The 56,888-nt window shown below is 62.6% G+C and carries 51 protein-coding genes, 1 tRNA gene and 1 riboswitch (1 of these 53 running past the window's edge); of the genes, 20 read left to right on the top strand and 32 right to left on the bottom strand.

Going from position 1 to position 56,888, the window contains the following annotated elements:
* Window positions 1-269: 269 nt before the first annotated feature.
* The 3 genes from tldD to B0G75_RS22500 form a co-directional block, all read right to left on the bottom strand.
* A complete protein-coding gene (gene tldD, locus B0G75_RS22510; protein ID WP_106310469.1) occupies window positions 270-1,736 on the bottom strand; it encodes a metalloprotease TldD in 1,467 nt (488 codons plus the stop codon).
* 102 nt (window positions 1,737-1,838) lie between these two features.
* Window positions 1,839-2,690 (bottom strand): carbon-nitrogen hydrolase family protein, encoded by an 852-nt coding sequence (locus tag B0G75_RS22505; RefSeq protein ID WP_106310829.1) that lies wholly within the window; start codon window positions 2,688-2,690, stop codon window positions 1,839-1,841.
* 129 nt (window positions 2,691-2,819) lie between these two features.
* Window positions 2,820-7,010: a YhdP family protein gene (locus tag B0G75_RS22500; protein ID WP_106310466.1), complete on the bottom strand. Its 4,191-nt coding sequence runs from the start codon at window positions 7,008-7,010 to the stop codon at window positions 2,820-2,822.
* Between the two features lie 196 nt (window positions 7,011-7,206).
* Here B0G75_RS22500 and glnE point away from each other — a divergent pair, with 196 nt between their 5' ends.
* A complete protein-coding gene (glnE, locus tag B0G75_RS22495) occupies window positions 7,207-9,999 on the top strand; it encodes a bifunctional [glutamate--ammonia ligase]-adenylyl-L-tyrosine phosphorylase/[glutamate--ammonia-ligase] adenylyltransferase (protein WP_106310463.1) in 2,793 nt (930 codons plus the stop codon).
* Between the two features lie 292 nt (window positions 10,000-10,291).
* Here the strand turns inward: glnE and recN are convergent, their stop codons facing one another.
* Both recN and B0G75_RS22485 read right to left on the bottom strand, forming a co-directional pair.
* Window positions 10,292-11,962 (bottom strand): DNA repair protein RecN, encoded by a 1,671-nt coding sequence (gene recN, locus B0G75_RS22490; RefSeq protein ID WP_106310460.1) that lies wholly within the window; start codon window positions 11,960-11,962, stop codon window positions 10,292-10,294.
* A gap of 71 nt (window positions 11,963-12,033) precedes the next feature.
* Window positions 12,034-12,936: an NAD kinase gene (locus B0G75_RS22485; RefSeq protein ID WP_106310457.1), complete on the bottom strand. Its 903-nt coding sequence runs from the start codon at window positions 12,934-12,936 to the stop codon at window positions 12,034-12,036.
* A 330-nt stretch (window positions 12,937-13,266) separates the two neighbouring features.
* On the opposite strand from B0G75_RS22485, the gene hrcA reads away from it, so the two are divergent.
* From hrcA to pabB, 8 genes are all read left to right on the top strand, one after another.
* A complete protein-coding gene (gene hrcA, locus B0G75_RS22480; RefSeq protein WP_106284494.1) occupies window positions 13,267-14,286 on the top strand; it encodes a heat-inducible transcriptional repressor HrcA in 1,020 nt (339 codons plus the stop codon).
* Between the two features lie 177 nt (window positions 14,287-14,463).
* Window positions 14,464-15,534 (top strand): ferrochelatase, encoded by a 1,071-nt coding sequence (hemH, locus tag B0G75_RS22475; RefSeq protein WP_106310454.1) that lies wholly within the window; start codon window positions 14,464-14,466, stop codon window positions 15,532-15,534.
* Window positions 15,535-15,542: 8 nt separating this feature from the next.
* Window positions 15,543-15,956: an RNA-binding S4 domain-containing protein gene (locus tag B0G75_RS22470; protein ID WP_106310451.1), complete on the top strand. Its 414-nt coding sequence runs from the start codon at window positions 15,543-15,545 to the stop codon at window positions 15,954-15,956.
* Between the two features lie 524 nt (window positions 15,957-16,480).
* Window positions 16,481-17,065 (top strand): nucleotide exchange factor GrpE, encoded by a 585-nt coding sequence (gene grpE / locus B0G75_RS22460; RefSeq protein ID WP_106310826.1) that lies wholly within the window; start codon window positions 16,481-16,483, stop codon window positions 17,063-17,065.
* A 149-nt stretch (window positions 17,066-17,214) separates the two neighbouring features.
* Window positions 17,215-17,406: a hypothetical protein gene (locus B0G75_RS40780; RefSeq protein WP_181309329.1), complete on the top strand. Its 192-nt coding sequence runs from the start codon at window positions 17,215-17,217 to the stop codon at window positions 17,404-17,406.
* A 143-nt stretch (window positions 17,407-17,549) separates the two neighbouring features.
* Window positions 17,550-19,502, top strand: coding sequence for a molecular chaperone DnaK (gene dnaK, locus B0G75_RS22450; protein WP_106310448.1), 1,953 nt, complete (start codon window positions 17,550-17,552; stop codon window positions 19,500-19,502).
* 272 nt (window positions 19,503-19,774) lie between these two features.
* Window positions 19,775-20,914 carry a molecular chaperone DnaJ gene (gene dnaJ, locus B0G75_RS22445; protein ID WP_012431798.1) on the top strand — a complete coding sequence of 380 codons (1,140 nt, stop codon included), beginning with the start codon at window positions 19,775-19,777 and terminating at the stop codon, window positions 20,912-20,914.
* Between the two features lie 25 nt (window positions 20,915-20,939).
* Window positions 20,940-22,856 carry an aminodeoxychorismate synthase component I gene (gene pabB / locus B0G75_RS22440; RefSeq protein WP_106310445.1) on the top strand — a complete coding sequence of 639 codons (1,917 nt, stop codon included), beginning with the start codon at window positions 20,940-20,942 and terminating at the stop codon, window positions 22,854-22,856.
* Between the two features lie 64 nt (window positions 22,857-22,920).
* Here pabB and B0G75_RS41425 read toward each other — a convergent pair whose 3' ends face one another.
* The 8 genes from B0G75_RS41425 to B0G75_RS22405 all read right to left on the bottom strand — a co-directional run bounded on the left by B0G75_RS41425 (window position 22,921) and on the right by B0G75_RS22405 (window position 29,507).
* On the bottom strand, window positions 22,921-23,055 hold the full coding sequence (locus B0G75_RS41425; RefSeq protein ID WP_258194630.1) for a hypothetical protein: 135 nt from the start codon (window positions 23,053-23,055) through the stop codon (window positions 22,921-22,923).
* A 140-nt stretch (window positions 23,056-23,195) separates the two neighbouring features.
* Window positions 23,196-24,011, bottom strand: a complete 816-nt coding sequence (gene panB / locus B0G75_RS22435; RefSeq protein WP_012431801.1) for a 3-methyl-2-oxobutanoate hydroxymethyltransferase — start codon at window positions 24,009-24,011, stop codon at window positions 23,196-23,198.
* 37 nt (window positions 24,012-24,048) lie between these two features.
* Complete coding sequence (locus B0G75_RS22430; RefSeq protein WP_106310442.1) at window positions 24,049-24,729, bottom strand: deoxynucleoside kinase; 681 nt, start codon at window positions 24,727-24,729, stop codon at window positions 24,049-24,051.
* Window positions 24,726-25,274 (bottom strand): 2-amino-4-hydroxy-6-hydroxymethyldihydropteridine diphosphokinase, encoded by a 549-nt coding sequence (gene folK / locus B0G75_RS22425; protein WP_106310439.1) that lies wholly within the window; start codon window positions 25,272-25,274, stop codon window positions 24,726-24,728. Before folK ends, B0G75_RS22430 begins: the two co-directional genes overlap by 4 nt.
* A gap of 48 nt (window positions 25,275-25,322) precedes the next feature.
* On the bottom strand, window positions 25,323-26,912 hold the full coding sequence (gene pcnB / locus B0G75_RS22420; RefSeq protein WP_106310436.1) for a polynucleotide adenylyltransferase PcnB: 1,590 nt from the start codon (window positions 26,910-26,912) through the stop codon (window positions 25,323-25,325).
* Window positions 26,909-27,595, bottom strand: coding sequence for an HAD family phosphatase (locus tag B0G75_RS22415; RefSeq protein ID WP_106310433.1), 687 nt, complete (start codon window positions 27,593-27,595; stop codon window positions 26,909-26,911). Before B0G75_RS22415 ends, pcnB begins: the two co-directional genes overlap by 4 nt.
* Window positions 27,588-28,358, bottom strand: coding sequence for a DnaA regulatory inactivator Hda (hda, locus tag B0G75_RS22410; RefSeq protein ID WP_012431806.1), 771 nt, complete (start codon window positions 28,356-28,358; stop codon window positions 27,588-27,590). Before hda ends, B0G75_RS22415 begins: the two co-directional genes overlap by 8 nt.
* A gap of 72 nt (window positions 28,359-28,430) precedes the next feature.
* Entirely contained in the window at window positions 28,431-29,507 is a 1,077-nt protein-coding gene (locus B0G75_RS22405; protein WP_106310429.1) for an AI-2E family transporter, read from the bottom strand.
* A 110-nt stretch (window positions 29,508-29,617) separates the two neighbouring features.
* Here B0G75_RS22405 and purM point away from each other — a divergent pair, with 110 nt between their 5' ends.
* Entirely contained in the window at window positions 29,618-30,685 is a 1,068-nt protein-coding gene (gene purM, locus B0G75_RS22400) for a phosphoribosylformylglycinamidine cyclo-ligase (protein ID WP_106310426.1), read from the top strand.
* 73 nt (window positions 30,686-30,758) lie between these two features.
* Here the strand turns inward: purM and miaA are convergent, their stop codons facing one another.
* Window positions 30,759-31,706, bottom strand: a complete 948-nt coding sequence (miaA, locus tag B0G75_RS22395; protein WP_106310823.1) for a tRNA (adenosine(37)-N6)-dimethylallyltransferase MiaA — start codon at window positions 31,704-31,706, stop codon at window positions 30,759-30,761.
* 45 nt (window positions 31,707-31,751) lie between these two features.
* Entirely contained in the window at window positions 31,752-33,815 is a 2,064-nt protein-coding gene (gene mutL / locus B0G75_RS22390) for a DNA mismatch repair endonuclease MutL (RefSeq protein WP_106310423.1), read from the bottom strand.
* Window positions 33,816-34,021: 206 nt separating this feature from the next.
* Here mutL and B0G75_RS22385 point away from each other — a divergent pair, with 206 nt between their 5' ends.
* Window positions 34,022-34,693 carry a DedA family protein gene (locus B0G75_RS22385; protein ID WP_106310420.1) on the top strand — a complete coding sequence of 224 codons (672 nt, stop codon included), beginning with the start codon at window positions 34,022-34,024 and terminating at the stop codon, window positions 34,691-34,693.
* Window positions 34,694-34,824: 131 nt separating this feature from the next.
* Here the strand turns inward: B0G75_RS22385 and B0G75_RS22380 are convergent, their stop codons facing one another.
* The 13 genes from B0G75_RS22380 to ydfG all read right to left on the bottom strand — a co-directional run bounded on the left by B0G75_RS22380 (window position 34,825) and on the right by ydfG (window position 47,471).
* Window positions 34,825-35,637: a mechanosensitive ion channel family protein gene (locus B0G75_RS22380; RefSeq protein WP_106310417.1), complete on the bottom strand. Its 813-nt coding sequence runs from the start codon at window positions 35,635-35,637 to the stop codon at window positions 34,825-34,827.
* Window positions 35,638-35,868: 231 nt separating this feature from the next.
* Window positions 35,869-36,234 (bottom strand): hypothetical protein, encoded by a 366-nt coding sequence (locus tag B0G75_RS22375; protein WP_106310820.1) that lies wholly within the window; start codon window positions 36,232-36,234, stop codon window positions 35,869-35,871.
* Between the two features lie 485 nt (window positions 36,235-36,719).
* Window positions 36,720-38,177 (bottom strand): C69 family dipeptidase, encoded by a 1,458-nt coding sequence (locus tag B0G75_RS22370; protein ID WP_106310816.1) that lies wholly within the window; start codon window positions 38,175-38,177, stop codon window positions 36,720-36,722.
* A 240-nt stretch (window positions 38,178-38,417) separates the two neighbouring features.
* The gene (locus B0G75_RS22365) at window positions 38,418-39,635 is read right to left on the bottom strand and encodes a porin (protein WP_106310414.1); all 1,218 of its coding nucleotides are present in this window, start codon (window positions 39,633-39,635) and stop codon (window positions 38,418-38,420) included.
* A 1,221-nt stretch (window positions 39,636-40,856) separates the two neighbouring features.
* Window positions 40,857-40,932: transfer RNA gene (locus B0G75_RS22355), tRNA-Lys, on the bottom strand.
* Window positions 40,933-41,117: 185 nt separating this feature from the next.
* Window positions 41,118-41,867: a tol-pal system protein YbgF gene (gene ybgF / locus B0G75_RS22350; protein ID WP_106310411.1), complete on the bottom strand. Its 750-nt coding sequence runs from the start codon at window positions 41,865-41,867 to the stop codon at window positions 41,118-41,120.
* Between the two features lie 19 nt (window positions 41,868-41,886).
* Window positions 41,887-42,396, bottom strand: a complete 510-nt coding sequence (gene pal, locus B0G75_RS22345) for a peptidoglycan-associated lipoprotein Pal (RefSeq protein ID WP_012431817.1) — start codon at window positions 42,394-42,396, stop codon at window positions 41,887-41,889.
* Window positions 42,397-42,428: 32 nt separating this feature from the next.
* Window positions 42,429-43,721 (bottom strand): Tol-Pal system beta propeller repeat protein TolB, encoded by a 1,293-nt coding sequence (gene tolB, locus B0G75_RS22340; protein WP_106310408.1) that lies wholly within the window; start codon window positions 43,719-43,721, stop codon window positions 42,429-42,431.
* Between the two features lie 139 nt (window positions 43,722-43,860).
* Window positions 43,861-44,877: a cell envelope integrity protein TolA gene (gene tolA / locus B0G75_RS22335; protein ID WP_106310405.1), complete on the bottom strand. Its 1,017-nt coding sequence runs from the start codon at window positions 44,875-44,877 to the stop codon at window positions 43,861-43,863.
* Window positions 44,874-45,320 (bottom strand): protein TolR, encoded by a 447-nt coding sequence (gene tolR, locus B0G75_RS22330; RefSeq protein ID WP_012431820.1) that lies wholly within the window; start codon window positions 45,318-45,320, stop codon window positions 44,874-44,876. Before tolR ends, tolA begins: the two co-directional genes overlap by 4 nt.
* Window positions 45,321-45,330: 10 nt before the next feature.
* Entirely contained in the window at window positions 45,331-46,008 is a 678-nt protein-coding gene (gene tolQ / locus B0G75_RS22325; RefSeq protein WP_012431821.1) for a protein TolQ, read from the bottom strand.
* Between the two features lie 155 nt (window positions 46,009-46,163).
* On the bottom strand, window positions 46,164-46,643 hold the full coding sequence (ybgC, locus tag B0G75_RS22320; RefSeq protein WP_106310402.1) for a tol-pal system-associated acyl-CoA thioesterase: 480 nt from the start codon (window positions 46,641-46,643) through the stop codon (window positions 46,164-46,166).
* 81 nt (window positions 46,644-46,724) lie between these two features.
* Window positions 46,725-47,471 carry a bifunctional NADP-dependent 3-hydroxy acid dehydrogenase/3-hydroxypropionate dehydrogenase YdfG gene (gene ydfG, locus B0G75_RS22315; RefSeq protein WP_106310813.1) on the bottom strand — a complete coding sequence of 249 codons (747 nt, stop codon included), beginning with the start codon at window positions 47,469-47,471 and terminating at the stop codon, window positions 46,725-46,727.
* Between the two features lie 241 nt (window positions 47,472-47,712).
* A riboswitch (ZMP/ZTP riboswitch) is annotated at window positions 47,713-47,821 on the top strand.
* A 166-nt stretch (window positions 47,822-47,987) separates the two neighbouring features.
* On the opposite strand from ydfG, the gene glyA reads away from it, so the two are divergent.
* From glyA to B0G75_RS22275, 7 genes are all read left to right on the top strand, one after another.
* Window positions 47,988-49,235: a serine hydroxymethyltransferase gene (gene glyA / locus B0G75_RS22305; RefSeq protein WP_012431824.1), complete on the top strand. Its 1,248-nt coding sequence runs from the start codon at window positions 47,988-47,990 to the stop codon at window positions 49,233-49,235.
* Between the two features lie 6 nt (window positions 49,236-49,241).
* Window positions 49,242-49,724, top strand: a complete 483-nt coding sequence (gene nrdR, locus B0G75_RS22300) for a transcriptional regulator NrdR (protein ID WP_106310398.1) — start codon at window positions 49,242-49,244, stop codon at window positions 49,722-49,724.
* A 204-nt stretch (window positions 49,725-49,928) separates the two neighbouring features.
* The gene (locus tag B0G75_RS22295; protein ID WP_258194629.1) at window positions 49,929-50,489 is read left to right on the top strand and encodes a GspH/FimT family pseudopilin; all 561 of its coding nucleotides are present in this window, start codon (window positions 49,929-49,931) and stop codon (window positions 50,487-50,489) included.
* The gene (locus tag B0G75_RS22290) at window positions 50,486-50,932 is read left to right on the top strand and encodes a hypothetical protein (protein ID WP_106310810.1); all 447 of its coding nucleotides are present in this window, start codon (window positions 50,486-50,488) and stop codon (window positions 50,930-50,932) included. The genes B0G75_RS22295 and B0G75_RS22290 overlap by 4 nt, the downstream gene beginning before the upstream one ends.
* The gene (locus tag B0G75_RS22285; protein WP_106310392.1) at window positions 50,929-51,741 is read left to right on the top strand and encodes a PilW family protein; all 813 of its coding nucleotides are present in this window, start codon (window positions 50,929-50,931) and stop codon (window positions 51,739-51,741) included. Before B0G75_RS22290 ends, B0G75_RS22285 begins: the two co-directional genes overlap by 4 nt.
* A gap of 112 nt (window positions 51,742-51,853) precedes the next feature.
* Window positions 51,854-52,369: a hypothetical protein gene (locus B0G75_RS22280; protein ID WP_308705928.1), complete on the top strand. Its 516-nt coding sequence runs from the start codon at window positions 51,854-51,856 to the stop codon at window positions 52,367-52,369.
* Between the two features lie 10 nt (window positions 52,370-52,379).
* On the top strand, window positions 52,380-52,808 hold the full coding sequence (locus tag B0G75_RS22275; protein ID WP_106310386.1) for a type IV pilin protein: 429 nt from the start codon (window positions 52,380-52,382) through the stop codon (window positions 52,806-52,808).
* Between the two features lie 44 nt (window positions 52,809-52,852).
* Here the strand turns inward: B0G75_RS22275 and B0G75_RS22270 are convergent, their stop codons facing one another.
* The 3 genes from B0G75_RS22270 to B0G75_RS22260 form a co-directional block, all read right to left on the bottom strand.
* On the bottom strand, window positions 52,853-53,332 hold the full coding sequence (locus B0G75_RS22270) for a DUF3318 domain-containing protein (protein WP_106310383.1): 480 nt from the start codon (window positions 53,330-53,332) through the stop codon (window positions 52,853-52,855).
* A 123-nt stretch (window positions 53,333-53,455) separates the two neighbouring features.
* Window positions 53,456-53,842 carry a phage holin family protein gene (locus B0G75_RS22265; RefSeq protein WP_106310380.1) on the bottom strand — a complete coding sequence of 129 codons (387 nt, stop codon included), beginning with the start codon at window positions 53,840-53,842 and terminating at the stop codon, window positions 53,456-53,458.
* A gap of 134 nt (window positions 53,843-53,976) precedes the next feature.
* Window positions 53,977-54,279, bottom strand: coding sequence for a YqjD family protein (locus tag B0G75_RS22260; RefSeq protein WP_007179108.1), 303 nt, complete (start codon window positions 54,277-54,279; stop codon window positions 53,977-53,979).
* Window positions 54,280-54,620: 341 nt separating this feature from the next.
* Here B0G75_RS22260 and B0G75_RS22255 point away from each other — a divergent pair, with 341 nt between their 5' ends.
* On the top strand, window positions 54,621-55,259 hold the full coding sequence (locus tag B0G75_RS22255; protein ID WP_106310377.1) for a peroxiredoxin: 639 nt from the start codon (window positions 54,621-54,623) through the stop codon (window positions 55,257-55,259).
* A 149-nt stretch (window positions 55,260-55,408) separates the two neighbouring features.
* On the opposite strand, the gene B0G75_RS22250 is transcribed toward B0G75_RS22255, so the two are convergent.
* The gene (locus tag B0G75_RS22250) at window positions 55,409-56,599 is read right to left on the bottom strand and encodes an acyl-CoA dehydrogenase (protein WP_012431834.1); all 1,191 of its coding nucleotides are present in this window, start codon (window positions 56,597-56,599) and stop codon (window positions 55,409-55,411) included.
* 103 nt (window positions 56,600-56,702) lie between these two features.
* On the opposite strand from B0G75_RS22250, the gene B0G75_RS22245 reads away from it, so the two are divergent.
* A protein-coding gene (locus tag B0G75_RS22245) for an IclR family transcriptional regulator (RefSeq protein ID WP_106310374.1) crosses the window boundary here: on the top strand, window positions 56,703-56,888 show its 5' portion. 600 nt of this gene lie beyond the right edge of the window; the window shows 186 of its 786 coding nt (coding positions 1-186); the start codon lies at window positions 56,703-56,705; the stop codon falls past the right edge of the window.

The raw sequence follows: 56,888 nt of genomic DNA, 5'->3' as shown, positions 1-56,888 counted from the left end.
CGAAAAAAAACCGCCAGGCTAGCTGGCGGTTTTTCGGGAATTCTCGGTGTCTTGCGTGCACTAACACCCCTCTCGATCCGCCAGCGGTCTGAGATGCCAAAAAAAGTAAAAATAAAACTTGGCGGACATGACGAATGAGGTCGCAGGTCAAAAAGGGTGAGTGACTTTATAACCCGGGCAGGCAGCGCTTGCAAGCCACGGGGTGCAAAAATGCGGAAAATCCGCATACTTCGCGCGATGCATGCACGAAGTATGCGTTTGCTGCAAAATCAGGCAGTGCCGCCCACTGTCATCTTCTCGATGCGCAACGTAGGTTGACCGACGCCCACCGGCACGCTTTGGCCTTCCTTGCCGCACACGCCGACGCCCGAATCGAGCTTCATGTCGTTGCCGATCATGGTCACGTATTTCAGCGATTCCGGGCCACTGCCGATCAGCGTCGCGCCCTTCACCGGGTAAGTGACCTTGCCGTTTTCGATCATGTACGCCTCGGAGGCCGAGAACACGAACTTGCCGTTGGTGATGTCGACCTGGCCGCCGCCGAAGTTCACCGCATACAGCCCGTTCTTCACGGAGGCCAGGATTTCCTGCGGGTCCCTGTCGCCATTGAGCATGTACGTGTTCGTCATGCGCGGCATGGGCAACGCCGCGTACGACTCACGGCGCGCATTGCCCGTGACCGGCATCTTCATCAGGCGCGCGTTCAGCGTGTCCTGGATATAGCCCTTCAGAATGCCGTCTTCGATCAGCGTGGTGCACTGGGTCGGATTGCCTTCGTCGTCGATATTGAGCGAGCCGCGGCGATTCGGCAGCGTGCCGTCATCCACCACGGTGACGCCCTTGGCAGCGACCTGCTCGCCGATGCGCCCCGCGAACGCCGAAGAACCCTTGCGGTTGAAGTCGCCTTCGAGGCCGTGGCCGATCGCTTCGTGCAGCAGCACGCCGGGCCAGCCCGGTCCGAGCACGACTGTCATCGCGCCGGCCGGTGCCGGACGAGCGTCGAGGTTGACCAGCGCGGCGTGGACAGCGTCGTCGACGTAGCTGGAGAGAATCTCGTCGGTGAAATAGCCGTAGTCGAAGCGGCCACCGCCGCCGCCGCTGCCGATTTCGCGGCGGCCGTTCTGCTCGGCGATTACGGTGACCGACACACGCACCAGCGGACGAATATCGGCCGCGAAGCCGCCGTCGCTGCGCGCGACCAGCACCACGTCGTATTCACCGGCGAGGCCGGCCATGACTTGCTGGATACGCGGATCGCGACCGCGCGCCATCTTTTCGATGCGCTCGAGCAGCTTGACCTTCGCGGTTGCGTCGAGCGAATGCAGCGGATCGGCCGGCAGGTACAGATCGCGTCCCGCAATGCCGGTCAGCGACGACGCCACCTTGATCTTTTGCTTGCCGCCGCCAGCCTTGCCGATCGCGCGCGTGGCGATAGCCGCCTGGCGGATTGCTTCGGGCGACAGGTCGTCCGAATAGGCGAAAGCCGTGCGGTCGCCCGACACGGCGCGCACGCCGACGCCCTGGTCGATGCTGAAGCTGCCCGATTTCACGATGCCTTCTTCGAGACTCCACGCTTCGCTGCGCGTGTACTGGAAGTACAGGTCGGCGTAGTCGATCTTGTGCGTGAAGATTTCGGCGAGCGTGCGGGTGAGCAAGGCTTCGTCGAGACCGTAGGGCGTCAGGAGGATGTCCTTGGCGGTGGCGAGATTACGGATACCGGGTTCGATGATGTTCATGCGAAGTATGTTCTGCTCGATACGAAGGATTCGGTTAGCGCCTCTGTCACACACTATATGAGCCGGGGGCGCCGCAGTTTCAATGTCACGCGAAGGGGTTGATCAACTGAGCACACGATGACGCCAGGCGGGCAGACTCTGTCGCACTTCGTCGATGCGGGCACGCTCGAGATTGCCGGCGACCACGCCCGCGCCTTCGTCGCGCACCGCGACGATTTCGCCCCACGGGTCGATCAGCATGCTGTGGCCCCACGTGCGGCGGCCGTTTTCATGTTTGCCGCCTTGCGCCGCGGCCAGCACGTAACACTGGTTTTCGACCGCCCGGGCGCGCAGCAGCATTTCCCAATGCGCGCGGCCGGTCGTGTAAGTGAACGCCGACGGCACCACGATCAGCGCGCAGTCGCCCATGCGCCGGTATAACTCCGGAAAGCGCAGATCGTAGCAGACCGACAGACCGACGCGGCCGAACGGCGCCTCGAAGGTGCGGACCTCGCCGCCGGGGCAGATGGTGCGCGCCTCGTCGAACGACTCCTCGCCCTTTTCAAAGTTGAACAGATGGATCTTGTCGTAACGCGCGGCCTCGTTGCCTTGCGGGTCGAACACCAGCGTGGTGTTCAGCACGCGCGCGGCTTCGGGCGACATCAACGGCAGCGTGCCGCCGATCACCCAGACCTGGTGGCGACGCGCGGCGTCGGCGAGAAAGCGCTGGATCGGACCGTCCTGATAGGGTTCGCGCACGGCAAGCTTGTCCGTGTCCTTGAAGCCCATGAAGCAGAAGTATTCAGGCAGCAGGACGAGTTGCGCGCCGTCGGCGGCGGCTTCGGCGATCAGGCGCCCGGCCTCCGCCAGATTGCGCTCGCGATCCGGCGTGCTCACCATTTGCAGCGCGGCGACACGGAAGGCACTTTCCAGAGAACCGCTGGAGACGGTTGAAGAGACGTGTGTTTCGCTCATGAGCGTTTCGAAAAACTCCCGGCAAGGCGGCGGCGCGAACCGCTGGCGCCGCATACGTCGTTCAAGGCTGGCTGGAGCCGTTGGTGCGCCACGGCGCCTGTCCGACCAGACAGGGGGCCGGATACAGGCTCAATTCGCTTCCACGGTCGAAGCCGGAAGGTCCATCTTACCGCGATCGCTCGTCACCCGCTCAACGTGCGGTTTCGACCACGAACCGGTGATCGCATAGTCCCGCGCGAACGCGTGCGAGACTGTCTGGCTGAAGGCGACATCGGCCACCAGCGCGCCCAGCCCGAGCAGCGGATTGATAACCGCCGCGGCGATCACGCCGGCGCCGGCGCTGATGGTCGGCACGACGTGCACGCGCAGATCCTGGCTTTCCTGAGCGAGGTCGACCGAGCCCTTCATCTCGGCGCGCGCCGGCGCAGTCACCAACTCGAAGTTCTCGGTGCGGCCGATGCCGTTGTGAATCTGCGCGGTGCCGGTGACATGTTCGAACGGCAAGCCTTCGCCGATCACGTCGCGGAAATTCAGCGTCGCGAAGCGCGCGAGGCTTTGCAGGCTGAGCACGCCCAACAGCTTAGCGACGCCCGGATCGACCTTGAGAATCTGGCCGTGACGCAGATCGACGGCGAGATTGCCGTTGAAGGTCGGATAGTCGATTTTGGTCGGGCCGCCTTGCCACACCACCTTGCCCGACAGCGAGCCGGCGCCCCCCTTGAGCGTGCGCGGCTGACCGAAGCGCTCGAGCAGCGCGCCGGCGTCCTTGATGTCGAGCTTGAAATCGAACACGGTGCGGCGCGGAGTGGCTTCGTCGGCGCTGTTGCCGAGTTCAGTCGAAGTGCGCCAGTTCGCGGTGGCGCTCAGCGTGGCGGCGGAGTTCGTGATGTCGAGCTTGTCGAGTTGCCAGACGGGTACGCCGTTTTCGTCGAAGTTGTGCGCGTCGACTTCGAGCCGGCCGACGTTGCGGTCGCGGAAGATCAGTTCGTTGACCACCAGATCGATAGACGGCATGTTCTGGGCCGGCGCGGACATCGCCTGGCCGATCATGTCCTTGTCGGTGGCCGACGGAATCACCACGCGGGCAAAGCGTGCCTGCAGCGTGCCTGGCGATTCTTTCGTTGCGCCCGGCAGCCACGACACGTGACCCGACACCTGGTTCGACGCGATGTTCGCCTGCCAGGTGCGATCCGTACGGGACGCGCCGACGATCACACTGTCCCAGTGACGCTTGAGCAGAGTCAGCGTGCCGACGTGCAGCGCGAAGCGGCTCGGCAGGAATTGCGCGACGGTCGGGTTCGGCGTGACCGGCGTCGCCGCGGCGGGGGCGGGCGCTTCTTTACTGCGCATCTGCGTGATCAGTGCGCGCCACGCGTCCGCATCGAATGTGTCCAGGTCGACGGCGGCGATTACGCCTTCGGACGGCAGGTCGGCGGGCTTGTTGACGCCGACCGCGCCGCGCACGACCGTCGGCGCCGTTTTCGGCTGATAGCGCAGCAGATAGGTGGCGGCCAGCGGGCCGAAGGTGAGGTCGGCGCGTTCCAGTCCCGCTTCGCCCGGCGTGGCGGCCGGGCTGACGGCGAAACGCAGCGGCATCGGCGTGCCGACCGGCTTGTTGAACGGTGCGGGGAAGTCGAGCGCGAGGCCAGTCAGATCGGAGTTCGCCCTCACCTCGGGCAACCGTCCCTTGGCGCCGCGCACGTTGAGCGCGTAGGGCGCGCTGCCGCTCATGCGCGTCAGCACCTGCGCGGCCGGGCCGTGCAGGTCCAGACCGCGCGCCGCGTCGACAGCGATATGGCCGCCGAGGTCGAGCGCATACGTGCCGTCCTGCTTCAAGCCGCCGTTCGCATGCACGTCGCCGCCGAGGAACTGCCCGGAAAGCCGGTCCACCTGCGCCGTGTGCTCAGTGAAATGCACCTTGCCCCTGAGTTGCGACAGCGGCGGCACATTGTCGACGCTCAAGCGGTTGTTCTGGAAGCCGAGCGCGCCTTCCACGGCGATGTGCGGCTTCGGCGTGCGCGGCACCGTGAGCTGCAGCGCGAGCGACGCTGGCCCTTCGGCGCGCACCTTCTCGGTTTCATGCTTGGCCATGATGCCGAGCGAACTGGCGTTCACATAGTCGAGCATGTCGGCGAGCGGGCCGTGGCCATCGCCCTTGATGACGAGGCTCGACGCTTTGGTGCCGAGATCGTCGATCCTGCCGCTGACGCCCATCAGCGCAACCTGCTTGTAATGCGCCCGGTCGACGTCGAAGCGCAGCACGTTCTGCTTGAGTTCGAACACGCCGTCGATGCCGTCGAGCGCCGGCCACACGTTCGGCGTGCCATTTCTCATCTTGCGCGGCGGGAAAGGCGTCGGATCGAACTTGCCCCCCTTGAACGGCGCAACGATATGGAACAGCCCGGCGCTCGGATCGCGCGAGTACGGGAACTTGGTCAGATCGCCATGCACCTCGATGGTCGCGCCGTGCGACATGCCCGCCTGCAAGCCGTGACCGAGATAGATGCGCAGCTTTTCGCTGATGCTGGTCGGCAGATAACGGACGATGCGCGTCACCTGCGCGCGCTGGAAGTCGGCTTTCAGATCGAGCGAGCCGCGTCCGTGGCCCGGGTTGCTGTAGTCGGCGGACGCGGTAGCCGCGACGTCGGCGTTCGAGACGCTGAAATCGGCCAGCTTTACGGTGAAGGCAGGGCGGTTTTCGCCCGGCTTCTTCGGGGTGATGGTCCAGTCGGCGCGGCCATGCAGATAGTCGAGCTTCAGGCGCGGATCGTCGAACACGCCTGGCAGGGTGATGGCGACATTGGAGGTGTCGAGCAGGGCGGTGCCGTGGGTCTCGTCGGCATCTACGTTGCCCCACAGATTCTCGATGCCGGGAATCCCCGCGCGCGGGTGGTTCCGCGCCGTGAGCCCCGGCGGCGGTTCCTGAGCGGCGACGCTGATGCCCTGCAGATCGCCCTTGAAACGATAATGTTCGATCGGTTCGGCGCCGCTCGGGTAACGGTCGCTGCCTGCTTCGCCGGATGCCGGCTTGCCGCGCTCGACTTCGATCACATAGTTGGCGACCAGGCCGCGCGGATTGAAACGCACGAGACTGTTCAGCAGGCGTCGCGGCAGCGGCAACGCACGGCTGAATTCGGCGAGGATGCCCAGATCGACACGATCGCCGCTCACGCTGACGAGCTGTCCGTGTTGCTGCGAGGCGGTCCGGTAACGTCCGTTCAGCGTGGTGAGCGTGAGCGTCCGGGTGAGCGGCGTGCCGTCGTCGAGCGGCGGCTGGCCGAGTTCGGCGCGCAGATTGGTCAGTTGCAGCTTGTAGTCGCCCTCGCCGGCTTCGAGGCGCCATGAAAAATTGGCGACTGGCACGAGCAGCTTCGGCTGGGTCGGATGCACCCGCAGGGCGACATCGGTGCCGGCCAATTGCCCGCCGGCCGACTTCATGCGGCCCTCGGTGAAGTCGATCCAGATGGCGTTGTCGACACGGCCGGCGAACGTCTCGATCGGAAAATTGACGTAGCGCGCGAGTGTCGGCAGATCGACCGGGCCGGTCGAGACGTACACCTGGCCGGTCCAGTTGATCGGTTTGCCGATCGCGGAGAGCGGCGCGTGTTTAAAGTGCGTGCGGAAATCGAGCGGGCCGTGCAGGACCTGGCCGTCGGCGGGCGCCTGCAGCGCGAGGCGGTGATCGTAGCCGTCGTTGAGAATCGCGATACGAATATCGCGTAGCGCCAGCTCCGGCGCGTCATGCTGCGCATCGCGCCAGCGCAGCGCGCCGCCCCGCACCACGATCGCCTGCTGGCGCAGCAGCCAGGTGGATAACGTGTCGTTGCCGCTGTGACGAGTCGGCACCGGCACGCCCGCCACCGAGAGCACGCCGTCGCTGCTGCGCGACACCAGCACGTCCGGCTGATCGACGATCAGACTGGAGAGCGCGGGACGAAACTGCCAGAGCGAGCGCCACGAGAGCGTGGCGGTGGCGTGCGGGATCGTCAGCGCGGCTTTGCCGTCGTGATCGCGAATCACCAGGTTGGTGACGTCGAGGCCCGGCTGGAAGCTGCTCCAGTGCGGCGCGAGCTTGCCGATGGTGAACTGCGCGTGCAGCTTTTCGGAAATGGCCGCTTCGATGCGTGGCCGGAACGAGTCCACGCGCGGCAGCACCACGTAGCGCAAGCCGAGAAACAGACCCATCACAATGAAGTACAGGACGAGCGCGAGCGCGAGGACGACGTGCAGGGTCCGACGCAGCACGATGTGGTCGCTTCCGCTCACAGGCCGGACCTGCACAGTTTCGTGCGGGTCGGCGGATTCGTTTCGCTCGGACATGCTGCGGCGGGTGGGCGTATGGTAGTTTTGCGAATTAACGACGAAATGTAACACACGGGAAAGCGTAGGCGGACCTCCTGCAAACCCTGTCTGCATGCCGTCTCGCGACTTTGCGGGAGGCGGCCGCGAGCGCTGCTGCCGTGTACTACTGCGAACTGAACCACGCTGATCAAGCAACGAGCGAGCCAGACCCTTGATGACTGACGCCACTCTCCTGAGTTCCAACTATTCACATTACGCGGCGCGCGCTGCGGCTGCCCGTCCGCAACTCGTGGCGCGCGTCGCGGCGCTTGCGTCCGAGCCGCTGACGCGTGAGCGTATCGACGCCCGTTTCGACGCTTTGTGCGCCGAAGCGGCCGGCGCGGCCGACGCGCCATTGAATGAAGATGCACTCAAACGGGCCTTGCGCCAATTGCGCACCGAGGTCTTTTGCGCCGTGATGGAGCGTGATCTGGCGGGCGAGGCGGATGTTGCCGAAGTCACGGGCGCGATGACCGACCTGGCGGAGACGACGATCCAGCGCGCGCTCGCCGTCCTGTCAGCGGAACTCGAAACGCTGTATGGCGAGCCGCGCGGGCCGCAAGGCGAACGGCTCTCGCTCGGCGTGGTGGGCATGGGCAAGCTCGGCGGGCGCGAGCTGAACGTGTCGTCGGATATCGACTTGATCTTCATTTATGAAGAGGACGGCGAGACCTCGGGCGGCCAGCGTTCGCCGATCGCCACGCAGGACTTTTTCACGCGCCTCGGCAAGCGCCTGATCGGCGCGCTCGCCGAAGTGACCGGCGACGGCTATGTGTTCCGGGTCGACATGCGGCTGCGGCCGAACGGCGACTCGGGGCCGCTCGTGTGCAGTCTCGGCATGCTCGAAGAGTATTTCTACGTGCAAGGCCGCGAGTGGGAGCGCTATGCGTGGATCAAGGGGCGCCTCGTGTCCGAAGGCGCGAGCGATGCGGCGCAGCGGCTGCAGAAGCAGCTCGATGCGATCGTCACGCCGTTCGTCTATCGCCGCTACCTCGACTTCGGCGTGATCAGTGCGATTCGCGCGCTGCATCTGCAGATTCGCCAGGAGGCGCAGCGGCGCGCGTCGATGCGGCCCGACAAGGCCGACGACATCAAGCTCGGGCGGGGCGGCATCCGCGAAATCGAATTTAGCGCGCAAGTGTTCCAGTTGATCCGCGGCGGGCAGGACGCGGGCTTCCGCGTGCGGCCGACACTCGCGGTGCTGCGTCACGCGGCCACGCATGGGCTGCTCGACACGTCGGTCTGCGTGAAGCTCTCGCAGGCATATCGTTTCCTGCGCGAACTCGAACACCGGCTGCAATACCGTAACGATGCGCAGACCCATGCGATGCCGGTCGATCCGGAGGACCGTGCGGCGCTCGCTCATGCGATGGGCTGCGACGACTACGACGCGCTGATGACGAAGCTGGACGCGCATCGCGAATTCGTCGAACAGCAGTTCGATCAGATTTTCGCTGACAAAGTAAACGGCCGCGACGGCTGTGGCGCACCCGAAGACGGCGCCGCGGCATGGGTCTGGAGCAGCGCGCTCGCCGACGACAGCGCCGACGAAGCCCTGCAGTCGCGCCTCGTCGAACTCGGCGTGGCCGAGCCGGGCGAACTGGTCGCGCGGCTGCGCGCGATCTGGCAGTCGTCGCGTTATGCGGGGCTGGCAGAGCGCAGCCGGCAACGTTTCGACATCGTCGCGCAACGGGCGCTCGAAGCCGCCCGCACGTTGGAACCCGCGGAGCGCCGCGGCGATACGGTAGCGCGCTTCTTCGACCTGCTCGAAGCGGTGAGCAGGCGCGGCGCGTACCTGGCGCTGCTGACCGAATATCCTCAAGCGCTGCATCGTGTGCTGTCAGTGCTCGGCGGTTCGCGTTGGGCAGCGGGCTATCTGATCCGCCATCCGCAATTGCTGGACGAATTGCTGGACGATGAAGCGATCAATAGTCCGTTCGACTGGCCCGAGTTCAAGCGCACGCTGCGCCTGCGCCTGGCCGCGGCGGACGGCGTAGAGCAGCAAATGGATCTGCTGCGCCACGCCCACCAGGCCGAGGTGTTTCGCATTTTGCTGATCGATCTGGCCGGCAAGCTGAGCGTCGAGCATGTGAGCGACCGGCTGTCAGAACTGGCTGACGCTGTGCTCGACGTCACGCTTCAGGCCGTCTGGAATCAGTTGCCGAAACGCCATCGCGACGTGCCGCGTTTCGCGGTGATCGCGTACGGCAAGCTGGGCGGCAAGGAACTGGGTTACGCGTCCGACCTCGACCTGATCTTCCTCTACGACGACCCCGACGATGCCGCAGCCGACGTCTACGCCACTTACACCCGCCGCCTGATCACCTGGCTGACGACCGCGACCGGCGCCGGCACCCTGTTCGACGTGGACTTGCGTCTGCGGCCGAACGGCGAGTCGGGCCTGCTCGTCACCGATCTGGACGCGTTCCGCCGTTACCAGTTGCGCGAGGGCGACGCGGCCAATACGGCGTGGGTCTGGGAGCATCAGGCATTGAGCCGCGCGCGTTACTGCGCGGGCGACGCCGAGATCGGCGCGAAGTTCGAGGCCATCCGCGAACAGGTGCTGACTACGCCGCGCGAAGCGGCGCCGCTCATGAAGGAGATCGTCGAGATGCGCGCGCGCGTCGAAGCCGGGCATCCGAACCATACGGCGCTGTTCGACCTGAAGCACGATAGCGGCGGGATGGTGGATATCGAATTCACCGTGCAGTACTGGGTGTTGTTGCACGCGGCGAGCGATCCCGAACTGATCCGCAATACCGGCAACATCGCGTTGCTGCGGGAAGTGTCGCGCTTCGGCCTGATGAGCGAGGCGGAAGCGGAGACGGTCGGCGCGGCGTATCGCACGTACCGCAAATTGCAGCACCAGTTGCGGCTGGATGGGATGGAGAAGGCGCGGGTCGAGCCGGCGCTGGTGGCTAAGGAGCGGGAAGCGGTGCTCGCGCTGTGGAAGCGCGTGTTTGGGTGAGGGTTGATCGGGAGTTCGCGGTTTGTGCGAGCGGGGTTGTGCAGCTTGGTGCCTTGAACGGCGGCGTGAGCGAATTCGTGGCGTTCGCTCTCCGAAACGGCATGAAGGGTGGTGAGGCCAAGCGAGGTGAGGTTCGGCGAAGCAAGACGTCAGGTCGGCTCGCCGAAGATCGTTCGCCGCCGCGGGCATTGTGCTTGCGAGCCGCACGGGTGCTGGTTTTCCCGCGACCAACCGGGCGGCTAGCTTTCCTGCGCGAGACGCAGGTGGCGAGGGCATCCCCAGCAACGAACAACTATGCCGCCAGCATTTCCTTCGCGTGTTTCCGCGTGGTCGGCGTGATCTCCAACCCGCCGAGCATCCGTGCGACTTCTTCGACGCGGCTTGCCTTATCGAGCGAGGTCACGCTGCTGACCGTGCCGCCTTTGCCGTTGCCCGCCTTCGCCACCTGGAAGTGATGGTCGCCGCGCGCGGCGACTTGCGGCAAGTGCGTTACGCACAGGACCTGGCGCTGCCGGCCAAGCTGATGCAGCAGCCGCCCGACCACTTCGGCGACGCCCCCGCCAATGCCCGTGTCCACTTCGTCGAAGATCAGCGTGGGCGTCGGGCTGGCGGCGCTGGCAATGACCGCGAGCGCGAGGCTGATCCGCGCCAGTTCCCCGCCTGAGGCAACCTTCGCGAGCGGCCGCAGCGGCACGCCGGCATGTCCGGCGACGCGGAACTCGACCTGTTCGAGCCCATGCGCGCCGCCTTCGGGCAGCGGCACCAGCGCGACTTCGAAGCTGCCGCCTTTCATCGACAGCTCCTGCATGCCGGTGGTGACCGCCGCGCCGAGCGCCTTGCCGGCCTTGGCGCGCGCCTTCGAGAGTTTCTTCGCTTCGGTCAGGAAAGCTTCCTTGGCCTTGGCTTCGGCGGCGTGCAGGCTGTCGAGGTCGGCGGCCGCGTCGAGGGCCGCGAGTTGCGTGCGACGCGCCTCATGTTCCTCAGGCAACGTCTGAGGCTGCAGACGAAACTTGCGTGCGGCTGAATGCAGCGCGTCGAGGCGTTTTTCGACTTGTGCGAGCCGGTCCGGATCGAGTTCGAGCTTTTGCGCGTAGTGGCTCAGCGAATAAACCGCTTCCTGCAACTGGATTTCGGCGGGCTCCAGCGCGGCCAGCACGTCGTTCAGGGCCGGGTCGATTTCCGCCAGATCGCGCACCTTCGAGACGATCGAGGACAGATGCGTGATCATGGCCTCGTCCGATTCGGACAGTGCGACGAGCGCGCCCTGCACGCCGTCGATCAGATTGGCCGAATGCGACAGCCGCCGGTGCTCGGCGTTGACCTCTTCCCACTCTCCTGGTTGCGGCGCGAGCTTGTCCAGTTCAGCGAGTTGCCAGGCGAGACGCTCGCGTTCGAGTTGCAGTTCACGGTCACGCGTTTGCGCGTGCTCGACCGCCTGAACCTTCTCGCGCCACGTGCGCCATGCCCGCGTGACGTTTGCCGCGGTGTCCGACAGGCCCGCGTGGGTGTCGAACAGTTCGCGTTGCGCGTCAGGGCGCATCAGCAGTTGGTGCGCGTGCTGGCCATGAATATCCACCAGCATTTCGCCGACCTCGCGCAACTGCGCGAGCGTGGCCGCAGTGCCGTTGATAAAGGCGCGCGAGCGGCCGTTGGCATCCACCACGCGCCGCAGCATCACCGTGCCGCCGTGATGGCCGTCCTCGCCAGTCGTGCCGAGCGCCTGCTCGTCGAGCCACTGCTCGACCTGCGCATGGGTCTCGAACTCAGCGGTGAGGTCCGCCCGGCTCTCACCGGTGCGCACGACGTTCGCGTCGGCGCGGGCACCGAGCGCGAGCGCCAGCGCGTCGATCAGGATCGACTTGCCGGCGCCGGTTTCGCCTGAGAAAACAGTAAAGCCGCTGTCGAATTCGAGGTCGAGCGCGGCGACGATGACGAAGTCGCGTATCGAGAGGTGGCGAAGCATGGAGGTCGTCTGGTGAGCTTGATGTTCGGGTTTCGGCAGCGGCGGGGTTCGCGTTCCAGTGTGCTTGCCGCTCAAGGCTTGGGATCTTCTTCGTACGACGGGTATTCGTTCCAGTGCAGTTTCTTGCGCAGCGTGGTGAAGAAACTGTAGCCGACCGGATGCAGCATCGGCACCGTATGACGCGAGCGGCGCACTTCGATCGTGTCGCCCAGTTCGAGCGAGGTGAACGACTGCATGTCGAAATTGACGTTCACTTCACGCCCCGAGACGATCTGAATGCTCACCTTCGAGTCGTCCGGCAGCACGATTGGCCGGTTCGAAAGCGCGTGCGGCGCGATCGGCACCAGCACGATGCCCTGCAATTGCGGATGCAGAATCGGCCCCTGCGACGACAGCGCGTAGGCGGTCGAGCCGGTGGGCGTGGCTACGATCAGACCGTCCGAGCGCTGGTTGTACATGAAGCGGCCGTCCACCGAGACATGCAGTTCCGCCATGCCCGAAAAGCCGCTGCGGTTGACCACCACATCGTTGAAGGCCAATGCGTGATAGATCGGATTGCCGCCGCGCATGATGCGCGCTTCGAGCAGCACGCGTTCCTCGCGCTCGAAATTGCCGGACAGCATTTGCGGCACGATCTCGCGCATGTCGGAGATCGGAATGTCTGTAATGAAGCCGAGCCGCCCATGGTTGATGCCGATCAGCGGCGTGCGGTACGGCGCTAGCTGGCGGCCGATGCCGAGCATGGTGCCGTCGCCGCCCAGCACGACCGCAACGTCGGCGCGCGCGCCGATCTCGGCGGGGCGCAGCGCCGGGTAGTCGGTGACGCCGATCTCGGCGGCGGTGTCGGCTTCGAACACGACCTCGAAGCCGCGCTTCGCGATGCACGAGGCGAGCTCGGTCAACGGCTCGGCGATGCCCGGCGTATTGTTGCGCCCGACGAGCGCGACGGTCTTGAACTGGCTGGTCACTTGCATGCCGGCATTACACCATAGGTAGGGCCTGAAAAGAACCGCAGACAGACCCGGTAGCGGGCCGGCGCGCGCGGGCCGTCAGCGCATCTCGCGATTATCGTTAGAATGGTGAAGCCTTGATGACATGTGCGCCGGTTAAAGTGCGGTGGGGTGCCGGCAGCCGGGCCGCCCAGAAGGTGGCTCGCAAGGTGGTCCGCACAGCGCCGGGCGGAACGCCGGCTTACGGGCCGAACCGGAGGCAGCGCGCCGCCCTGGCAAACGGCGGCGCGTTCGTCAGGGATGGGTGCCCCTAGCGCTCGCGGTAGTTGTGCCATTGAGCTAAAATTTTCCCTCATGCTAGATCCTCGCGCACAAACCCTCCTCAAAACGCTGATCGAGCGCTACATCGCCGAAGGTCAGCCGGTCGGCTCGCGCACGTTGTCGCGCTATTCGGGCCTGGAACTGAGTCCCGCAACGATCCGCAACGTGATGTCCGACCTCGAGGACCTCGGGCTCGTGATCAGTCCGCATACTTCCGCGGGCCGCATTCCCACACCACGCGGTTACCGGCTTTTCGTGGACACCATGCTCACAGTGGAGTCCGCCGCGGACGAAGAAGCCGTGACGCGTACCGTCAAGACTACGCTGCAGGCAGGCGAACCGCAGAAAATCGTTGCGGCGGCGGCCAGTGTGCTGTCCAACCTGTCGCAGTTCGCCGGTGTGGTGCTCACGCCGCGGCGCAGCCACGTGTTCAAGCAGATCGAGTTCATGCGTTTGTCGGACAAGCGCATTCTGCTGATCATCGTCACGCCGGAAGGCGACGTGCAGAACCGCATCATGGCGACCCAGCGCGACTTCTCGCCTTCGCAACTGGTCGAAGCCTCCAACTACATCAACGCGCACTTCGCGGGCCTTTCGTTCGACGACGTGCGGCGCCGCCTGCGCGAAGAAATCGACGAACTGCGCGGCGACATGACCACGCTGATGCACGCCGCCGTCACGGCCAGCACGGATGAATCCGACACGGGCGAGACCGTGCTGATTTCCGGCGAGCGCAATCTGCTCGAAGTGGCCGACCTTTCGTCGGACATGGCGCGCTTGCGCAAACTGTTCGATGTGTTCGATCAAAAGACCAGTCTCCTTCAGTTGCTCGACGTGTCGAGTCACGCGGCGGGCGTGCAGATTTTCATCGGCGGCGAGTCGAATCTCGTACCGATCGAGGAAATGAGCGTGGTCACCGCGCCATATGAGGTGAACGGCAAGATCGTCGGCACGCTCGGTGTGATCGGGCCGACCCGCATGGCCTACAACCGCGTGATCCCGATTGTGGATATCACCGCGCGCCTGCTTTCGCTGACCCTCAGTCAGCAATAGGCGGCTTCGACTCCGGCCGCAACGGCACTTGCTCCTGCTGCAAATAATGCGTGACGGCGCGCGGCTTGCCAATTGGCCGAATGGCCAGGGGTGTCCGGCGGACCGGTGCGAGAACCGCGCCGCTATAATGAATCCCACCTCAACCGACTCTCCGCCAACACCGGTACTTTGCTGCCTATGCGCTTCGACCTCGAGCGGCCCTCACAGAACGCTACGTCACACCGTGTCGCCGTGCTGCTGATCAATCTCGGCACACCCGACGCGCCGACGCCGCGCGCGGTCCGCCGCTATCTCGCGCAGTTTCTATCCGATCCGCGCGTGGTCGAAATTCCGGCGCTTCTCTGGCAGATCATCCTGCGGTTGCTGATTTTGCCGTTTCGGGGCGTCGCTTCCGCCAAGAAGTACGCTGCGGTGTGGATGCCGGAGGGCTCACCGCTGCGCGTCCACACGGAGAAGCAGGTGGAAGGCCTGCGCCATCTGTTGCAATTGAACGACTACACGGTGCTGGTCGATTACGCGATGCGCTACGGCACGCCGGGCATTCCGGCCATGCTGAACCAGCTCAAGCTGGCGGGCGCCGAGCGCGTGCTGCTAATGCCCATGTATCCGCAGTACTCGTCGTCGACGACCGCCACCGCGTTCGACGACGCCTTTTCGGCGCTCAAGCGCATGCGCAATCAGCCGGAAATCCGCACGGTGCGTCAGTACGCCGACCATCGGGCCTACATTGCGGCGCTTGCGGCGCAGGTGCATCACTATTGGCACCAGCATGGCAGGCCGGATTTTGCCGCGGGCGACAAGCTGGTGTTGAGTTTCCACGGCGTGCCCAAGCGCACGCTGGATCTCGGCGACCCGTACCACGAGCAATGCCAGCAAACCGGCGCGTTGCTGATGCAGGCGCTCGAACTGACGCAGGTGGAATGCCGCATCACGTTCCAGTCGCGCTTTGGCAAGGCCGAATGGCTGCAGCCGTACACGGCGCCCACGTTGAAGGAACTGGGCGCGGCGGGCGTACGGCGCGCCGACGTGTTCTGTCCGGGCTTTACGGCCGACTGCCTTGAAACCATCGAGGAAATCGGCATGGAAGTGCGCGACGAATTCCTCCGTGCGGGCGGCAAGGATTTCCATCGGATTCCCTGCCTGAATGCCTCGCAGGCGTGGATTGCCGCGCTGGGCGAAATCGTTGCGCAGAACCTGCAGGGCTGGCCGGTGCAGGCGTTGCCGGTGCCGCATACGACAGGAGCTTGAACTGGCTCATGAACTACAGTATTGCAACTGACGCGGGCGCAAAGCTGCGCATCGACAAATGGCTCTGGGCGGCGCGCTTCTTCAAGACGCGCTCCCTCGCGGCGGACGCCGTCGAAAAAGGGCACGTGCGGATTGGCGGTGCCAGCGTCAAGCCGGCTAAAGACGTGCGGGTCGGCGACCTGGTCGAGATCGAGATCGAGATCGAGCGGATTATGTGGCAGGTGGAGGTGCTGGGCGTGTGCGACGTGCGCGGCCCGGCGAGCGTCGCGCAAACGCTTTATGCGGAAACCGAAGAGAGCAAGGTAAAGCGGCAGGTCGAACAGGAGCGGCGCAAGACATATCGCGAACCGGCGGCCGCATTGCACGGCCGGCCGACCAAGCGCGACAGGCGCACTATCGACAAACTTTCAGGTGGGGGTTGAACAGCTGTTCCATAGTCGCGTGCACACCGCCATATTCGGTAGTGTGGTCGTTGACAGCCCCGGACATGCAGATGGTCGTGGTGCCCGCAATCAGAACCAATGCGACCACCGAGATTGCAAAGGTCAGTTTCACGGTACTCCCCTCGGGAAGGTTCAGGATAAAGACGGGCGAATCGGGTGGGAATTGCAATATATCGGAAAGGTTTACGTCAGATTAGGGTTAACGCCTCTTTTCCGATGCTTAGGTGGAGCATAGGCCACTTGTCAGCAGCACTCAATCTCAATCTGATTGCGCAGCAATAATGGTTGTAACCGGGCATTTCCGTGGCCCATCCGCGGTGCGAAAAGATCCGGGACAACCGCTTGAAATGGTTGCTCCCGGCCTCATCTGCCGTTTTGATTCACGGTGACTCGCGAAGTTGTCTGTCGCGATTTTGCAACGCACAAACCGCGCCAGGTTTGATGTGCTGCCGGCCACCGTTGGCTTTTACCTCGCTTTCACCTATTTAACGACTTTCAGCGACATGGAAAACACGCAAGAGAACCCGACGAGCCAGAATCCCACGCCCGCCGACGAAACCGCGCGCCAGGCCGCCGAGGCCGCAGCACCTCAGCAGGAAGCGGCGGCCAACGCCGCAACCGACTCGCCAGTCAACGCAGAGCAGGCTGCCTTGGCCGAAGCCGAAGCGAAGATCGCCGAGTTGCAGGAGAGCTTCCTGCGCGCCAAGGCTGAGACCGAAAACGTCCGCCGCCGCGCTCAGGAAGATGTCGCCAAGGCGCACAAGTTTGCAATCGAGAGCTTCGCCGAGCATCTGCTGCCGGTGATCGACAGTCTCGAGGCAGCTGTCGCCCACTCGTCCGACGATCTGCAGAAGGTGCGCGAAGGCGTCGAGCTCACGCTGCGTCAGCTCACCGGCGCGCTGGAAAAGGGCCGCGTCGTCGCCCTGAATCCGGTTGGCGAGAAGTTCGATCCGCACCGTCATCAGGCCATTTCCATGGTGCCGGCCGAGCAGGAGCCGAACACCGTGGTAGCCGTGCTGCAAAAGGGCTTCGTGATCGCCGACCGCGTGTTGCGTCCGGCACTCGTGACCGTCGCCGCACCGAAGTAAGCGCAGAAGGTAAGCCGCTTCGTCCAGCAGGCAACGCGCCGTGGCACACCTTCCCATCGACGCCACCGCGCTCGGCCTCAACGGCTTCACAGCAGTGTTGACGGGCATCGCGAACCGGGCTTGTGCTTCATCATGCACGGCGTGCCCACATGGTCGGCTTCTTCTGCCGCGGCAAGCGACTCGGCTGGCAACGCCTCGAGCAGTTCGAAGCTGCGGCCGTGGTCACCGCCGCACGGGAGAAGATTCGGGCCGACACGCGGGCAAAATGGCCGACGCCACGAGCGGCGCTCGGACTGTTGAAACGAATTCGGGCAAAAGTTCGCCCGATTGAAAAAAATTAAAGACCGCATCGCAAAAGAGGTCTTGAAAACGATGCGGACGCACTTATGTTGAGTGCAGGTAGGAATTGAGAGCGGATCGCCGTACCGCCGGCAGGGCAAACAAGGCGCTTCCCGCAGCGATCAAAGTTAGGAGAATAGGAAAAATGGGCAAAATCATCGGTATCGACCTGGGCACGACCAACTCGTGCGTGGCGATCATGGAAGGCAATTCGGTCAAGGTGATCGAGAACTCGGAAGGCGCGCGTACCACGCCGTCGATCATCGCTTACATGGAAGACGGCGAGATTCTCGTCGGCGCACCTGCGAAGCGTCAGTCGGTCACGAATCCGAAGAACACGCTGTACGCGGTCAAGCGCCTGATCGGCCGCCGCTTCGAAGAAAAAGAAGTTCAGAAAGACATCGCGCTGATGCCGTACAAGATCATGAAAGCCGATAACGGCGACGCATGGATCGAAGTGCGCGATCAGAAGCTCGCGCCGCCGCAAATCTCGGCGGAAACGCTGCGCAAGATGAAGAAGACCGCTGAAGACTATCTCGGCGAGCCGGTCACCGAAGCCGTGATCACGGTTCCCGCGTACTTCAACGACAGCCAGCGCCAGGCCACCAAAGATGCAGGTCGCATCGCCGGTCTGGAAGTGAAGCGGATCATTAACGAACCGACGGCAGCCGCTCTGGCATTCGGTCTGGACAAGGCCGAAAAGGGTGACCGCAAGATCGCGGTGTATGACCTGGGTGGCGGTACGTTCGACGTGTCGATCATCGAAATCGCCGACGTCGACGGTGAAATGCAGTTCGAAGTGCTCTCCACGAACGGCGATACGTTCCTGGGCGGTGAAGACTTCGACCAGCGCATCATCGATTACATCATTGCCGAGTTCAAGAAGGAACAAGGCGTCGATCTGTCGAAAGACGTGCTCGCGCTGCAGCGCCTGAAGGAATCGGCTGAAAAGGCGAAGATCGAACTGTCGTCGAGCCAGCAAACCGAAATCAACCTGCCGTACATCACGGCCGACGCGTCGGGTCCGAAGCACTTGAACCTGAAAATCACGCGCGCCAAGCTGGAAGCGCTGGTTGAAGAGCTGATCGAACGCACGATCGAACCGTGCCGCATGGCGATCAAGGACGCGGGCGTGAAGGTCGGCGAAATCGACGACGTGATTCTGGTCGGCGGTATGACGCGCATGCCGAAGGTGCAGGAAAAGGTCAAGGAGTTCTTCGGCAAGGATCCGCGCCGTGACGTGAACCCGGACGAAGCCGTGGCCGTTGGCGCCGCGATTCAAGGTCAGGTTCTGTCGGGCGACCGTAAAGACGTTCTGCTGCTCGACGTGACCCCGCTGTCGCTCGGTATCGAAACGCTCGGCGGTGTGATGACGAAGATGATCAACAAGAACACCACGATCCCGACCAAGCACGCACAGGTCTACTCGACGGCTGACGACAATCAGGGCGCCGTGACGATCAAGGTGTTCCAGGGCGAACGCGAAATGGCAGCGGGCAACAAGCTGCTGGGCGAGTTCAACCTGGAAGGCATTCCGCCGGCACCGCGCGGCACGCCGCAAATCGAAGTGAGCTTCGACATCGACGCGAACGGCATTCTGCACGTCGGCGCGAAAGACAAAGCGACCGGCAAGGAAAACCGCATCACGATCAAGGCGAACTCGGGTCTGTCCGAAGCCGAAATCGAGAAGATGGTGAAGGACGCCGAAGCGAACGCGGAAGAAGATCACAAGCTGCGTGAGCTGGCCGATGCCCGCAATCAGGGCGACGCGCTGGTCCACAGCACGAAGAAGGCGCTGACCGAATACGGCGACAAGCTGGAAGCTTCCGAGAAGGAAAAGATCGAAGCCGCGCTGAAGGACCTCGAAGAAACGCTGAAGAGCGGTTCGGCGGACAAGGCTGCGATCGAAGCCAAGATCGAAGTGGTGGCCACCGCCTCGCAGAAGATGGGCGAGAAGATGTATGCCGACATGCAGGCTGCGCAAGGTGCCGAAGCTGCGGCAGCTGGCGCGGCGGGCGCGGGTGCAACGGCGGGTGGCGCGAGCCAGCAGCAGGACGACGTGGTCGACGCCGAGTTCAAGGAAGTCAAGAAAGACTAAAGCCAGGTCGCGTTTCGACCGTAAAGCCGCACACAACCCCGTGTGCGGCCCGGCTGCACCAGAGGCTGCGCCCGTGTTGTCGGACACAGCAAACGTGCAAGAGCGGTTATCTCGCCTGGCGAGCCTTTTAGGCTCTCCGGGCACATTTGTTTTATGGAGGGCGTTGTTTTAAGCCGCATTCAGGCGGCATGAAACAGCGGCCGGACGAGTCGTGAGACTCCAGCATTCAAGAGGAGCCACCGGGCGCATTGCGCGAGTGGCGTTGAACCGATATGGCGAAACGGGATTACTACGAGGTTCTGGGCGTCGCAAAGAACGCGAGCGACGACGAAATCAAGAAGGCTTATCGCAAGCTGGCGATGAAGCACCACCCCGACCGCAATCCGGGCAACAAGGATGCGGAAGGGCATTTCAAAGAGGTGAAGGAAGCCTATGAAATGCTCTCGGACTCGCAAAAGCGTGCCGCGTACGATCAGTACGGCCACGCGGGCGTCGATCCGAACATGGGCGGGGCCGGGGCGCAAGGCTTCGGCGGCTTTGCCGACGCATTCGGCGATATTTTCGGCGACATCTTCGGCCAGGCGGCCGGTGGCGCCGCACGCGGCGGCGGCCGCGCCGGTCCGCAGGTGTACCGCGGCGCCGACTTGCGCTACAGCATGGAAATCACGCTGGAACAGGCCGCGCACGGCTACGACACGCAGATTCGCGTGCCGAGCTGGGTGTCGTGCGAAATCTGTCACGGCTCGGGCGCCAAGCCCGGCACGAAGCCGGAAACCTGCCCCACCTGTAGCGGTTCGGGTTCGGTGCGGATGTCGCAAGGTTTTTTCAGCATTCAGCAAACCTGCCCGAAGTGCCACGGCACCGGCACCTATATTCCTGAACCGTGCGGCCACTGCCACGGCGCGGGCAAGGTGAAGGAAACCAAGACGCTGGAAGTGAAGATCCCGGCAGGTATCGACGACGGCATGCGGATCCGCTCCGCCGGCAACGGCGAGCCGGGTATCAACGGCGGCCCGTCGGGCGATCTGTACGTCGAGATTCACATCAAGCAGCACTCGGTGTTCGAGCGCGACGGCGACGATCTGCATTGCCAGATGCCGATCCCGTTCACCACCGCGGCACTCGGCGGCGAAATCGAAGTGCCGACTCTCGCGGGCCGCGCCAGCTTCACCGTGCCGGAAGGCACGCAGTCGGGCAAGACGTTCCGTCTGCGTGGCAAGGGCATCAAGGGGCTGCGCTCAAGCATTGCCGGCGATCTGTATGTGCACGTGCAAGTCGAAACGCCGGTCAAACTCACCGAGCCGCAACGCGATCTGCTCAAGCAGTTCGAAAAGGCGCTGGTTGAAGGCGGCTCGCGGCATAGCCCGCAGAGCAAGAGCTGGTTCGACCGGGTGAAGAGCTTCTTCGATTAATGGCGGTTTGAAGTTGGCGGTAGGTATGACGGCAGATGAGCGCGGCGCGGTGTTCGCGTTGCTCGACGATTGCGACGCGACGGCGGCGCGCCGTTCGAGTCGTCTGTACACGGGTTTTGTGCAGGAACGGGTGTGTGCGGACGCCGCGCAGCTCGAAGCCGTGTGCGAAACCGTGGGAGCGCAGACGCAGCGTGGTTTGCATGCCGTCGTGCTCGCCGACTATGAGTTCGGCCGGCATCTTCTCGACGGAGATTTGAGCCGGTCTTTGAAAACGCAGCGTGGCGATGCCACGCTGCGTTTTTTATTGTTCGAACGTTGCGAGAAGCTCAGTCGTGAAGAGGTCGACGCGTGGCTCATGGCGCGCGACGAAGGCGCGGCAGAGCCATCGGTGGCGGGCACGGCCAACGTGCGCGCGAGCGTCGACCCCGCGCAGTTCAACGCGGCGATCGATGTGATTCACTCGGCTCTGCGCGCCGGCGATTCCTATCAGGTCAACTACACGTACCGGCTCGGCTTCGATGTATTCGGCTCGCCCACCGCGCTGTATCGGCGGTTGAGGGCGCGTCAGCCGGTGCCGTATGGGGCGCTGATCGCGTTGCCGGACGGACAGTGGGTGCTGTCGTGTTCACCGGAACTCTTCGTCGAGAAGCAGGGCGCGACGTTGCGTGCGCGGCCGATGAAAGGCACCGCGCCGCGCTCGGACGACCCGGCGGTGGACCGGCGTGCTGCCGAATTCCTCGGCAACGATCCGAAGAACCGCGCCGAAAACGTGATGATCGTCGACCTGTTGCGCAATGATCTGTCGCGGGTGGCGCAAACGGGTTCGGTCAAGGTGCCGGCGCTGTTCTCGGTCGAGCCGTATGCGTCGGTGTGGCAAATGACCTCGACAGTGGAGGCGGCGCTTAAGCCCGCCACGTCGTTCGCCCAGACGTTGCGCGCGCTGTTCCCTTGCGGCTCGATTACCGGCGCGCCGAAGCATCGCACGATGCAGTTGATCGATGAGCTCGAGAGCACGCCGCGCGGACTCTATACCGGCGCGATTGGCTGGCTGGACGCGCCTTCATCGTCTGCCGACACCGCGGACGCGACCACGCGCGACGCAAACCGGACCGACTGCGGCGACTTCTGCTTATCCGTCGCGATCCGCACGCTGACGTTGAGCCCGTCGACGCAAACCGGTCATCTGGAAGGCAAGATGGGCGTTGGCGCGGGCATCGTGCTCGACAGCGTCGCCGCCGACGAATATGCGGAGTGCCAATTGAAGGCCAGCTTTCTGACCGGCGCCGAGCCGGGTTTCGAGCTATTCGAAACGATGTATGCGACGCGCGAAGAGGGCGTACGGAATCTGTCCCGCCATCTCGCGCGGTTGTCATCGAGCGCCGCGGCGCTCGGTTTCAAGTTCGACGACACAAATGCCATCAGCTCAGAGATCGCTACGAAGTGCGCGTCGTTGCCCGCGCACACGCCGCATCGCATGCGTCTTGCACTGAGCAAAAACGGCACGATTCAGATCACGGCCGCGGTGTTGACGCCGCTAGCCGAACCGACCGTCGGCGTGCTGCTTGGACCCGATCACGCATTCCCGGCAACCGACGCCGCCGACCCGCTGCTGCGCCATAAAACCACGCGCCGCGCCGAATACGATCGCGGCTGGCGCGAAGCCGAAGCAAAGGGCGCATTCGACACGCTGTTCTTCAACGCGCAGGGCGAGTTGACCGAAGGCGGCCGCTCGAATGTGTTTGTGAAACTGGCTGGACGCTGGTGGACGCCGCCGCTCGCGTCGGGCGTTCTGCCAGGCGTGATGCGCGGCGTTTTGCTTGAGGAAGCGTCGGACCTACAGGCGGCCGAACGTGTGCTGACCCGGACCGATCTGCAAAACGCCGAAGCGCTAATGGTGTGCAATGCACTGCGAGGCGCAGTACCGGCGCGGATCGTGGGCTGATAGAGGCGGGAGCGCGAGCCGCTGACGGCAGCAAACAACGCTGCGCGGGGCTGCCGCCCGCGCCTCAACCGTGAAATGCATGCAACAGTCGAATCATCCAGCCGCTCAAACGCGCATGCAACCCCGATTCGCGCACGTCATACGGCACGGCGGCGTGATCGCGGATTCCCGCTACATCGATCAGGCAGCATGGGCTCATGGTGGTCTCTCCTCGGCTCGCGGCCAGGCCGCATAAACAGGAAGACGAAGATAGACAACCGGCTTTGCATGCAATATCGGATCGATCTCAAAACGGGCACGAAGCAGCCCGTTTTGCCGCAAACTTGATCGACTTGAAACTCAGAACGTATGCTCCGGCCCAGGAAACGAACCATCCTTCACCGCCGCCACATACGCTTCCACAGCAGCGAGAATACTCGGCTGTCCATGCATGAAATCCTTCACGAAGCGCGGTCGTTTGCCGGGGAAAATGCCCAGCATGTCGTGCAGCACCAGCACCTGACCCGAGCAATCCAGCCCCGCGCCGATGCCGATCGTCGGAATACGCAACTGCTTCGTGACGTCGCTGGCGAGCAGCGTCGGAATCGCTTCCATCACGATCAATTGCGCGCCTGCCTGCTGCACGGCGAGCGAGTCGCGCATCAACTGCGTCGCGCCTGCTTCGGTCTTGCCCTGCACCTTGAAGCCGCCGAACGCATGCACGGATTGCGGCGTCAGACCGACGTGCGCGCATACGGGAATCGAACGCTCGACCAGGAAGCGCACCGTGTCCGCGAGCCATTCGCCACCCTCGAGCTTCACCATCTGCGCGCCGGCCCGCATCAACTCCACCGAGCTTCTGAACGCGTCTTCCGGCGTGCCGTAGGTGCCGAACGGCAAGTCGGCCACGATCAGCGCCGCGGGCCGCGCGCGCGCCACGCTAGCCGTGTGATACGCGATGTCGGCGAGCGACACGGGCAGGGTGGTTGTCTGGCCTTGCAGCACATTGCCGAGCGAATCGCCGATCAACAACACGTCGACGCCCGCGCGGTCCAGCAGCGCCGCGAAGCTCGCGTCGTAGCAGGTGAGCATGGCGATTTTTTCGCCGGCATCGCGCATTGCCTGCAGTTTCGGCACGGTGATGGCGTTCCGGCTCGCTTCCTGCAAATAGGTCATGGGGTCAATCCGTTGAGAAGAGAGGTGGCCGCGCCGCTTACAGCGACGTGCCTTTGACAAAGAATTCCTTGCGGCCGCGCATGGTTTCGATGCGTTCGGCGAGTAGCGCAAGGTCCGCGTCCGAGTCGAGCGGATTCAGATGTTCGGCATTGACCGTCAGCACGGGCGTGCGGTCGTAGTGATAGAAAAACTCGTTGTACGCGTCGCACAGAGCGTGCAGATAGGCGTCGGAAATCTGCAGTTCCATCGGCACCGCGCGCTTCTGGATCCGCGCGAACAACACTTCCGGGCTCGCCTGAAGATAGACCACGAAGTCCGGCGCGGGCGCATCGACGTCGATGCGCGCGGCGAGCGCGCGATACAACTGCCACTCGTCTTCCTGCAGCGTCAGACGCGCAAAGATGTCGTTCTTCTGCGTCATGAAATCGGCGACCAGCGGTGTGCCCGATGCGTGTGCCGCGCTCACGTCCTGAGCCTGCTGCGCGCGCTGCAACGCGAAGTGCAATTGCGTAGGCAACGCGTAGCGCGCAGTGTCGCGATAAAAGCGTTCGAGGAAAGGATTGTCCTGCGGCCGTTCGAACAGTTCCTGCATCGACCAGCGCTGCGCGAGGCGCCGTGCGAGCGAGGTCTTGCCGACGCCGATCGGCCCTTCGATCGCGAGATAGCCGAACGGAGGCCGCAGTTGCGGCGCCGTGACGGTAAGCGGCGTTGAATTCATTCGCAACGGCCCTTAGGAGTGGTGCTTTCACCTGCGGCCAATGCATTTAGCATGGGGCACTGGCAAGGCCCCTTCACTTTCTCGATGCGCTGATCGCTCACGCCGCTGAGCAACGCTTCGGCGCGCCCGTGTTGCGGGATCACGAGTGAGGGATCGATCTCGACGAGCGGCACCAGCGCGAATGCGCGTTCGATCAAACGGGGATGCGGCACGATCAGATCGGCTTCGTCGATCGATTGATCGCCGAACAGCAGGATGTCCAGATCGAGCGTGCGCGGTGCATTGCGAAACGGCCGCTCGCGGCCGAACTGATGCTCGATTTTGTGGCAGAGCGCAAGCAGATGCCGCACGGGGAGCGTCGTATCGATCTTCACGACGCAGTTGAAATAGTCGTCGCCGCCCGCATCGATCGGGGCGGTGCGATACAGGCTCGACTTGGCGAGCACGGAGATGGTGTGCTGTTGTGCGAGGCACACCACCGCGTCTTTCAGGGTCTGGCGCGCGTCCCCGAGATTCGCGCCGAGGCCGAGATAAGCAACCGTCATGGCATAACTTCCTGCAACTATCGTTCGACGGCAACAGCCAACGCTATGTCAGTCTTCGCGCGGGCCGTCATGGCCTGCGTCTTCGGCTGTGCGTTCGGCTGGCGTGCCGCCCTCCAATCCGTCCCCCGGCTTGCGGTTTCTACCGCCGCTGCTGCGCCGCCGTCGTTTTCTGGGGCTTCGGTCTTTCCCACCTTGCGTGAGCAATGCCTCACGCGCGGCGATGTCTCCTTCTATGAACTCCGTCCACCACGCACCGACCGACTCATCGAGTTCGCCCGATTCGCAGCGCAACAGGAGGAAATCATACCCCGCTCTAAATCTTTGGTGTTCCAGCAGCTTCAGCGCACTTCTGCCGGAGCGTTTTTCGAGGCGCAACTGCAGGCCCCAGATCTCGCGCATATCCGACGAGAAGCGTTTGTGGATCGCGAGTTTCTCCGTTTGCATGTCGAGGACTTCGTCCATCGCGCGATGCAATGCGGGCACCGGATATTCGCCGTTCGCTTCAAATTTTTGCCAGCGCTGCTGCACGTCGTGCCACAACAGCGTAGCGAACAGGAAGCCCGGCGACACTGGCTTGCCGGCGCGCACGCGGGCATCCGTATTGTTCAGCGCGAGCGTGATGAATTTTTCGCCGATGGGCTGCTCGAGCACCACGTCGAGCAATGGCAGCAGGCCATGATGCAGGCCTTCCTGGCGCAGACGTTTCAAACACGCGAGCGCATGGCCCGACAGCATCAGCTTGAGCATTTCGTCGAACAGACGCGCGGCGGGCACGTTGTTGACCAGATCGGCCATGTTGGCGATCGGCTCGCGCGTGCTGTCCTCGATCTCGAAGTCGAGCTTCGCCGCGAAACGCACCACACGCAGCATGCGCACCGGATCTTCGCGATATCGCGTGGCCGGGTCGCCGATCATGCGCAACAGACGCGCGCGCATGTCGGCCATGCCGTTGTGATAGTCCAGCACGGTTTGCGTGGCAGGATCGTAGTACATCGCGTTGATCGTGAAGTCGCGGCGCGTGGCGTCTTCGTGCTGCTCGCCCCACACGTTGTCGCGCAGCACGCGGCCGCTCGCGTCCACCGCGTGGGTGCGGCGGTCGAGTTCGTCGCGCTTCAGGCGGCGGGCCGGAGGCGCGTCGGCCGCGGGCGGATCGACCAGCGCGCGGAACGTCGAGGTCTCGATGATTTCCTGGCCGAACTGCACGTGCACGATCTGAAACCGCCGGCCGATGATGCGTGCGCGGCGGAACAGCTTCTGCACCTGTTCGGGCGTGGCATCCGTAGCGACGTCGAAGTCTTTCGGCTTGATGCCGAGCAGCAGATCGCGCACCGCGCCGCCGACGATGAACGCGCGGTGCCCCGCCTGTTGCAGACCTTCGGTGACGCGAATCGCGTTTCTCGAGATCAGCGCCTGGTCGATGCCGTGCACGTCGTGCGGAATGATGACCGGCACGTCCGGATCGCGCACGGTCTTGACGGGCGCGCTGGAACGGGCGGGTTTGCGGCGCGCTTTGCTCGCGCCTGACGGAGTGCGCGCGGGTGCGCTGCGGGTTTCGTCTGTTTCGGCTTCGGCGGGCAGATTGTCGTCAGCGGGCGCCGAGTCCTGGCCGAATAGCTTGCGGATAAGTTTTTTGATCACGAGGGTTGAAAGAGTTCGAGGATGCGCCAGCCTTTGGCCTGCGCATGGGCGCGCAATGTGTCGTCCGGATTGGTCGCGATCGGGTCCGTGACTTTTTCGAGCAGCGGAATGTCGTTGTGCGAATCGCTATAGAAATAGCTGCGCTCGAAGTCGCTCCACGTCTTGCCGAGCGAGGCTAGCCACGCTTCGGTGCGCACGATCTTGCCTTCCTTGTAGCTCGGCGTGCCGGTGGGGCGGCCGGTGTACGGCGAATGCGGCTCGCCGTCGACGGTTTCCGCTTCGCAGGCGATCAGCGCGTCGACGCCGAACGCCTGAGCGATCGGGCGGGTGATGAATTCGTTGGTGGCGGTGACCACGCAGCACAGGTCGCCGGCTTCGCGGTGCTGCTTCACCAGTTCCAGCGCGACGGGAAAAATGGCCGGCTTGATGACTTCGTGCATGTACTGAGCGTGAAAGTCGGCGAGTTGCGCGCGCGTGTACTTCGAAAGCGGGGTGAGCATCGCGATCAGATAGGCGTGAATGTCGAGCTTGCCGGCCTTGTAGTCGGCGAAAAAGCGGTCGTTTTCACGGGCGAAATTTTCGGCGTCGACCATGCCGTGTTTCACCATGAAGCGGCCCCATTCGTGGTCGCTGTCGGTGGGGATGAGCGTGTGGTCGAGATCGAAGAGTGCGAGGTTAGCCATGGGGGCCTATTTTACTTGAAGCGGCGGATGACGCGGATGAGGCCGCCGAGGTCGGCCCGCCGCGCCGTTCTTCGGCGTCGGGCGAAGCCAGCATGGTACGCAACAGCGGCAGCGTGACCGCGCGTTTCTGTTCGAGCGAGAAGCGGTCGAGCGCGTCGAGCAGCGCCATCAGACTGGGCATGTCGCGGCGAAAATGCGTGAGCAGGTAGGCCGGCACGTCGTCGGCGAGCATGATGCCGCGCTCGCGCGCAGCGTGTTTCAGCACCGCGGCCTTGCCTTCGTCCGGCAGCGGCGCGAGATGAAACACGAGACCCCAGCCGAGGCGCGTGCGCAAATCCTCGCGCACCGTCATGCCGATGGGCGGCGCGTTGCCCGCCGCGACCAGCGCGCTGGTGGGATGCGCGCGCACCTCGTTGAACAGGTTGAAGACGGCGATCTGCTGCGCGGCCGACAAGGCGTCGCAATCGTCGATCGCATAGAGCGCGACGCGCGGGTCGAAGCTGAACGCGGCGAGACTGCTCTGCGGGCCGGCGAAACGCGCATGCCCCGGCGATGCTTCGTGCACGAGCGCCTGCAACAGGTGCGTGCGGCCGCTGCCGGACTCGCCCCACAGGTAGAAGGTGCGATCGGCGACCGGCCCGGCGGCGAGCGCGTTCTCGAGCTCGCGCAGGCGTGTGACCAGCTCGGCGTTGGCGCCGGCGAAGAAATTGTCGAATGTCGATGGCGGCGGGGTGCCGAGATCGAGCGTCAGTTGACGAAGCACAGTAGGTGAATGCCGAAAATGAGGCTTGGGCCGCAAACGGCCGTATCACGGGCCGAAATAGTCAAGGAGCAGTCAGTTGTTATAGAGCGTGCTCGTCAGATAGCTTTGCCGCAACTCGCGCGCGGCGACCGACAGAATCGCGCTGACCGGCAAGGCCAGCAATACACCGAAAAAGCCGAACAGCTGCCCGAACGCGAGCAAAGCGAAAATCACCGCGAGCGGGTGCAGGCCGATCCGTTCGCCCACCAGCCGCGGCGTGAGATAAAAGCTCTCCAGGATCTGGCCGACACCGTAAATCACCGCGACTGCGCCGAAGCCATACCAGTCGCCGAATTGCAGCAGCGCCGCGAGCAGCGCCAGCGCGAGGCCGGTGGCGAAACCGATGTACGGGATGAACACCGCCAGTCCCGTAAAAATACCGACCGGCAAGGCGATCTCGAAGCGCGCGATAGTCAGCGCCACCGCGTAAAACACCGCCAATACGCCCATCACGAGCAACTGACCGCGCAGGTATTGCGACAGCATCTGGTCCATGTCACGCGCGAGCTGCAGCGTCTTGTCGAGCCAGCGACGCGGCACGACAACCTGCGCACGCGCGAGCATGCGGTTCCAGTCGTACAGCAGATAGAACAGCACGAGCGGCACCAGCACGACGTTGCCGACCACGGTCACCATCACGTTGCCGCTCGTGCGGATATAGGTCCACGCGTAAACCGCAACGGTTTGCGCGCTGCCTTCCAGTTGCCCCATGACGAGATCGCGAATGCTGGCGAAATCGAGCGAATCGGCGAGTCCGAGCATGGCCAGCTTGGGTTGCAGCCAGGCGTTCACGTGTGCAAAGAATACAGGCACCTGTTGCTTGAGTTGCGGCGCCTCTTTCTGGATGACAGCCAGAACCAGCAGCACGAGCAGCGTCATGACGAGCGTGAACAGCAGCATCATCAGCAAGGCGGCCAGGCCGCGCGGCACGCGCCGGCGCACCATCCACGCCACGCCCGGCTGCAGAATGTACGCGAGAATCGCGCCGAGCAGAAACGGTGTGAGGACCGGACTCAGCAGCCACAGCAGAATGCCGACGCCCAGCGCGATAGCCACCCAGATGAAGGCGCGGCGCTGAACAGGCGTCAGTATCGAAGAGTTCTCTTGCAAGGTGGTTTTCCAGGTGTCGCCGCGACCGGATCATTAAGGATGATGCAAATTCCAGCCGGTCGGCCCGCATCGGGTAAAATCGCATTTTACCGACCTTCGAGCTCTTCCCCATGAATCAACCGAAATCCGCCCCGAATTCAACTGATTCGGCCCAAGGTCTGTCGTATCGCGACGCCGGCGTGGACATCGACGCGGGCGACGCCCTTGTCGACGCGATCAAGCCCTTTGCCAAAAAGACGATGCGCGACGGCGTGCTGGGTGGCATCGGCGGGTTCGGCGCGCTGTTCGAAGTGCCCAAGAAGTACAAGGAACCGGTGCTGGTGTCCGGCACCGATGGCGTCGGCACCAAGCTGCGTCTCGCGTTTCAACTGAACAAACACGACACCGTCGGCCAGGATCTGGTGGCGATGAGCGTGAACGACATTCTCGTGCAAGGCGCCGAGCCGCTGTTCTTCCTCGACTATTTCGCCTGCGGCAAGCTGGATGTCGGCACGGCGGCAACGGTCGTGAAAGGCATCGCGCATGGCTGCGAACTGTCGGGCTGCGCGCTGATCGGCGGCGAGACCGCGGAAATGCCGGGTATGTACCCCGACGGCGAGTACGATCTGGCCGGTTTCGCGGTCGGCGCGGTCGAGAAGAGCAAGATTATCGACGGCAGCACCATCGCCCCGGGCGACGTCGTGCTCGGTCTGGCTTCGAGCGGCATCCATTCGAACGGTTTTTCGCTGGTGCGCAAGATCATCGAGCGCGCGCAGCCCGATCTGAACGCGGATTTCGACGGCCGCTCGCTCGCCGATGCGCTGATGGCGCCCACGCATATTTATGTGAAGCCGCTGCTGGCGCTGATGCAGCAGATCGCCGTCAAGGGCATGGCGCATATCACCGGCGGTGGCTTGGTCGAGAATATTCCGCGCGTGTTGCGTGAAGGCCTGACGGCCGAACTGGATCATCGTGGCTGGCCGTTGCCGCCGCTGTTCTCGTGGCTGCAAAAGCACGGCGGCGTGGCGGATGCGGAAATGCATCGCGTGTTCAACTGCGGTATCGGTATGGCGGTGGTCGTGTCGGCTGCTGATGCCGATGCGGCAATCGGTCTGCTGGCGGCTGCCGGCGAGCAAGTCTGGAAGATCGGCGTGATTCGCGAAAGCGCGGCCGGTGAAGCTCAAACTGTAGTGGTCTAAAGTAAAAAGCTTTTTGGACCCGCGTGGTGTAAGAATCGTCTTCACTTCGCGGGTTCAAAACTCCACAGCAATCTCAAAGCAACGCTTCAATCGCTTCAAGCACCCGCGCCGTCGCGTGCGGATCGCAGCAATCCACCACCACCCGCTCTGGCATGCTTCGCAGCCATGTGAGCTGTCGCTTGCACAACTGCCGCGTCGCAAAGACGCCCTTGTCGCGCATGGTCGAATAATCGACCGCGCCATCCAGATACTCCCAGACTTGCCGGTAGCCCACACAGCGCATGGACGCCATCTCTGGCAATAAGTCGCCGCGTTCGCGCAACTTCACCACTTCATCGACAAAGCCACCACCCAGCATCGCATCGAAGCGTTTCTCGATACGCGCATGGAGCACGCTGCGTTCGGACGGCTCCAGCGCAATCGGCACGAAGCGCCACGCGGCCGCGGAGTTGTCATGCCTGGTGGGCGCAGCCAGCAATGCGGACATGGTCTGTCCGGTGAGCATGAAGACTTCAAGCGCCCGCTGAATCCGCTGCGAATCGTTTGGCGCCAACCGCGCAGCCGTTACGGGGTCGATCGCGGCAAGCCGCGCATGCAGGGCCGGCCAGCCTTCGCGCGCGGCGTCGGCGTCGAGCGTGGCGCGCACATCCGCGTCGGCGGCGGGCAGATCGTTGAGCCCTTGCGTGAGCGCCTTGTAGTACAGCATGGTCCCGCCGACCAGCAACGGCAGCCGTCCGCGCGCGTGGATCTCGGCGGTCAGCCGTAAGGTGTCGGCGCGGAATTGCGCGGCGGAATAGGCGTCGGTGGGATCGACGATATCGATCAGATGATGCGGCGCCACCGCGCGTTCTTCAGCGGTCGGCTTGGCCGTGCCGATATCCATCTCGCGATAGACCAGCGCTGAATCGACGCTGATGATTTCCACCGGACGCCGCGCGGCGAGCGCCAGCGCGGCAGCGGTTTTGCCGGATGCGGTCGGGCCGAGCAGGCACGGCACGACCGTGGGCATGCGCGACGTCATGTGCGTGGTCATGGGCAAGCGGGTGCGCGTCGAAGCAGCGTCACGTCATTGCCCGCGCATGAACAGCCGATCCAGATCGGACAGGGTCAACTGATACCACGTGGGACGCCCGTGATTGCATTGATCGGCGCGCTCGGTGGCTTCCATCTGACGCAGCAGCGCGTTCATTTCATCGAGCGTCAGACGACGATTCGCGCGCACCGCGTGATGGCAGGCGAGCGTGCCGAGCATCTCGTGCTGACGTTCGGTCAACACGCGCGAGCCGCCGAACGCATGCAGATCGGAGAGAACCGCGCGCGCCAGCGCCTGCAGATCGGCGTCTTTCAGCAGCGCCGGCACGGCGCGGATCGCGAGCGTGGTGGGCGACAATACGGCAAGGTCGAAGCCGAGCGCGTCGAGCGTGTCGCGCTCTTCTTCCACGGTGCCGATTTCGATCGGGTCCGCCTGCATGGATTGCGGGATCAGCAGCGGTTGCACGGCAATCGTGCGATCGGCCAGCGCGTTCTTGAACTGCTCGTACAGAATGCGCTCGTGGGCGGCGTGCATGTCGACGATCACCAGACCGTGCGCGTTCTGCGCCAGCACGTAGATGCCATGGATCTGGCCGAGCGCGAAGCCGAGCGGTTGATCGTCGGCGGCGTGGAAAGCGGGCGCCGGGTAGGGTGCGGACACGTTATACGGCGAGGGCGATTCTGCCGCCGAGTCGCGCGCTTCGAACAGCGTGGCGCCTTCTGCCGTACCGGCGTTGGTGTCTTTGCGGCCGAACAGCGCGTCGTAGAACGCGAGCGGTTGTGCGACCGGCAGCGTGCCCTGCGTCATGCGAGCCTGGCGCATCCACGTGTTGCCTGGCTGGCCTGGTTGCGACGAGCCGAAGCCGCCGCCCGATGTGCCACCGAAGCCGCCACCGAGGCCGCCTGCGCCGTTGCCCGCACCGAAAGCGCCGCCGCCGATGCCCGCGCCACCCAACGGCGTTGCGCCAAACGAAGCCGGTCCGCCAAGGGACGGCTCCAGATGCGCCGCATGCCCGCCCGCCGTCGTTTCCGGCGATGCGCCCGCATGCCGCGCCAGCGCGCGCTGCACGGCGTGAAATACGAACTGGTGAATCGAGCGCGAATCGCGGAACCGCACTTCGATCTTCGACGGATGCACGTTCACATCGACCGCTTCAGGCGGCAGATCGAGGAACAGGACATAGGACGGATAGCGCTCGCCGTGCAAGACATCTTCATAAGCGGCACGCACGGCGTGCGTAAGCAGCTTGTCGCGCACAAAGCGGCCGTTGACGAAAAAATATTGCTGATCGGCCCGCCCGCGGCTCGCGGTCGGCAGACCCGCGCAACCGTAGACGGCCAGCGGTCCGGCGGATTCGTCGAGCGGCAGATGGGCCGTCGCGAACGTCTCGCCGAGAATCTTCGCGACCCGCACGGGCGGCTCGCTGGCGTTCCAATGTTCGACTGCCTTGCCGTTATGCAGCACCGAAATCGCGACATCCGGCCGCGCCAGCGCCGCGCGGCGGATCTGTTCGAGACAATGGCCGAGTTCGGTCTGCTCGCTCTTCAAAAACTTGCGGCGTGCCGGCGTGTTGAAATACAACTCGCGGACTTCGATCGTGGTGCCCTGAGTGCCCGCCGCCGGGCTCAGCACGCCGGTTTCCGCATCCACACGCACCGCGTGCGCCGCGTCGGCCGTGCGGCTCGTGATGGTCATCTGCGCGACCGAGGCAATCGAGGCCAGCGCCTCGCCGCGGAACCCCAGCGTAGCGACGGCTTCCAGCTCGGCAAGCGAGCGGATTTTGCTGGTCGCATGACGCATCAGCGCGAGCACGAGTTCGTTCTCGGGGATGCCGCAGCCGTCGTCCGTAATCGAGATGCGTTTGACGCCGCCTTCGTCGAGCAGGATGCGCAGCGACCGCGCGCCCGCATCGAGTGCATTTTCCAGCAGTTCCTTGACGACCGAGGCCGGCCGCTCGACCACCTCGCCGGCGGCGATCTGGCTGATCAACTGATCGGGAAGGGGCTGGATCGCGCGTAACGGGCGTGGGGCGGGCGCGGCGGCGGAAACCGCGGCCGCGGCGTCGAAGCCGGCAGGCGTTTCGGAGAATTCGGACATGGCGAAATTATAGCGATTCGGCGCGGCGAGCCCGTAGCGCGCGCAAGCACACCCACGCGCGGGAGATTTTTAATTGTGGCCGGGCACTTTCTGTATCATGACGCGGTCAATTTCCGGCGGCGAGTGAGCGCTTGCCGCCATCGCCAACAGGCCTGTTCACACGGCTGTTCTTGCCATCGTCATATTCGCTTCGTAAAGGATTCTCTTTGGACACGTTGCTACATTTCGTCAATCTTGTCTTGCATATCGACAAGTTCCTGGGAGACTTCATTCATGTGTACGGCGCATGGGTCTACGCGGTGCTGTTTCTGATCGTGTTCTGCGAAACCGGGCTCGTGATCCTGCCGTTTCTGCCGGGCGATTCGCTGCTGTTCATCGGCGGCGCTTTTTGCGCGACTGGCGAAATGAACATTGGGTTGCTGATCGTGCTGCTGCTCGTTGCGGCCATCGCCGGCAATACCGTCAACTATATGATCGGGCGGGCCATCGGGCCACGGGTATTCAATTCGCACATTCCTTTTCTCGAACGCTTCCTCGATCGCAGCGCGCTGCAGAAGACGCACAACTTCTACGAGAAGCATGGCGGCAAAACCATCGTGCTGGCGCGTTTCATTCCGGTGGTGCGGACCTTCGCGCCGTTCGTTGCGGGCGCATCGGAAATGACGGCGAGCCGGTTCCAGTTGTTCAACTTTGCCGGCGCTTTTTTCTGGGTGTTGCTGCTGACTTTGCTCGGCTACTTCTTCGGCAACATTCCGTTTATCCGTCAGTATCTGAATGTGATCGTGCTGGTGGGTATCGGCGCCGCGATCGTGCCCGTCGTGCTCGGAGCGTTGTGGAAGATGATGCGCAAGAACACGTCGAACGCGAACAACCGCTGACGTTCCACAAGCAGAGCCAGCCAGATGAAAAACGGCGTCGCGAATCTCGCGACGCCGTTTTCTTTGGGTACTTCCAGGTCCTATGGATTTAACAATTGACGAGGCGAGACGTCCGCGTCTCACGACGATACTCAGGTCACCGCACGCGGCGCCAGCGGCGTTTCGGGCGTCGGGTAGCCGGCTTCCTTGAACGTCTGGATGATCGCGCGATTGGTGTCGAAATAGACCTGCCAATAGTGCTCATTGTTCGTGTAAGGCCGCACGCAAAGCAGGGGGCCTTCCGGCGTGAAGGTCAGTACTTCGATGTCCGGCGCGGGACTCTCGGCCACGTTCGGAATCTGCGTGACGGCCGCCTTCAACCGGTTCATCGCGTCCGTCGGATCGACGCCGTTGGCGATCTTCGCCGTCAGTTCGACGCGCCGTACTGGGAGGATGCTGTAGTTCGAGATGGTGTCGGAAAAGATCTTGTTATTGCCGACGATGGTCGTCACGTTGTCCGGGGTCACGATGGTCGTGCCGAACAAACCCAACTCCGAAACTGTGCCGGTGACGCCGCCTGCGGTGACGAAATCGCCGACCTTGAACGGCCGCAATACCTGCATGAACACGCCCGCGGCGAAGTGCGCAAGCAGGCCGCCCCAGGCAGTGCCGATCGCGAGTCCCAGGCCGGCGAGCAACGCGGCAAACGAAGTCGTCTGTACACCGAACACCTGCAGGATCGCAAGGATCAGCAGCAAATTCAGCAGTGCACCGAGAATCGAGCCGAGATAATGCGCTAGCGTGGGATCGACCCGGCCGTTGCGCGCCAGCACTTTGCGCAGTAGTCCGATGATCATGCCGATGAGCCAGCGGCCGACGATCCAAAGGACGATCGCCCCGACGACCTTGGTGCCGAGGTCGATGCCTCGGGTCATGATGAAGACGCGTACGGTTTCGAGATCCAAGATGTTCCTCGCTGGGTGAGTTGCCTTTGACTGATTGGACAGCGGTGGTGCAATACAGCGGCAAATGCCCGGCGGCGGGCGCAAATGGTAACTCGGGTGGCACTCGGTCTTCGGAAGTTATAGGCGACGGCGCGGGCATGCGCAAGGACCGTTCCCGTTGCTCATGCGCCATGTCTGGCGGGAAAAGCAGGCGGTTCGGCGGAGGCTTTCGGTGCGATGGCTTGCCGTGGCTTACATTGGCAGATTCGATTTCGAATACGGCGAAGTGTGGATGACGAGCGTTTTGTCGGCGCTGACTTTTGCCCGGCGTGAGGCACGGCGCCGGGTGAGAGCGGCGATGATCGCGAGCAGGTAGGCGCCGCCGCGCTCGAAGAATGCAGTCGATGTGCTGAACTGCCCGTAGCGGCTCTGCGAGTCGGCGAACACTAAAAAAGTCAGCGCGGCATCGAGCAGGAATGCGACCGATGCCAGCGCGGCGAATATATGCGAGCCATTGAGCGACGCGCCGGGGACGAAGCGATTGCACAGGTGACAGGCCGCCAGCACGAAGGCAAGCAGAGCCAGGTTCGAGAACAGGTCGAACAGAAAATTAGTCATATCGATGAAATGAAAGCGCAGGGGGCTGCGGCGTTGCCAAAGCTTCTGCTCACGCAGAGTCGCAGCGTATTTCGCCGGACCGGCCGCGATCATTGCACGTCTTTACGTCTCAATAAATGTCCAGTTCGGAGTCCGTTGTTTCCTGTTTGTACCAATAGTGTTGGCGCGGGAAAACGCGGTTGTGCTGTGGAAATGGCGTCAAGCGCCGTGGGAAATTTCCGCAACGTGAACGGAATTTATATGTAGCTGTGATATAAATTTCGCGCGCGTTTTTGCGTGACTTTCTGGGTTTGCGCGCGAGAAAGGAAGAAATGCAGGAGAGGTCGGCGTGAATGCCACTTTTGCCGGTGATCAGTTGCCTCCAAGACGTTCGCGAAGGGCTGTCCAGAGTCGATCAGCGACGCTCAGTACACACGCTCTGAGCGCTTAGCGTACGGAAAAGTCCAAAACCTGAGGGCACCTCCTCTCGCGCTCGAACCGTCATTTTATGAGCCCGGGAATCTGTAAAGCTGGTTTGTCCGCAGGGAAAGTTGCGTGACGAGAGTATTGACAAGTTCCCGCGATACCGCGAGCGCGGCGTCGACGTTCCCGCGCGTGAACCGATCCCGCATACGGTCTGCCTCGACCCGGTCGGTCTTTGCAACCCGCGCGTAGTCTTTCTCAAACTGCAATTGCTTTTCGGCAATCGCCAATGCCAACGCGTCGTATCGGTCACGCACGATTGGAGCAAGGTGCGGGAAGTCCTGCATCGCGAGCAACTGGACCTTGCGGAATTGCCAGAATGCGCTGCTGTCGTCTGAATCGCGGGTGACGCCCCGATAGGATTCCGGGATCGCCGCGCCCTGATAGAACGGAAGATAGATTCCGAGCGCAGTCATGCCGAGGTCGAGGTACTCTACGTTGGCGATTCCTTCCGGCAGTCCTTTGCGCGTCTGCAGCACATGCGACTGATAGGTGCGATAGACTGAAATCGGTCTCGCCGTAGCTGCTGGATTTCCGCTTGTGTAAGGATCGCTCGGCGTCCCGGCGAAGTAGTCTTGCAGCGCTCGCTGCACATCCGTCACCGACACCGGGTGGTCCGGTCGTTGGAACGTCGGAAATCCGTTTCCCGTGGCCGACTGATCCGCGGCATTCGGAGTAAACCGCTTCTGGAGCTGCGCGACCCGCGGGTAGTTGTACCTGACGTCGATCTCATTGTCACGTCCGAATGCACGACGAAAGCTGAACGGCCCGTCTGTATCGCGATCGTACAGGCCATGCGTTTGTGCAAAACCGACCGGATTCGGGGACGAAAGAATGTTGTGGTCGTCAGGATCGAATTCGCCAAGTCGCGACTGGTTAGCCGACACAAAGTAGCTGTCGTCCGGGATTCTCATAGCAAGCCATTGATGGCCGCCCGCGTTTTCCAGATACCACGCTTCGTTGCTGTCGACGAACGCGACACCAAAGCCCTCCGCCGATCCGTGTGATTCAACAAGCGCCCCAAGCAGTTCGACTCCTTCGCGCGCCGACTTCGCCTGCGAAAGAATAATGGTGGGAATCACTTCTTCGACGATGCCTGTTTCCTTTACGTAGGGATCGACGGACAGAGTCCGTGCGTTACTTACGATGGTTTCAGTAGCCGATACGCCGACGCCGGCATCGTTAAACCCCGACTCGTCGTAGGCGCTACCACTTCCTCTTGGAGAACCTGTGTAGCCCATGAGATGCGAGGGCATCTCATATGAAAACCGGTTCTTCATGACGCTGCGCAGTATGTAGCCGTCGCGCCTAGGGGGATGATAGAGGAAGTTGACGGCAGTTATTCCCGGACCGTCATCATTGCGGGCCACCAGGATTGAGCCGTCCACCGTGGCTTTCTTGCCGACGATAATCGTGGTGCAGGCGAGAGATAGTTGAGCAGACGCTACGAAAGCGAAGATCGCCGCAAATATTCGTTTCATGTTCATATCCTGAATGTGAGGAAACCCTTGAGCGAGCGGCCCCGGCGGCGACCATTGGACAGAGCTCCAAAGGACGTGACGAGCACATCGACCGCCACGGCGACGCACACGCGCGGATGCTGAGAAACCCTGTCGAGTGGGATCGCACGTGGAAGTGGCGCTGGCCGCCCCATCCCGCGAAACCGGGAGGACGACATGGCCACGACGTGGTCGGGTCGTGGCCTGTTCCGGCAAAGGCGACTAGAAGCGGGTGATCATGCCGACGCCGATACCAACCTGGCTGCGCGAGGACGACGGCGTGCTGTTTTGGCCATCACCGATCGATGCGGTGGCGTTGACGATGCTGGTGCTTGTGGCGCTCGGCAGGAGCGTCTGGCCCCCGGCGCGTTGATATGCCTCTGCGGCATACAGGCCTGTCCGCTTGGACAGGCTGTAGTACTGCACGAGATTGAACTGCGAATAGCTTGCAGGACTGGAGATGCGGTTCGCCTTCGTCGCACGCGTGTAGCTATAGCCTGCGGCCAGGTCCAGTGCCGTAAGTGGCCTCCAGTGCAGCACCGCGCCACCTGTATTGAAGATCGCAGTGTCACGGAATGCGGAACCTGTGCCGGGAACATACTGCACGTTGGAGTATGAGACAGTAATGTCCCATTGCGGATTGATGTTATATCCCGCCGTCACCGCAAAGCGCTGCTGTGCTCTTGCCGTCTGGTAGCCGGTATTGATCGCCGAGACAGCAGGTTGGGAGCCGTTATTCGACAGGGTCGAGTTGGAACCCCACGGACCACCGTTCGTTGTCGCGTTATTGACCCGCATGAACCCTGTAGCGATGCCGATTGGTCCATTGGTGTACTGGGCCGCCACGCTCCATGTCGAGCCGCTGTACAGCGAACCCGGAGTACCACTCAGCGCATAGGAGCCGCCCAGCGTCAGGCCATCGAAGACCGGCGACGTATACTTGAGTTCGTTGCTGACACGATAGCTCGTATCGAGCGAGTCGATATCACCGGGGTGGGCGCCGTATGCGCCGGTCAGCCATTTGGTCGGACTGTAGGGTGACAGAAGCTGATAATAAGAAGTGTACTGGCGCCCCGCTGTGAACGTGCCGTAGCTTTTATTCTCCACGCCAACAAATGCCTGGCGATTGAACGCCAATCCCGACACAGACTGGGCGCCGGTCGTGCTGCTGAAGCCTTGTTCCAGTGCGAAAATGGCCCTTGTGCCTCCGCCCAGATCTTCGCTACCTTTCAGCCCGAACCGGCTGCCCGACCACATGCCGCTGTTCATACCAATTGACGACTTGCCGCCAGTTGCGCCCTTTGGCGCCGAGCTGCTCAAGTATCCGAGACCTGCATCAACGATTCCGTACAACGTAACGCTGCTTTGCGCGAAAGCAGGAACGGCTGCCAGCACTGCAGTGCTGGTCAGGGTAATTTTCACGTGTTTTATTCGCTTCATCGTTCGCTTCCTTGTTGGCACTGGGTTTAGCTCGAAGGATCTTTGTGTGTGGCGATCAGGTCTATCTTCTTGTTCGCCGGATAGTTAATGTAAATTAGTAGTACAAAGCTTCATATATGAATGTTTTCGTTTTGATTGCCTTCATAAGTGAATTAGATTTGAGGTGTTGGTACTGGGTATAGAGATGAAAGTCGGCTGTGGCCGCTACTGCGCCAGACAATGGCGCCGTGTACGACGTTTGTCGGATAGGTTTCCATCGCACAGGCCCGCAACTTTAGACTTCTGAAATCGGCCGACGATCGACTGTTCCGAAATATTGGCCAGCCACGTTGCTATTGTGGTTAGCAGTCCAAATAATATTGAAAAATCGGAGTCGACAATTTGGCGCCATTGGCATTATTTTGAGCGACTACAAAAAGTTGACGTATTTCTAGTAGACTCTCTTTTACGTTATCGTTTATGAATGTTGTAGAAAATTCTAAACATTCCAAAAATAGGCTACCTAGGCTCCCGCATCTTTGCGCAGACAACTATTTTCGGCGTTTATGGATCATCCCTGCCCATTTCAGGCAGCTTGAAGCCGATCAATAGCTGCTCCACGTGCGATCTCATGCATGACTGCAGCCCGAGCGGCGAGGAATATTCCTTTTGGGAATGTCTCTCGCGGGCTTCTCTACCGGATGTGTCTCTTCTTCTGGTTGCTTTGCAAACCATTGGCGCCGTACGCCACCGTATATATGACCGGCTCACCGAACCTTCGCTATCGAGCCTCCGCTCGGCACAAGCACAGATCGAAGCATATCGCCGCGAATCTACTCGAGGAAATTCTATTTCTTCGGTCGAGTATTCGACTTTGCTATACATACTGTTTACGCGGACCAAAAATTCAGCCCGGCAATCAACCTATCCCGCCAGTGTTTCTGGCAGTGTGTTTGGGGACGATCCCGATGAGGATGATCGGCGAGGTGCGGCGGATGTTCGATCGCCAGACCAAGTCGGTACGCGAGATAGCGGGTCTCACAAGTCTGTCGCGCAAAACGATTGGTAAATACTGAACCTGGATGTTCAGGGGGAGCCAAGGTATCCGCAGCGCTCCCAGCCTTGATTTCGAGACGGAGCGCGTGATCCAGAACAATTTGCGGGCGATCTGCCAAGGGCGCAGATCGCATTTTTGCGGAGCAAAGAAAAAGGGCTCAGCTTGCGCTGAGCCCTTCATGTCTTTGGTAGGCCGTACGGGATTCGAACCTGTGACCAACGGATTAAAAGTCCGCTGCTCTACCAGCTGAGCTAACGACCCAAAAGAGAAGCGAAATTATAGCGATAGCCTCGGCGCGCTGTCAACCCATCGCGGCCATCCGAGCGATCGGCACTTCAGATAGTGAAAAGCCCGGGCATTCCTGCCCGGGCTTTTCAGCGAGAGGCGCGCGTGGCTATGACGTCGGTCACTGCGCGTTACTGCCAACTACTTGAGCAATACCACAACTACTTGATCTGCGATAGCTTGCTCTGCGCCGACTGTGCGACGTCCGAGCCGCCGTATTGCGCGACGATCTGCTCCAGCGTCTTCTTGGCCGCAGCCTTCTGACCTTGCTCGAGCTGATTGTTAGCAATGGCCAGCAGCGCTTCCGGCGCCCGCGGATGCTGCGGATATTTCTGCACCACACCCTGCCAGGTCGCCGTCGAACCCTTGTAGTCGCGCAGTGCATACAGCGCGTTGCCGAGCCAGTACTGCGCGGTCGGCTGGTAAGGGCTGTTAGGGAACTTGGCGATGAAAGTGCGGAACGACGCCGCCGCGTTTTTGAAGTCGCCGTTGCGGAACTGCTGTGAGGCCGCGTTGAACGACTCCGTCTCACCCGGCTGCACCTCGCCCTGGACGCCGTCCACCGTCTGCTGCTGCGGCTCGAATTTCTTCAGGCGCGTGTCCAGATCGGTGTAGTAGTCCTTTTGCTGCTTTTGCACCGTGGCGAGCTGGTTGGCCATGTCCTCGTTCTGTCCACGCAGCGTGGCGACCTGCTGATTCAGCTGGTCGAGACGGTTGGACTGGTCGAGGATGGTGCGCTGCGCGGCCGACAACTGACTCGACAGGCTATCGGTCTTCGAACGCAGGTCGAGAATAGCCTGCCGGGCCTGGTCGTCGTCGAAGATGCCCGCATGCGCGGGCATAGCCGCGAAGGCCGTGCCTGCGACGCAGGCCGCTGCGGCAAACCGCAGCCAGGAGAAACGATGCGTCATTCGGCTCATCACCCGTTACTTACTGTTGGTACACGAGGTCGGCGCGGCGGTTTTGTGCCCACGACGATTCGTCATGACCCGTAGCTTGCGGCTTTTCCTTGCCGAGGCTCACGGCTTCCATTTGCGAGTCCGTCACGCCCATCAGCGACAGCGAACGGCGCACAGCTTCAGCACGCTTCTGGCCGAGTGCCAGGTTGTACTCGCTGGTGCCGCGTTCGTCGGTGTTGCCCTGGATCAGGACGTGGCGTTGCGGATGGCTCTTCAGGTATTGCGCGTGTTGTTGCAGCAGCGATTGGTAGTCGTCCTTGACCGAGTAGCTGTCGAAGTCGAAGTAAATGCTGCGCTTGGCCAGCGGGCTGTTCGGATCGTTCAGCGGGTCGACATTGACCGTCGCAACATCATTCGGGTTCGGCTGTGCCGAAACCGTACCACCCTTGTTAGCGTTTTCGTCGAGCTTGACGCCCGAGTGACATGCGGCCAGCGCACCGACCATCAATACGGCGAAAGCGAAGCGAAGTTTTGACATCATTTGAGTACTCTCCTTGTGTTATTGCATCAACGTTATTGCATAAACGGGCCCCAGGATGGCTCGCGTACGCTGCCACCCTGAACGGACAGGACCTGCCGAGTGCGACCGTCGGTCGATACTGCGGCCAACACGCCACGGCCGTTCACCTGTGTGGCGTAAAGAATGTACTGACCGTTCGCCGCGAAGCTCGGCGATTCGTCATGTGTCGTGTCCGTCAGGCCTGTGGCGGTGTTGCCTTGCAGGTCCTGGATGTACAGCTTGAACCCGCCGCCGACGCGCGAGATATAAGCGAGCTGTTTGCCGTCCGGGCTCACGCGCGGGCTGGTGTTGTAGCTGCCCGTGAACGTGACGCGTTGCGCGGCGCCGGCGCTTTCACCTTGTGCCGACATCTTGTAGATCTGCGGCTGGCCGCCACGGTCGCTGGTGAAATAGATCGACTGGCCGTCGGGAGAGAAGGACGGTTCGGTGTCGATCGAGCTGCCTTGCGTGAGACGGCGCAGGCCGCTGCCGTCCGCATTGACGGCGAAAATCTGCGTGTTGCCGGTGCGTGAGAGCGCTACGGCCAGCGTGCGTCCGTCCGGCGACCACGCCGGCGCGCTATTGTTGCCCTTCTGGTCCGAAACGACCACGCGGCGGCCCGTAGGCAGGTCGTGGATGTAGACGATCGGCTTCTTTTTTTCGAACGAAACGTAAGCGACCTTGGTGCCGTCAGGCGACCATGCCGGCGAGATGATCGGCTCCGGGCTCGACAGCGCGATGTGCGCGTCCTGGCCGTCCGAATCGGAGATCTGCAGTTGATAACGGCCGCCCGTCTTGATGACGTACGACAGGCGCGTGGCGAACACGCCGCGGCCGCCCATCAGCTTCGCGTAGATGTAGTCCGCGACTTTGTGCGCGCTCATGCGCAGGCCGCTTTCCGGGCTCACCAGCACGAGGCCGCCGAGGCTTTCGCCCTTGACGGTGTCGTACAGCTTGAAGCGCACTTCGTACTGGCCGTTCGGCAAGCGGTTCACGCTGCCCGACACGAACGCGTTGGCGCCCTTGGCCTTCCAGCTGCCGAGGTCGACGGAATCCGTTTCGGCAACCGGCGTGGAGCCCGCGTCGATATTCGTGAATTTGCCGCTGCGTTGCAGATCCTGACGCACGATCGTGCTGACTTGCTGCGGCGAGTTCGCTTCGTTGGCGAAATTCGCCGTTGCGATCGGAAACTGGGTGGACCCGACGCCTGTCACGAGGACGTTGAGTTGTGCGTGGGCGGCGCCGCCGACGGCGATCAGGCACGACGCTACAAGTGTCCGCAGGCCTAGCTTGGTCATCAAACTCATGCTGTATGGATTCCCCAAAAACGGTTTTACTAACGCTTCAAGACAGCAGACAGACCCGAAAAGAACTAATTCGTTCCCGAGCGCGCCCGGTGGGCAGGGCGCAGAGTCTGCTGTCACCTGACTGTCAAACTACTGTGAATCAACCGGCCGGGCGCAACGTAATCAGGAAGCTGGTCGGTGTCTTGCCATTGATGTCCAGAGGCATCGGATCAGTACGCTGGACGGCGCGCAGTGCTGCATCGTCCCACGCCGCGTTGCCGCTGCCGCGCGAAATCGATGCGCCGAGCAAGGTACCCGTCGGTGAGCAACGTACGGAGACCACCGTCTCGAGACCGCCCGTTTCGCCGCCCCACGAGATATTCGGGCGCACGGCGCGACGCACCTTGTCCGCGTAGCCCGGCGATGCCGCCGTGCCACCCGAGCCGCTGCCCGTGCCGCTCTTGCCAAGCCCGTCGCTGTTCGAACTGGTGCCCCCGGCCGAACCCTGCATCATTTGCGCGACGCGCGCGCGATGTTCGGCATCCGCTTTCTTTGCTTGCGCCGCGGCTTCGGCTTGAGCCTTGGCCTTCGCTGCCTTCTGCGCGTCGGCCTTCTTCTGCGCTTCAGCCTCGGCTTGCTTCTGCTGTTCCTGCTGCTGTTCTTTCAACTGCTGCTGCTTTTGCTGCTCGGCCAATTGCTGTTGCTTCTGCTTGTCCGCCTGCTGTTGCTGCTGCTTCTGTTTGGCTGCCGCAGCTTTCTGCGCAGCGAGTTGCGCCGCCTGCTCGGCAGCAAGTTGCTGCTGACGCTTCGCCTCGGCTTCCTGTTGCGCCTGCAGCTTCTGCTGACGTTGCTGTTCAGCCAGTTGCGCCTCGCGAGCCGCTTGCTGCTGTTGACGCTTCTTTTCCTGCAGCGCGATGTCTGCCTGTTCGTCGCGCACCGGCGGAGGAGGGGCCACAACCGGGGCGGGCGGCGGCGGAACGGGACGCGGAATCGCCGTATCCGGCACCTCGGTCCACAACTCCGCTTCCGCGCCTTCCGGCGTGCTGTTTTGCCACTGAATGCCGTGATACAGGAAGAACCCGAGCAGCGCGTGCATCACCAACGCGAACGCAAAGGCTCGCCCGGTGCCGCGTTCACGCGGTGGCTGGAGCGGGTATTCGGAATTCTTGCGGATCATTGCGATTTGACGAGCAATCCAACGCGCTTGACGCCGCGAGCTTTCAGTTCGGACATCACGTTCATCACGACTTCGTACTTGACGGTCTTGTCGGCGGCGATCACGACGGGCTGATCAGGATGCGATTGCGCGCGATCGGCGATGAAGCCGTTCAGATCCGCTTTCGTCATGTTCTCCTGCTGTTGCGCGCCCGAATCGTCCTTGTACTTGACGCTCATGTTGCCGTCCGCGCGAATGTTCACGATCACGGGCGGCGTTTGCTGTTGCGGCGCGGCGCCGCCGACGGTCGGCAGATTGACGATCGACGGGGCCACGAGCGGCGCGGTCACCATGAAGATCACGAGCAGCACGAGCATCACGTCGATGTAAGGCACGACGTTGATGTCGGCCATCGCGCGGCGCGAGCGGCTGCCGCGCATGCTGGAGGAGCGAGAGCCTGCCATCGTGGACTCCTTACTGTGCCTGGCGCTGCAGGATGTTCGAGAATTCTTCGATGAAAGTCTCGAAGCGGATGGCCAGGCGGTCGATGTCGTGCGCGTAGCGGTTGTAGGCAACCACGGCCGGAATCGCGGCGAACAGGCCGATGGCAGTGGCGGTCAGCGCTTCGGCAATACCCGGCGCGACGTTGGCCAGCGTGGCCTGCTGCACGTTGGCGAGGCCGCGGAACGCATTCATGATCCCCCACACCGTGCCGAACAGACCGATATACGGACTGACCGAGCCGACAGACGCGAGAAACGCGAGATTGGCTTCAAGCACATCCATTTCTCGCTGGAACGCGGCACGCATGGCGCGCCGTGCGCCGTCCAGAATCGCGCCCGAATCGTTCAGACGCTTTTCCTTGCCTTTGAGGAATTCGCGCATGCCGGATTCGAAAATCCGTTCCAGTGCGCCGATCGTGTGACGGTTGTTCGCGGCGCTCTGATACAGGGCCTGCAGGTCGCCGCCCGACCAGAAATCGCGTTCGAAACGCTCAGTTTGCGCGCGCGCCCGGCGGATCGCAAACCACTTGCGGAAAATGAAAGTCCACGACAACAGCGACAACAAGAGCAGCAGGGCCATGACAGCCTGCGCCAGCAGGCTTGCGTTGAGTACGAGTGAAACGATCGACAGATCTTGTGTAGTGTTCATAAAGGTTCGTTTTAACGTCCCGGAAGGGGGCGTCCGGCTGCAAGGCCGCTCGAAGCTTGCCGTGAGCAAAACGGAAGCATCGGCGATATTGCAAGCCGAACCATGCTTTGTGTTGCTTGATCGTTACGAGTTCACTGACCCCGTAACAACGGGGTTCATTCGTTGTCCGTTGACACGCGGGGCTCGCTCACGCCCGGCCCGCGCCGCAAAGCAGCGAGAACCGGCGGAGGAATCGCGGCCGGCCGCAGAGCAATGCGGTCCACGCAGCCGACCCGGATGGAGCCGGTAGCAAGCAGCGTGCCGTCCCGCCACGCCTCTTGTGCGAAATCGACCGAGGCTCTGCCTAGCCGTTCGATCCGGCTGACCACGTTGACCACGTCGTCGAGCCGGGCCGGCGCCCGATAATCGACCGCAGTGCTGCGGACGATGAAAATCGCGCCCGCTTCGTCCGCGAGCCGATTCTGGTCGACGCCGCACGCGCGCAGCCATTCGGTGCGCGCCCGTTCAAAAAACTTCAGGTAGTTCGCGTAAAACACGATGCCGCCGGCGTCGGTATCTTCGTAGTACACGCGGATTGGCCACGTGTAGCCGATTTCCGCGCCGGGCTGGCTGGTCGACATATTCATGCGGCGCATTTTACCGGAACGCACACCCCTGGGTCTGTTTCAAGATGTGCGCCCCGTCGGGCGGGCTTCAGCCGGGATTTCAACCCGATTTCAGCCGCGATGGACGGACAAGGCGGAGAACGACTGAGCCACCGGCATCAGTTCGATCGTGTTGATGTTGACGTGCGCGGGGCGCGTGGCGATCCAGTAGATCGAGTCGGCGATGTCTTCAGGCGTCAACGGCTGCACGTTTTCGTACATTTTGCCGGCCTTCACGTCGTCGCCGCGAAATCGCACGTTCGAGAACTCGGTGCCGCCGCACAGACCGGGCTCGACGTTCGTCACCCGCAGCGCGGTGCCGGCCACATCGGCGCGCAGATTCAGGCTGAACTGATGCACGAAGGCCTTGGTGGCCCCGTAGACGTTGCCGCCCGCGTAAGGCCAGCTGCCGGCTGCCGAGCCGAGATTGAAAATGTGGCCGCGATTGCGTTCCACCATGCCGGGCAGGAGCGCGTGCGTGACTTGAACGAGCCCTGTGCAGTTGGTCTCGATCATGGTGTTCCACTCGTCGAGACTCGCTTTCTGCGCCGGTTCGATGCCGAGCGCGAGGCCGGCATTGTTGACCAGCACGTCGATGGCGGCGAAGTCGGCCGGCAGCGAGGCCGGCACGGCTTCGACGGCGGAGCGGTCGCGCACGTCGAGCTCGTACGGCAGGAGCGCGTCGCCGAGTTCGTCGGCGAGCTCTTGCAGGCGGTCCTTGCGGCGAGCGGTGGCGACGACGCGATGGCCGCCTTTGACGAAGGCGCGAGCGATGGCGGCGCCGAATCCCGCGGATGCTCCGGTGACGAACACGATCATTGCAGTGGTTCCCAGGCTGGTAAGAGAGAAAGGCCCCAAGCCTACTTCCATTGCGGCGCTGCGGCAAGGATGGACCAAGCGCACGAAAGGCCGTGGCAGGGATGCGCCGCGAGTTTCCGAAGGCTTTTCCTCAGACGTTTGTGCGCCGCATAAGACGGCTCTGTGGGCCGCCCGGCGGGCACCCGCGGGGGCGGCCGGAAGCCGGTTGCCTATTCGATCCGCTTCCAATAAACTAACGCGCTCATCCCTGCGTGACTGGCGATAGAACCGGTTCAAACAACCGGGTTCAAGGTGGAGCAACCCACCGTGAAGCGCAGGGTGCCGTTTTGCCGTTCGCCTGGGCAGCCGTGATCCGCGCGCATTGATCTGCGCTGACGGTGGCTGTCCTGCCTCGCGTGTGCGGCGACTCTCCATCCGCCACGTCAGGGCTGGCCCAGCCGCCAGCAGCGCTGCGTACCCTCTACGCAAGATTCGGCGCACGATCCGGTCAACCTGAACACATTCAACGGAATCCGTATGTTTGACAGAGCCCAAAGCACCATCGCCAACGTCGATCCTGAACTCTGGAAGGTCATCGAGCAGGAAAACCGCCGTCAGGAAGAGCATATCGAACTGATCGCGTCGGAAAACTACACGAGCCCGGCTGTCATGGCTGCGCAAGGCTCGCAACTCACGAACAAGTACGCCGAAGGGTATCCGGGCAAGCGCTATTACGGCGGCTGCGAGTACGTCGACGTCGCCGAGCAGCTGGCGATCGACCGCGTCAAGCAACTGTTCGGCGCCGAAGCCGCGAACGTGCAACCGAACTCCGGCTCGCAGGCCAACCAGGGCGTGTTCTTCGCCATGCTCAAGCCGGGCGACACGATCATGGGCATGAGCCTCGCGCACGGTGGCCACCTCACGCACGGTTCGCCGGTCAACATGTCGGGCAAGTGGTTCAACGTGGTCAGCTACGGCCTGAACGAAGCCGAAGACATCGACTACGACGCTGCGGAGAAGCTCGCTCAGGAACACAAGCCGAAGCTGATCGTGGCGGGCGCCTCCGCGTTCTCGCTGCGTATCGATTTCGAACGCATGTCGAAAATCGCCAAGTCGGTCGGCGCGTACTTCATGGTCGACATGGCGCATTACGCCGGTCTGATCGCCGCGGGCGTCTATCCGAACCCGGTGCCGCACGCCGATTTCGTCACCACCACCACGCACAAGAGCCTGCGTGGCCCGCGCGGCGGCGTGATCCTGATGAAGGCCGAGTTCGAAAAACAGATCAACTCGGCAATCTTCCCGGGCATTCAAGGTGGTCCGCTCATGCACGTGATCGCCGGCAAGGCTGTCGCGTTCAAGGAAGCCCTGTCGCCGGAATTCAAGGCATACCAGCAGCAAGTCGTCGAAAACGCGCGCGTGCTGGCTGAGACGCTCGTCAAGCGCGGTCTGCGTATCGTGTCGGGCCGTACCGAAAGTCACGTGATGCTCGTCGACCTGCGCGCGAAGAAGATCACCGGCAAGGCTGCGGAAGCCGCGCTGGGCGCCGCTCACATCACGGTCAACAAGAACGCGATTCCGAACGATCCGGAAAAGCCGTTCGTGACGAGCGGCGTGCGCCTCGGCTCGCCGGCCATGACCACGCGCGGCTTCGGCGTGAAGGAAGCGGAGCAGGTGGGTAACCTGATCGCCGACGTGCTGGACAACCCGGAAGACGCCGCCACGATCGAACGTGTGCGCGGCCAGGTCGCTGAGCTGACCCAGCGCTTCCCGGTTTACCGCTAAGCCGCCATGCACTGCCCCTTCTGCCGTCACGCCGATACGCAAGTGGTCGACTCGCGCGTATCCGAAGACGGCGCGACGATTCGCCGGCGCCGCCGCTGCCCGGCCTGCGACAAACGTTTCACGACGTATGAGCGGGTCGAGCTGGCGTTGCCGTCGGTCGTCAAGAAGGACGGCAGCCGCACCGAGTTCGACCGCCGCAAGATCGTCGCTAGCATGCAACTGGCGCTGCGCAAGCGCCCAGTGGCAGCTGACGCGATCGACGCCGCGGTTGCCCGCATCGAGTATCTGTTGCTCGGCAGCGGCGAGCGCGAAGTGCGCAGCGAGCGCCTCGGCGAACTCGTGATGAACGAATTGCGTGCGCTCGATACCATTGCCTACGTTCGTTTTGCTTCCGTCTACCGGCGCTTCGAAGACGTCTCCGAATTCGAAGACGTGATTGAAGAATTTCGCCGCGCCTCTTCTCCTGCCAAGCCTTCCCGCAAGCGCTAAACGCAGTCGCATTGCGCGTTGCGTTTGAAGTGCCGTTCTGTTCCGCGTTGTTTCGCGCATCCGTATCTCCCGCTGCCGTTATGGATCGTCGCGTGCATTTTTGCGCGGGATAGCGTCTGAGAGCCACCTGGCCGTTCGGCCGATTGTTGGGCGATTTGCAAATCGCTAGATTGGCTGCATTCTTCCAATCGATCAGGGATGCAGATGAATCGGAATGCAGTCCGTCCGCCGCGATACCGCGGCTTCACGCTTGTCGAAACGCTGGCCGTTATTGCGCTGTTGGCCGTGGTCGCTGTGATGGCCACGCCGTCGTTCGTAGCGTGGCACGTGCGAGACCAGGTCGACGCCCGCGCGAAGACGCTTGCCTCGACGCTAGCTTATGCGCGCAGCGAAGCGTTACGCCGGGGCGCGCGCGTCACCGTGTGCCGGACCGACGCCGCGCGCCATTGTCTCGCCGCAGGGCAGCCGTGCGGCAATGGCGTCGCTGACTGGTCGTGCGGCTGGGCCGTTCTGGCCGACCGTGGCGGCACGCTATCGCTATTGCGTGCACAACCTTTGCTTGCGGCCGTGAGTATCACCGGCACGCAGACGAATCTCACGTTCACGCCGCCGGCCGGGCAATTGATCGGTACGTTTCGCAGTTTCGATATCGCGTCGCGTACGCCGTCGAGGGCGACGCAAGGGGACAAGTGGCGCCGCTGCATTCGCATTGCAGCGGGCGGCCGCGCGCGGATCGTCGAGGGCGCATGCGGAGCAGCGTCATGAGCCGATATTCGCAGAGTCTGTACTTGCGCTGCTGCGATTCCAGGTGTGGCGGCAGCTCATTGATTGAAGTCATGCTGGCTGTCGGCTTAATGGCGGTCACCGCGCTAGGCTTGATCGCCGGTCAGTTATGGACCGCGCGCGAAGCCCGCGCGATGTCCCAGCGCGAACATGCTGCCTGGATAGCCGATTCCGTCGCGGAGGCGATGTGCGCTCCCACTTCGGGCGACTCCGCAATCAGGCAATGGAGCGCGCGGGCAGCGACACTTTTGCCGCATGGCGAAGCCTCGGTGGGTGACATCGGCAGTGTGTCCGCTGCGCGTGTGACCTGGACCGCACTACGCGACTTGCCACGTTCCGACGAGGTGATCGACAAGCCTGCGCCCTGTGGCGGAGCGGATCTGCCCGTGGGCTCTTTATGCGTCTCGTTGGCGTTTGCGAAATGACGCGGCCTTCGAATCCTGCTCGCGGCCACACCCTGGTCGAATTCGTGATTGCCATGGCGCTGGGGCTGCTAGTGACTGCGGGTGCCGTCTCGCTCTATACGACGCAGCGGAGCGCATTCGAACGCGCGAGCGATGCGATGCGGATTCGCGAAGCCGGTCTAACTGCGCTGACGCTGATTGGCCAGCAATTGCAGATGGCGGGCTTCGTACCTGCGGACATCGCACGGTACAACAGTCCGCCGCCGCTGTTCGGATGTTCGGGAGGCCGCCCGACCGGCGCGGACGATAGCCCCGCCTGCGAGACCTTGCCCAGTCACTCGGACGGCGTCGCGGTCCGTTATGTCGGTGACAACGTCTCCACGTGGCCATCGGCCAGCGGGCAAACAACCGACTGCCTCGGACAGGCCGTGTCCGGCAGCAGCGCCGCGCTCGGCGACCAGGGCGTGGCGGTCGTCAACCGGTACTTCGCGAGGGTTAGCGGTTCGACCGGTGAGCCGGAACTCTACTGCGAGGGCAACGGCAAGACTGGATCTGCGCAGCCGCTGGTCGAAGGTATCGAACGCCTGCGGATCAAGTACTGGTTAGCCGGTGGGCTGGCCGCGATCGACGCGTCGGCCGTGACGGCCGATCAATGGGCGAAGATCGTCGCCGTCGATCTTTGCGTGCTTGTACGCGGCGCACCACTGGGGCAACAGCGTTCGCGCTATGTCGATTGCGATGGCGTAAGCGCTCTCGGTGCGGATTCACGACCGCGCCAGGCGTTCTCGCGACGTGTGGCAATACGCAATCACGTGGAGGATTCGCTATGACGAAATCGCGAATGGAAAAGCAGCCGTGCCGCACGGAGGGGAAGGCATGAGACTTCACGGTCAATCGGCGAACCTGACAAGCCTGGCAGGCCTCAATCGAATGAGGTGCAACGTGCGACGTACCGGGCAACACACCGGGCAACACGGCATGGTCCTGCCGATCGTCCTGCTGATTTCAACAATGATGCTGGTCACGTCCGTAGCCTGGTTCGAAACGTCACTGGCGGCAGCGCGTGGCACCACCAATGTTCGCGAGTACTTGCAGGCCTTTCACGCCGCGGATTCGGCGCTGACCTTATGCGCCCGCAGTGTCATCGCGGCTGCAAGTACGCAGTCCGCGGCACCGCTGCCGCTCGCATCCGGCACGCCGGCGCAATGGAAACTCGCATCCGCATTCGAAGCAGGGGCCGTGACGCCCATTGCGCAATGGCCGGGATCGCCGCGCGCGCCGCAATGTCTGATCGAGGCGTGGCGTCTCGCCACTCGTGCCGATGCTAAGGCGTATCTATTGACGTCGCGAGGTTTCGGTCATAGCAGCGAGTCGCAGGTATGGCTGCAAATGGAACTGGTGATCGACGGAGAGAAGATCGAACGTCATTGGCGGCGCGTTGCCGCCAGGCCGTTTTGACGGAGGCGACATGAAGCCGCATGCATCCGGATTCACGCTGCTCGAGCTGATGATCACGCTAGCGATTGCCGCCACGCTGGCCGTCTTTGCCGTGCCTTCGTATCGCAGCCATGTCGCGCGAACTCATCGAATCGACGCGGCGTCCGCGCTCTATCGCGCGGCGCAATTCATCGAAGGAGCGACAAACGACAGCGCACCGACATTGCCCCCGGGCCTCGATCAGGCGCCGCAATTCGGCACGGCTGTCTATCGCCTGCACGTACTGCCCGCGGACGATGCAAACGGTGGCTATGCGATCGAGGCAACGCCGAGTGAATCCGGCCCGATGCACGACGACATGTGCGGCATTTTCACGCTCGATGCGACAGGATTACGCGGTAACAAAAACGCGGCAGCCGGTTCGACCCCCGCTAGCGGCGACTGCTGGAATACGAGCTAGCGAACCGAACCGAACCGAAGCGTAGCGGCACGCAGCGTTTCCCCTCAGTACCCACCATCCGTCGACTCAACCTTGCTGCCCGATGACGCCGCCGAATCCCGCTTCATCTGCTGCCAGATCCGATAGCCTTCCCAAGCGGCAAGACCCAGGCTGCCCCATTTGAGCACGGGTTTAGCGCCGGCTACGACCGTTGTGCGCAGCGGCTTGGCAAGCACGATCGAGGCGATCGAACTGATGAGCGGATACTGTTTGAGCAGGGCGCCGATGCTGCCCGCGTTGATAAAACTCGCCTTCGAGCCTTTACCGACGCGCATGCCGCCGAAGCCCGGCAAAATAAATTTGAGCCAACTGAAGTGCGTGACCGCCTGTCGCAACTCGATGGTCGCCTGAGCAAGTTCCATGCGCTCGACATCGGCGCGCACCAGCAGCAACTCCTTGCGCAGCGCGCGCAAATGCGGCGCGCTCAGATCTTTGGCCTGATGGCGCTTGTTACGGAATGCGGTATCGGAATGGATCTGGCTCATGGCGTGTCGGCGGCAGTGAAGGTGGAGCAGTGGAACGGCGCTGCAAATCGCGCGAATTCGTTAAGCAAGACCCAGAACCAAAGAGACGCAGGACGCGAGTGCCACGCCGTTGCGTCTTCCGGCTCACGGTTTGCGGAACACGTCGCGGTCTTTTTCAAACTCGGCGAGGGTCGCTTCGAACACCATTGGCGCGTTGCGCAAGCCGCTGCGCGCTTTTAGTGCGCAGGCCAATCCGGCAATCGCGTAGACCGCGGTGATGCCGGCCAGCGCCTGCCAGCGGTAGGTGTCCCAGAACGCGATTGCGATCAGCGCAGTCAGCGCGATCAAGGCCATGGTGGCGAGCATCATGGCGGCAAGGCCGAGGAACAGCACGGCGAGCAAACGGTCCTTTTCTTCGGCGAGTTCGATGCCGACCAGTTCCAGCCGCGTTTGCAGAATGGCAAACACGGAACCGATTATGCGGCGCAACGGACTATGTTCTCCGCGCTGCGATTGTGGTTCTATCGTCATGGCTGTGGGCGTTGCGCGTGAAGGCCTAACCGGCGCGCGCGCGCGCCAGAAGAAGCGGACCGGCCAGGCATGCGCCGGTCAACTCGATTCGCTGGTGCGCCGGACGAGACACGCCCGGCGACATTGCCAGTGTTTTACTTGCGGTTGATCAACAGCCCAAGCAGCACACCGGCGCCAGCGGCAATGCCGATGGACGCCCACGGATGCTCGTGCACGTAGTCGTCGGTGGCGCGGGCCGCCTTCTTGCCTTTTTCGACTACTACGACCTGAACGTCGGCCGCCTTTTCCTTGGCTTGCTTCAGGCGCGTCAGCGCCGTTTCACGCAGTTCCGAAGCGCGCTCGCCAGTGGCGCTCGCGGCCTGTTTCAACAGATCTTCAGCGTCCGCGAGGACGGTTTTGATATCCGACATCAATCTCTCCTTGTTGATTTCCGACATTGACAGCTCCCCTTCGTCTCACGCCACGCGTGAATCGTAACCAAAGAAACGGCCGCTGGCGAGCGCAGGGCTCGGTTGGTTCACAACATCGCACGAACCGTTCCCGCTTGAAGCATAGCCACAAACAGCGCCGCTGCCGCACAACGTGCAGACAAGTTTGCTTAAGATGGAGTTGATCTGTCCCGCAAAGTTTCCACTAAATCGGTGAAAATTACAAAAACGCATAAAGTAGTGACGCGATGTTGGTTCGTCATACACCGTCACCCCCGTATGCTTTATCGTTGCGGGGCGCCGCGTGTGAATGCTCGTGCGGCAATGTCCAAACCCATAGGAGATGCACAATGAGTCTACGTCTTGGCGATATCGCGCCGGATTTCGAACAGCAGTCGAGTGTCGGCCCGATCAAATTCCACGAATGGCTGGGCGATAGTTGGGGTGTGTTGTTCTCGCATCCCGCCGACTTCACGCCGGTCTGCACGACCGAACTCGGCTTGACCGCCAAGCTGGCCGATGAATTCGACAAGCGCAATGTGAAGACCATCGCTTTGTCGGTGGACAGCGCCGAGTCGCACAAAGAGTGGATCAAAGACATTAACGAGACTCAAGCCGCCAATGTCGGCTTCCCGATTCTCGCGGACGGCGATCGCAAGGTCGCCGAGCTGTACGACATGATTCATCCGAACGCCAACGAGACGCTCACGGTGCGCTCGTTGTTCGTGATCGACCCGAAGAAGAAGGTGCGCCTGATCATCACCTATCCCGCGAGCACCGGTCGCAACTTCGACGAAGTGCTGCGCGTGATCGATTCGCTGCAACTCACCGACAGCCACTTGGTCGCCACGCCGGGCAACTGGAAGCAGGGCGATGACGTGGTGATCGTCCCGTCGCTCAAGGACGAGGAAGTCATCAAGCAGAAATTCCCGAAAGGCTACAAGGCGCTGCGTCCGTATCTGCGCATGACGCCGCAGCCGAACAAGTAAGCGGCCGATGCGCCGGGCAGCGGACCGTTAGCCACGGTGCTCTCAATCGAATGAAAAAAGCCAGTTCACGAGTGAACTGGCTTTTTTATCGCGCTGCGCAAACCCGCCGCAATCGGAGCAACCCGCGCGATTCGCGCTTCAGAAAATCTTCAGAAAAAAGCCTGAATGCCGGTTTGCGCGCGCCCGAGAATCAACGCGTGGATGTCGTGCGTGCCTTCGTAGGTGTTCACCACTTCCAGGTTCACCAGATGCCGCGCTATGCCGAACTCGTCCGAGATGCCGTTGCCGCCGAGCATGTCGCGCGCGAGCCGCGCAATGTCCAGCGCCTTGCCGCATGAATTGCGCTTCATGATCGAGGTGATCTCGACGGCCGCGGTGCCTTCGTCCTTCATGCGGCCGAGGCGCAGCACGCCTTGCAGGCCGAGCGTGATTTCGGTTTGCATGTCGGCGAGCTTCTTCTGGATCAACTGGTTCGCGGCGAGCGGCCGGCCGAACTGCTTGCGATCCAGCACGTACTGACGCGCGGTGTGCCAGCATGACTCAGCCGCGCCGAGCGCGCCCCATGCGATGCCATAGCGCGCCGAGTTCAGACAGGTGAACGGACCGCGCAAACCGCTAACTTCTGGAAAGCGGTTCTCTTCCGGCACGAACACTTCGTCGAGCACGATCTCGCCGGTGATCGACGCGCGCAGACCCACCTTGCTATGGATGGTGGGCGCCGACAGTCCTTTCCAGCCCTTCTCGAGAATGAAGCCGCGGATCGCGTCCTTGCCATCTTCTTCGAGCTTTGCCCACACGACGAACACGTCGGCGATCGGCGAATTGGTGATCCACATCTTCGAGCCCGACAGCGAATAGCCGCCGTCGACCTTCTTGGCCCGCGTGACCATACTGCCCGGATCGGAGCCGTGATTCGGCTCGGTCAGACCAAAGCAGCCGATCCATTCGCCGGTGGCGAGCTTCGGCAGGTATTTCTGCTTTTGCGCCTCCGAGCCGAATTCGTAGATCGGCACCATGACCAGCGACGACTGCACCGACATCATCGAGCGGTAGCCGGAATCGACGCGCTCCACTTCACGCGCGATCAAGCCGTACGCCACGTAGTTCAGACCGGGGCCGCCGTATTGCTCAGGAATGGTCGGGCCGAGCAGGCCGAGTTCGCCCATCTCGCGAAAGATCTCAATGTCGGTCTTTTCATGACGGAACGCTTCGAGCACGCGCGGCTGCAGCTTGTCCTGCGAGTAAGCCGCGGCGGCGTCGCGCACCATGCGTTCGTCTTCGGTGAGCTGCTGATCCAGCAGCAACGGGTCTTCCCAGTGAAACTGCGCGGCCTCGGCCATGGCTTATCTCCTGATTCCTTGCTTGACGGAACGTGTCTGCGCTTGACTTAAGTTCCGCTATGCGAAACAATGTTTTGCAAACCACGTCCGAGTGTATCACCCCATGACGCCAACATCTACTCTCTCTGAACCGCTCGACGAGCGCAAATTTGTCGTCGCCCTCGCACGCGGGCTGGATTTGCTGCGCGCGTTCAAGCCCGGCGAAACGATGCTTGGCAATCGCGATTTCGTCGAACGCACGGGTTTGCCGAAGGCGACCGTCAACCGTCTTGCCTATACGCTGACTGTG

This window comes from Paraburkholderia sp. BL18I3N2, assembly GCF_003001875.1.
Taxonomy (GTDB): domain Bacteria; phylum Pseudomonadota; class Gammaproteobacteria; order Burkholderiales; family Burkholderiaceae; genus Paraburkholderia; species Paraburkholderia phytofirmans.
This window is presented reverse-complemented; position numbering and strand designations above follow the sequence as displayed.

Excerpts from the sequence above, each read along its gene's own strand:
- tldD (WP_106310469.1), bottom strand. The coding sequence starts at position 1,736 with ATGAACATCATCGAACCCGGTATCCGTAATCTCGCCACCGCCAAGGAC.
- B0G75_RS22505 (WP_106310829.1), bottom strand. The coding sequence starts at position 2,690 with ATGAGCGAAACACACGTCTCTTCAACCGTCTCCAGCGGTTCTCTGGAA.
- B0G75_RS22500 (WP_106310466.1), bottom strand. The coding sequence starts at position 7,010 with ATGTCCGAGCGAAACGAATCCGCCGACCCGCACGAAACTGTGCAGGTC.
- glnE (WP_106310463.1), top strand. The coding sequence starts at position 7,207 with ATGACTGACGCCACTCTCCTGAGTTCCAACTATTCACATTACGCGGCG.
- recN (WP_106310460.1), bottom strand. The coding sequence starts at position 11,962 with ATGCTTCGCCACCTCTCGATACGCGACTTCGTCATCGTCGCCGCGCTC.
- B0G75_RS22485 (WP_106310457.1), bottom strand. The coding sequence starts at position 12,936 with ATGCAAGTGACCAGCCAGTTCAAGACCGTCGCGCTCGTCGGGCGCAAC.
- hrcA (WP_106284494.1), top strand. The coding sequence starts at position 13,267 with ATGCTAGATCCTCGCGCACAAACCCTCCTCAAAACGCTGATCGAGCGC.
- hemH (WP_106310454.1), top strand. The coding sequence starts at position 14,464 with ATGCGCTTCGACCTCGAGCGGCCCTCACAGAACGCTACGTCACACCGT.
- B0G75_RS22470 (WP_106310451.1), top strand. The coding sequence starts at position 15,543 with ATGAACTACAGTATTGCAACTGACGCGGGCGCAAAGCTGCGCATCGAC.
- grpE (WP_106310826.1), top strand. The coding sequence starts at position 16,481 with ATGGAAAACACGCAAGAGAACCCGACGAGCCAGAATCCCACGCCCGCC.
- B0G75_RS40780 (WP_181309329.1), top strand. The coding sequence starts at position 17,215 with ATGGTCGGCTTCTTCTGCCGCGGCAAGCGACTCGGCTGGCAACGCCTC.
- dnaK (WP_106310448.1), top strand. The coding sequence starts at position 17,550 with ATGGGCAAAATCATCGGTATCGACCTGGGCACGACCAACTCGTGCGTG.
- dnaJ (WP_012431798.1), top strand. The coding sequence starts at position 19,775 with ATGGCGAAACGGGATTACTACGAGGTTCTGGGCGTCGCAAAGAACGCG.
- pabB (WP_106310445.1), top strand. The coding sequence starts at position 20,940 with ATGACGGCAGATGAGCGCGGCGCGGTGTTCGCGTTGCTCGACGATTGC.
- B0G75_RS41425 (WP_258194630.1), bottom strand. The coding sequence starts at position 23,055 with ATGAGCCCATGCTGCCTGATCGATGTAGCGGGAATCCGCGATCACGCC.
- panB (WP_012431801.1), bottom strand. The coding sequence starts at position 24,011 with ATGACCTATTTGCAGGAAGCGAGCCGGAACGCCATCACCGTGCCGAAA.
- B0G75_RS22430 (WP_106310442.1), bottom strand. The coding sequence starts at position 24,729 with ATGAATTCAACGCCGCTTACCGTCACGGCGCCGCAACTGCGGCCTCCG.
- folK (WP_106310439.1), bottom strand. The coding sequence starts at position 25,274 with ATGACGGTTGCTTATCTCGGCCTCGGCGCGAATCTCGGGGACGCGCGC.
- B0G75_RS22415 (WP_106310433.1), bottom strand. The coding sequence starts at position 27,595 with ATGGCTAACCTCGCACTCTTCGATCTCGACCACACGCTCATCCCCACC.
- purM (WP_106310426.1), top strand. The coding sequence starts at position 29,618 with ATGAATCAACCGAAATCCGCCCCGAATTCAACTGATTCGGCCCAAGGT.
- miaA (WP_106310823.1), bottom strand. The coding sequence starts at position 31,706 with ATGACGTCGCGCATGCCCACGGTCGTGCCGTGCCTGCTCGGCCCGACC.
- mutL (WP_106310423.1), bottom strand. The coding sequence starts at position 33,815 with ATGTCCGAATTCTCCGAAACGCCTGCCGGCTTCGACGCCGCGGCCGCG.
- B0G75_RS22375 (WP_106310820.1), bottom strand. The coding sequence starts at position 36,234 with ATGACTAATTTTCTGTTCGACCTGTTCTCGAACCTGGCTCTGCTTGCC.
- B0G75_RS22370 (WP_106310816.1), bottom strand. The coding sequence starts at position 38,177 with ATGAAACGAATATTTGCGGCGATCTTCGCTTTCGTAGCGTCTGCTCAA.
- B0G75_RS22365 (WP_106310414.1), bottom strand. The coding sequence starts at position 39,635 with ATGAAGCGAATAAAACACGTGAAAATTACCCTGACCAGCACTGCAGTG.
- ybgF (WP_106310411.1), bottom strand. The coding sequence starts at position 41,867 with ATGACGCATCGTTTCTCCTGGCTGCGGTTTGCCGCAGCGGCCTGCGTC.
- pal (WP_012431817.1), bottom strand. The coding sequence starts at position 42,396 with ATGATGTCAAAACTTCGCTTCGCTTTCGCCGTATTGATGGTCGGTGCG.
- tolB (WP_106310408.1), bottom strand. The coding sequence starts at position 43,721 with ATGAGTTTGATGACCAAGCTAGGCCTGCGGACACTTGTAGCGTCGTGC.
- tolA (WP_106310405.1), bottom strand. The coding sequence starts at position 44,877 with ATGATCCGCAAGAATTCCGAATACCCGCTCCAGCCACCGCGTGAACGC.
- tolR (WP_012431820.1), bottom strand. The coding sequence starts at position 45,320 with ATGGCAGGCTCTCGCTCCTCCAGCATGCGCGGCAGCCGCTCGCGCCGC.
- tolQ (WP_012431821.1), bottom strand. The coding sequence starts at position 46,008 with ATGAACACTACACAAGATCTGTCGATCGTTTCACTCGTACTCAACGCA.
- ybgC (WP_106310402.1), bottom strand. The coding sequence starts at position 46,643 with ATGCGCCGCATGAATATGTCGACCAGCCAGCCCGGCGCGGAAATCGGC.
- ydfG (WP_106310813.1), bottom strand. The coding sequence starts at position 47,471 with ATGATCGTGTTCGTCACCGGAGCATCCGCGGGATTCGGCGCCGCCATC.
- glyA (WP_012431824.1), top strand. The coding sequence starts at position 47,988 with ATGTTTGACAGAGCCCAAAGCACCATCGCCAACGTCGATCCTGAACTC.
- nrdR (WP_106310398.1), top strand. The coding sequence starts at position 49,242 with ATGCACTGCCCCTTCTGCCGTCACGCCGATACGCAAGTGGTCGACTCG.
- B0G75_RS22295 (WP_258194629.1), top strand. The coding sequence starts at position 49,929 with ATGAATCGGAATGCAGTCCGTCCGCCGCGATACCGCGGCTTCACGCTT.
- B0G75_RS22290 (WP_106310810.1), top strand. The coding sequence starts at position 50,486 with ATGAGCCGATATTCGCAGAGTCTGTACTTGCGCTGCTGCGATTCCAGG.
- B0G75_RS22285 (WP_106310392.1), top strand. The coding sequence starts at position 50,929 with ATGACGCGGCCTTCGAATCCTGCTCGCGGCCACACCCTGGTCGAATTC.
- B0G75_RS22275 (WP_106310386.1), top strand. The coding sequence starts at position 52,380 with ATGAAGCCGCATGCATCCGGATTCACGCTGCTCGAGCTGATGATCACG.
- B0G75_RS22270 (WP_106310383.1), bottom strand. The coding sequence starts at position 53,332 with ATGAGCCAGATCCATTCCGATACCGCATTCCGTAACAAGCGCCATCAG.
- B0G75_RS22265 (WP_106310380.1), bottom strand. The coding sequence starts at position 53,842 with ATGACGATAGAACCACAATCGCAGCGCGGAGAACATAGTCCGTTGCGC.
- B0G75_RS22260 (WP_007179108.1), bottom strand. The coding sequence starts at position 54,279 with ATGTCGGAAATCAACAAGGAGAGATTGATGTCGGATATCAAAACCGTC.
- B0G75_RS22255 (WP_106310377.1), top strand. The coding sequence starts at position 54,621 with ATGAGTCTACGTCTTGGCGATATCGCGCCGGATTTCGAACAGCAGTCG.
- B0G75_RS22250 (WP_012431834.1), bottom strand. The coding sequence starts at position 56,599 with ATGGCCGAGGCCGCGCAGTTTCACTGGGAAGACCCGTTGCTGCTGGAT.